The following is a 56,803-nucleotide window of genomic DNA, read 5'->3' on the forward strand; positions in this document are numbered from 1 at the left end:
CGCTTGCCGATCTTGGCGGTGAGTGCGGCCCAGCCTTCGAAATCGTCTTCGGCCATGCCGTCTTCGATCGACAGGATCGGATAGGCGTCGCACAGCGCGGCGAGGTAGTCGGCCATGGCTTCGGGGCTGAGCGAGAGGCCTTCGCCGCTGATTTCGTACTTGCCGTTGCGGAAGAATTCGGTGGAGGCGCAGTCCAGCGCCAGGACCATGTCCTCGCCCGGCTTGAACCCGGCCTTTTCGATCGAGGCCATCACGAAATCGAGCGCGTCGCGCGTGCTGGCAAGGTTGGGGGCAAAGCCGCCTTCATCGCCCACGGCCGTGGCCAGGCCCTTTTCATGCAGGCCCTTCTTGAGGGTGTGGAACACTTCCGCACCCCAGCGCACCGCTTCGGCCAGAGTGGGCGCGCCCACCGGCATGATCATGAATTCCTGGAAATCGATCGGGTTGTCGGCATGTTCGCCGCCGTTGATGATGTTCATCATCGGCACGGGCAGGACATGCGCCGACACGCCACCAACATAGGAATAGAGCGGCAGGCCGCGCGCATCGGCAGCGGCCTTGGCCACGGCCAGCGAGGTGCCGAGGATGGCGTTGGCGCCGATCCGGCCCTTGTTCTCGGTGCCATCCAGTTCGATCATCGCCAGGTCGATGTCGCGCTGGTCTTCGGCGTCGAGGCCGAGAAGCACTTCGCTGATTTCGTCGTTGACGGCATCGACCGCCTTGGTCACGCCCTTGCCCAGATAGCGGCTCTTGTCGCCATCGCGCAGTTCGACGGCTTCGTGCGCGCCGGTGGAGGCACCCGAAGGCACGGCCGCACGGCCGAACGAGCCATCGTCGAGAAGAACGTCGACTTCGACGGTGGGATTGCCCCGGCTGTCGAGAATTTCGCGGGCGTGAATATCGATGATCGCGGTCATGATCGGCTTCCTCTTGGCTTTCGGGTCACGGGCCAGGACAGCCCGCTTCCAGCAGCGAACGACGGTGCAGATTTCCAGGGCAAGTTTCTCTGGACTTCACCGGCCTGCCGGGCTCCTATCGGGTGGAACCTTGGCAAGCAAGCGGCGTTGGCTTGCAAGATGGCGTAGAGCGGCAAATAATGCCGCAGTGCAATAGCAGAGCGCCGCCCGACCGCCGCCAGGCATCGAGCATACGATTGTGGCATACGAATTTGTCGAAAGAGAAAGGGATTCTCATGGCCGACACCGCACCTGAAACCAAAGACACCGAAGCTGCCATCAAGGATGCCGGCGCCGATCTGGTCGATGCCGGCACCAAGGCGGCCGACGCCGTCGACGTGAAGGCGCACGACCTGGCCGCCACGGCGCGCGATCTGGCCGAAAAGGCCAAGACCCGCTTTGCCCAGGCCGTGGAAGAAGCCCGCTCCAGCGCCGAAACGCTCAAGAGCGAAGCGCTGGAAAAGAGCCAGGCCTACAAGGACAAGGCCACCGACACCGCCGCGCAGTGGTCCGACGAGGCCAAGGCCCTGGCGGCGCAGGCCAAGGACAAGGGTGCCGACCTGGCCCACGAAGGCAAGGCCAAGGCCAGCGAAGCGCTCGCCGTGGTGGGCAAGGCGATCGGCAGCTCTGCCGAGACGATCGATGAAAAGCTCGGCGTGAAGTATGGAGACTATGCCCGCACTGCCGCCAAGAGCGTGGAAGAGACCGCCGACAAGCTGGCGTCCAAGGACTTTGCCGAGCTGGGCGAAGACGTGAAGACGTTCGTGCGCAAGAGCCCGGCGACGGCACTGGGTATTGCCGCCGTGACCGGGTTTGTCCTGGCACGCCTGTTCCGCGGCGGCGACAGCACGGATGCCTGATGGCAGCGAGGCCACACCGCTGGCCGCGCGACTCGAAGCGCTGTTGCGCCAGGGTGAAGCCGTTCTCACCGCCGAGCTGGCCTATCAGAAGGCGCGGGTCGGCTTTGGCTGGAGCCGGGGCAAGCGCGTTGCCGTCTATCTGGCGCTCGCCGCTGCCTTTGGCGGCCTGACCCTGGTGGCCGTGGTCGTTGGCCTGCTGATCGCACTGGCGCCGCTGCTGACCCCGTGGGGTGCGCTGGCGGTGGTGGGGCTTGGCCTGTTGCTGCTGTCTGGCCTGTGCTTCCGGGCTGCGGTCCGCGCGTTTCGCGATGCGCGGGACACGGTGCTGGGCAAACCGACCAAGGCAGAACAAGCCGTGGTGGCGGCCGTGGAGCAGGAGAATCAGGCATGAGCGCCGAGGAAACCCTGCTCGCTTCTGCCCAGGCACGGGCCCAGGCCTGGACCGACCTGCGCGCCGAGCTGGTCGGGCTGAAGGACGATCTGGCAGCCCGCCCGCTCGGGCAGCGCCTGCGCGATCGTCTCGTCGATGAGATGGCCGACGCGATCGACGGCGCTGGTACAGTGGTGAAGGATACAGCGCCGGCGTTGATCGCGACGCTGGTGCTCTTGGCCGTGTGGACCCTGCGCGATCCGTTGCAGGAACTGGGTCAATGGCTGTGGCGCAAACGGCCGGCCGGCTGGTTTGGCCAACCTGAGAAACGCAAGTGGGGGCGCAAATCTGGAGGATTATGGTGAGCGACGACACGAAGCAAACTCCCGAACAGACCCCGGCCGCGCCGGTCTATGCTGACGAGCAGACGGAAACCGTGGACCGCGTGGCTCAGGCCCGTGCCAAGGCGACCGAAGTCCGCACGACCGTGCGCCAGGTGGTGGAACAGCACCCCATCGCCGCACTCGCTGGCGGCATCGCGCTGGGCCTGGTGGTCGGCAAGCTGGCCACGGGCAGGCGCAAGGCCACGCCGGTCTCCAACCTCGCCAAGCTGGCCGCGCCGGCCGAGCAGGCCGCTGCCGGGCTGAGCAAGAAAGCCACGGCCCTCGCCACGCTCGCCGCCGAAGTGGCCATGGCCTATGCCGCCAAGGCGGCCGAGGCGGGGCGCGAGAGCGTGCACAAGCTGGAAGACATCGGCAGCGACGCCGGTGGCAAGCTGGCCGATGGCGCCGGGGAAGCGCGCCGCAAGGCCGGTGACTTGGCCGACGTGGCCGCCCATGCCGCGCGCGAAGCGGCCGACGTAGCCATTGCCAAGGCTAGCGAACTGGCGGCGCGGTTCAAGCGCTGAACCACCGCCACGGCCCTATTCGCAACACCCGCACGGGCCGTCTGCGTCGTTTTGCGCAAACGCCCGTGCGCAGGTTGCAAGGTCTCTTCCCCGCGGAGGTCTTGCGCAAAGCCGCGCAGTTTGCCATCGGCATTGCGCATCCTCCCAGGGAAGGGCCACAATGCAGAAACTCCACCTCGTGATGGGCGGCCGGGTGAAAGACCCGCAGACGCTCGATTTTGTCGATCTCAAAGCCATCGATCTGGTCGGCGTCTATGCCGACTATGCGGCGGCCGAAGAAGCCTGGCGCTCGGCAGCGCAGCGCACGGTTGACGATGCCGAAATGCGCTATGTGGTGGTGCACCTCCACAAGCTGCTCGATCCGGCCCAGTCGGACGCCTGAGCCCGCCATTGACGGCATAGAAAAAGCCCCCGGAAACATCGGTTTCCGGGGGCTTTTTATGATCTTGCGAGAGGATCGGTTCAGATGAACTCGATCTTCTGCACCAGGTAGAACTTGTCCCCGGCCGGCACGGTGACTTCGATCTCGTCATCCACCTTGCGGCCGATCAGGGCGCGGCCCAGCGGGGAATTGTAGCTGATGCGGCCACGCTTGGCGTCCGCTTCGGCCTGGCCCACGATCTGGTATCGCACCGGCTTCTCGTCATCGTCGAGCAGCGTGACGGTGGCGCCGAACACGATGCGATCGCCCGACAGCGTGGTGGGATCGATGATGTGGGCGCGGCTGATCTTGTCTTCCAGATCGGCAATCGTCGCTTCCACCTGCCCCTGGCGTTCCTTGGCGGCATGGTATTCGGCATTTTCGGAAAGATCGCCGTGGGCGCGCGCTTCCTCGATGGCATCTACGATCCTGGGACGCTCTTCGCGCAGCAGCTTGAGCTCCGCAGTCAGCTTTTCATAGCCTTCCTGGAGCATCGGCAGCTTTTCGACACTGGCCATCCGTAATCCTTCTCTTTCAATTCCCTGGCCCAATCGGTTCAAGGGAAAACCGTTCCCCCGCCGGGTTGAAAACCAACCCAGCGCAAACAGTCGCTATCGGCGGGGGAACCCTTGGACGATCAACGATAATAGTCTTGCAGCGACTGCACTTCAAGTTCGGCACTGCGCAAGGCCTCGATCGCCTCTGCCGCCGCCACCGATGCCGTGGCGGTGGTGAAGTAGGGAATCTTGCCGTTGAGTGCCGATGCGCGGATCGACTGCGAGTCCTTGTGGCTTTGCCAGCCTTCGGTCGTGTTGAAAATAAGGGCGATCTCGCCATCGATGATGCGATCGACGATGTGCGGGCGGCCTTCGGCCACCTTGTTGACCTGCTCCACGGCCACGCCCTGCTCTTCGAGGTAGCGCGCGGTGCCGCCGGTCGCCACGATCCGGAAGCCCAGCGCGGCGAGCTTGCGCACGCCCGGCAGGACCACCGGCTTGTCGGTATCCTTGACCGAGACGAACAGCGTGCCGCCCAGCGGCAGGCGGGTGCCCGCGCCCAACTGCGCCTTGGCAAAGGCCACCGCGAAGTTGCCGTCGATGCCCATGACTTCACCGGTGGACTTCATTTCCGGCGAAAGCACCGGGTCCACGCCGGGGAAGCGCGCGAACGGGAACACCGCTTCCTTCACGGCCATGTAATCGATGTCGCGGCGGATTTCGGGCAGGTCGGCGAGGCGTTCTCCGGCCATGACGCGCGCGGCATACTTGGCCACCGGCTGGCCCACCGCCTTGGCCACGAACGGCACGGTACGGCTGGCGCGGGGGTTCACCTCGATCAGGTAGACATCGCCATCCTTGATCGCGAACTGGATGTTCATCAGCCCGCGCACCTTGAGCGCCTGGGCCAGCAGCACCGCCTGGCGCTCCATTTCCGCGACGATTTCGGCTGGGAGGTTGTAGGGCGGCAGGGTGCAGGCGCTGTCGCCCGAGTGAATGCCGGCTTCCTCGATGTGCTGGAGCACGCCGGCCACGCGCACGGTCTCGCCGTCGGCCAGGGCGTCCACGTCACACTCGATGGCGTCGCGCAGGTACTGGTCGATCAGCACCGGGCTGTCGCCGGAAACCTGCACCGCCGTGGCGATGTAGTCTTCGAGCTGGGCCTGGCTGTCGACGATTTCCATGGCGCGGCCACCCAGCACATAGCTCGGGCGGATCAGCACGGGATAGCCGATGCGGCTGGCCACCGCGATGGCTTCGTCGCGGCTGCGGGCAATGCCGTTGGCCGGCTGCTTGAGGCCAAGCTGCTCGACCAGCGCGGCAAAGCGCTCGCGGTCTTCGGCCAGGTCGATCGCGTCGGGCGAGGTGCCGAGGATCGGAATCCCGGCGTCTTCCAGCGCCTGCGCCAGCTTGAGCGGGGTCTGCCCGCCGAACTGCACGATCACGCCGACCAGTTCGCCGGTCGAACGCTCCAGGTCGAGGATTTCCAGCACGTCTTCGGCGGTCAGCGGCTCGAAATAGAGGCGGTCCGAGGTGTCATAGTCGGTCGAGACGGTTTCCGGGTTGCAGTTGACCATGATGGTCTCGAACCCGGCCTCTTCCAGCGCGAAGCAGGCGTGGCAGCAGCAATAGTCGAACTCGATGCCCTGGCCGATGCGGTTCGGCCCGCCACCCAGGATCACGATCTTGCGCCGCTCGCTGGGCGCGGCTTCGTTTTCCGGCTCGCCGAACAGGCCGCCTTCATAGGTGGAATACATATAGGGCGTGACCGCCTCGAATTCCGCGGCGCAGCTATCGATGCGCTTGAACACCGGGCGCACGCCCAGCTTGTGGCGCAGCTTGCGCACTTCGTCCTCGCTGGTGGCACCGGCCATGGCCGAGACGACATCGTGCACCAGGCCCGAACGCGCGTGGTTGGGGCTGCCGACCAGGCCCGCCGACCGCACCGCCAGCTTGGCCAGGCGCTTGTCGGAAAAGCCCATGGCCTTGAGGCGGCGCATGCCCTGCGCGGTCACCGGCAGGCCGTGCTGGATCACCGCGTCTTCCTCGGCGATGATTTCGGCGATGTGGCGCAGGAACCAGGGTTCGTACTTGGTCACGGCGTGGACGTCTTCCACGCTGAAGCCTTCGCGGAAGGCCTGGGCGATCACCAGCAGGCGCTCGGGCGTGGCACGGCTGAGCGCAGCGTTGATCTCGTCGCGCGTGGCGCCTTCCAGCGCATCATAGCGGTTGAAGCCGTCGAGCCCGGTTTCCAGGCCGCGCAGCGCCTTCTGCAGCGATTCCTTCATGTTGCGGCCGATCGCCATGACTTCGCCGACCGACTTCATCGCGGTGGAGAGCAGCGGCTCGGAGCCCTTGAACTTTTCAAAGGCGAAGCGCGGGATCTTGGTGACGACGTAATCGATCGTCGGCTCGAAGCTGGCCGGGGTGGCGCCGGTGATGTCGTTGGTGATCTCGTCCAGCGTGTAGCCCACGGCAAGCTTGGCCGCGACCTTGGCGATCGGGAAGCCCGTGGCCTTGGACGCCAGCGCCGAGGAGCGCGACACGCGCGGGTTCATCTCGATCACGATCAGGCGCCCGTCCTTGGGATTGACCGCGAACTGCACGTTGGACCCGCCGGTTTCCACGCCGATCTCGCGGAGCACCGCGATCGATGCATTGCGCATGATCTGGTATTCCTTGTCGGTCAGCGTCAGCGCGGGGGCCACGGTGATCGAGTCGCCGGTGTGCACGCCCATCGGATCGACGTTTTCGATCGAGCAGATGATGATGGCATTGTCGTTCCGGTCACGGACGACTTCCATCTCGTATTCCTTCCAGCCGAGGAGCGATTCCTCGATCAGGACTTCGGTGGTGGGCGAAGCTTCCAGGCCGCCACGGACGATCTTGATGAACTCGTCCTTGTTGTAGGCAATGCCGCCGCCGGTGCCGCCCAGGGTGAAGCTGGGGCGGATGATCGAGGGTAGGCCGGTGGTTTCCAGCACGGCCAGCGCTTCTTCCACGGTGTGGGCCACGCCGGAACGGGCCGATTCCAGCCCGATCTTGTCCATCGCGTCGCGGAACTTCTGGCGATCCTCGGCCTTGTCGATGGCTTCGGCATTGGCGCCGATCATCGTCACGCCATACTTTTCCAGCGTGCCGTCGTTGGCCAGCGCCAGCGCAGTGTTGAGCGCGGTCTGCCCGCCCATCGTCGGCAGCACCGCGTCGGGGCGCTCCTTGGCGATGATCTTGGCCACCACTTCCGGGGTGATCGGCTCCACATAGGTGGCGTCGGCCATTTCCGGGTCGGTCATGATCGTGGCCGGGTTGGAATTGACCAGGATGATGCGATAGCCCTCTTCCTTGAGCGCCTTGACCGCCTGCGTGCCCGAATAGTCGAACTCGCAGGCCTGGCCGATGACGATCGGCCCGGCGCCGATGATCAGGATCGAGGAGATGTCAGTGCGCTTGGGCATGGGAGGGCCTTTGTCTTTGTTCTGGCGTCGGCCGTGCCGGGCACGGCGAAGGGGGTTCGGAAAACGACTGCGGGCGATCAGCCCAGCATGCTCACGAACTTTTCAAACAGATAGAAGCTGTCCTGTGGGCCGGGCGAGGCTTCGGGGTGGTATTGCACGCCGAACGCCTTCTTGCCGACGATCGCGATCCCGCAGTTGGACCCGTCGAACAGCGAGACGTGGGTTTCGATCACGTTTTCCGGCAGCGAACCGGGCGTGTTGTCCACGGCGAAGCCATGGTTCATCGAGGTGATCTCGACCACGCCATCCGCGTTGCGCATGACCGGGTGGTTGGCGCCGCGATGGCCCTGGTTCATCTTGGTGGTCTTGGCCCCGGCGGCCAGGCCCAGCATCTGGTGGCCAAGGCAGATGCCGAAGATCGGCACGTCGGCGGCGAGCAGCTTCTGGATCACCGGCACGGCATAGGCGCCGGTGGCCGCGGGGTCGCCCGGGCCGTTGGACAGGAACACACCGGCAGGCTTGAGCGCCATGATATCATCGAAGCTGGTCTGCGCGGGCACCACGGTCACGTCCGCCCCGGCCTTGACCAGGTTGCGGAAGATATTGTCCTTGGCGCCGAAATCCATGGCGACCACATGCGGGCGGCCGGTGCCTTCGGGGCGGGTATAGCCCTGCCCCAGGTGCCAGACCGAACCCTGCCATTCCTCGCGAGCCTCGCGGCTGACCACGCGGGCGAGATCGAGGCCTTCGAGGCCCTGCCAGGCGCGCGCCTTTTCCAGCAGGGCTTCCAGGTCGAACTTGCCGTCCGGGTTGTGCGCGATCACCGCGTTGGGCGCGCCGGACAGGCGGATGCGGCGAGTCAGCGCGCGAGTATCGACCCCGGCGATGCCGATGCGGCCCTGGCGCTCCATCCATTCCTGGAACGTGCCCTGGGCGCGGAAGTTGGCCGGGGCGGTGACGTCTTCGCGCACCACGCAGCCCACGGCGCCGGGCACGCCATGGCTTTCCATATCTTCGGCATTGGTGCCGACATTGCCGATATGCGGGAACGTGAAGGTCACGATCTGGCTGGCGTAGCTCGGATCGGTCATCACTTCCTGATAGCCGGTCATCGCGGTGTTGAAGCAGACTTCACCCACCGCTTCACCCACGGCGCCGAAACCTCGGCCCCAGGCGACCGAACCGTCGGCAAGGACGAGCACAGCCGTCGATCCTTCTGGTTGGGACGCAAGCGAAAGGGCGGGGTCGGCCATTATGGGGGCGCTCCGTTGGCAGGGGTTCTGGCGATGTTGCTAAGGCCCGGCCGCTACGCCCCTATGACCGCAGCGTCAACCTAGCGGTTCAAGAAAGTTTGTCCTAGGAGGAATCCTTTGCCGCGCCGGACACCGCTCCGCACGCGGCCCAGACACCCACAGGAACACACGAACATGATCCGCGACACGATCAAGGCCGCGCAAGTGGCTGCCATGAAAGCCGGCGACAAGGGGCGCCTGGCTGCCGTCCGCCTGATCTTGGCCAAGCTCAAGGACAAGGACATCGAACTGCGCACCGCCGCGAGCGTGCCCGACGATGACACCGTGGTGATCGACGTGCTGCAAAAGATGGTCAAGCAGCGCCGCGAATCGATCACCCTGTTCGAGCAGGGCGGGCGCCAGGAACTGGCCGACGTGGAAAAGGCCGAACTGGCGGTGATCGAGGATTTCCTCCCCGCGCAGATGGGCGAGGACGAAGTCAATGCCGCGATCCTGGCGATCAAGGACGAACTGGGCGCCACCGGCATGAAGGACATGGGCCGCGTGGTGGCCGAACTGAAAGCCCGCCACGGCGCGCAGATCGACATGAGCAAGGCGAGCGGGCTGGTGAAGGCGGCGCTTTCGTAATTAACATGCCCTCCGCTATCTGGAACACGCCCTCCCCTAACCCCTCCCGCAGGCGGGAGGGGGATTTGCGGCGCTAAGAAGCCACTGCGGGAAAGGCTGCCTTTTTTAGCTCCCCTCCCGCTTGCGGGAGGGGCTGGGGGAGGGCATGTTGCCAGCCATGGACACAGCCTGGCAGCGCGCGAACGACAAGGGCGACCAGCGTCCCACCGCCCGCGCCCGCCAGTTGCGCAACAATGCCACCGAGCCGGAACGACGCTTGTGGCAGGCACTGCGCAACCGCCAGGTGCTGGGTGTGCGGTTCAACCGGCAGTTTCCGGTGGGGCCGTATATCTGCGATTTCGTTTCGCGCGAACTCCGGCTGGTGATCGAGATTGATGGCGCCACCCATGCGCAGTCAGAGGATCATGACCGGCGCCGTACCGCTTTTCTCGAAAGCCAGGGCTGGCGCGTGGTGCGGTTCTGGAATGGCGACGTAATGAGCAACCGCGACGGGGTTGTTCTGGAATTGGTGCGTGTTTTGAAGGAATTGGGTGTTGCTGGTGATGTGTGAGGGAACATGCCCTCCCCCAACCCCTCCCGCAAGCGGGAGGGGAGCGATTAATTCCTGGCCCGCAAGCGGGAGGGGAGTTTGAGCCTGACCCCGCAATGGCTGGATGAACTGCGCAACCGGATCTCGCTGTCGGGCGTGATCGGGCGGTCGATCCGCGTGCAGAAGGCCGGGCGTGAGTTCAAGGCGTGTTGTCCGTTTCACAACGAGAAGACGCCCAGCTTCACGATCAACGACGAGAAGGGTTTCTACCACTGCTTTGGCTGTGGCGCGCATGGCGATGTCATCCGCTGGATGACCGATCACCAGGGCCTACCGTTCATCGAGGCGGTCAAGGAACTGGCGGCGCAGGCGGGCATGGACATGCCCGAGATGGACCGCCAGGCGGCGCAGCGCGCGCAGGCGGCCAAATCGCTGCACGACGTGATGCAGGCGGCGCAGGAGTTCTTTGTCAGCAGCCTGAAAGGCCCGGGCGGCGAGCAGGCGCGCGCCTACCTCGCCTCGCGCGGGTTTCCCGAGCGCATCCAGCGCGAATTCGGCTTTGGCTATGCACCCGACAGCCGCACTGCCCTGAAGGAAGCGCTGGGGCAGTTTCCCGAAGGCATGCTGATCGAGGCCGGCTTGCAGATCGTGGTGGACGGCAAGGCGCCCTACGATCGCTTTCGCGGGCGGCTGATGCTGCCGATCGCCGACCAGCGCGGGCGGATCATCGCGTTCGGCGGCCGCATCCTGACGGCGGAAAAGACCGACGCGCCCAAGTATCTCAATTCGCCCGACACGCCGCTGTTCGACAAGGGGCGCACGCTCTACAACCTGCACCGCGCCGCGCCCGCCGCCCGCTCGGCCGCGCGCATCGTGGTGGTGGAAGGCTATATGGACGTGGTGGCCCTGGCCGCCGCCGGGATTGCCGAGGCGGTGGCTCCGCTCGGCACCGCGCTGACCGAGCACCAGATCGAGCGGCTGTGGCGCGTGACCGAATGCCCGACGCTGTGCTTTGATGGCGACGCCGCCGGGCAGCGCGCGGCGATGAAGGCGGTGACGCGCGCCCTGCCCCTGCTGCGCCCCGGCCACAGCTTGCGCATCGTGACTCTGCCCGATGGCATGGACCCGGACGACGTGGTCAAGAAGCGCGGGCGCGAGGCGATGCTCGACCTGCTGGGCACCGCGCGCAGCCTGGTCGACGTGCTGTGGGATGGCGAGCGCGAGGCCGCGCCGCTTACCACGCCCGAAGACAAGGCCGGGCTGAAAGCGCGGCTGCTGGCCCATTGCGAAACGATCCAGCATCCCGATATCAAGACGCTCTATCGCCGCGAACTGCTCGATCGCTTTGGCGAGCTGGCCTTTGCCCGGCGCGAGCGCCCTGCATTCACCCCGCGCCCGAGCGGCGGGAGTTTTCAGGGCGGACAGCGCGGGCGTGGTCCGTGGAAGCCGGCGCCGCCGCCCCTGCCCGCCGCCACGGCCACCCGGCTGCAACAGAAAGTCGGCTCGGGCGATGCGCTGCTCGCCGCCGTGCTCGCCGGGCTGGTGACCCACCCGGCTGCCCTGCCCCGCCATGGCGAGGCGCTGGCGCGCATTCACCCGGCCGATCCAGGCATGGCCGCACTGCTCGATGCGCTGCTGGCCTTTGCCGAATCGGGCGCGCCGCTTGAAAGCGCCGCCTTGCGCCCCATATTGGCGGAACGGCAGCTTCGGGTGCCGTCGGCAGACGATTACGACGGATTGCGATTCGGCTTCGTTTCGGAAGCGAGCGCCACCGCGCTCGACGAACTGGCCGAAGCTATCGAGCTTGTCGTCGATCTTCCGGCGGTGGAAACCGCGCTGGCGCAGGCGACAGAGCGGTTTGAAACGGAATTATCCGACGAAAGCTTTGCCGAACAGCAACGATTGCGCGAACGAAGGCTGGCATTGTTGACCCGGTTAGGGCAAATGGCACGCACTCGTGCATCGTTATAATAGAGGTATAGGGATCGCCCGAGACCGGATGCGATCCTGGCAAGTCCCAACGCGGCACGACGTCAAAGGGTGGTATCGGGGTTAATGGCTTCCAACGACAAGACCGATAGCGGCGATGCACCGCTGATCGACCTTAACGAGGCTTCGATCAAGAAGCTGATCGCGCGCGCCAAGCGTCGCGGCGTGATCACGTATGACGAGCTGAACGAGGCTTTGCCGCAAGACCAGATGTCGTCCGAGCAGATCGAGGACATCATGGCCGCGATCTCGGAAATGGGCGTCAACATCGTCGAGAGCGACGAGGACGCGGTCGATCCCGAAGAGCGCGAGGCCGAGGAAGCCGAAGACACCGACACCGGGATGGACGACCGCCCGGTGGTGGAAAAGCGCAAGGAAACCGTGGAACGCACCGATGACCCGGTGCGCATGTACCTGCGCGAAATGGGCGCGGTGGAACTGCTCAGCCGCGAGGGCGAAATCGCAATCGCCAAGCGCATCGAGGCCGGCCGCGACACCATGATCATGGGCCTGTGCGAAAGCCCGATCACCTTCCACGCCATCATCCAGTGGTCCGAAGCGCTCAACGCGGGCGAGATGCAGTTGCGCGAGATCCTCGATCTCGACGCCATGCTGTCCAAGGAGCCGCAACCGGAAAACCTGTCCGAAGACGGCGAGGAAGCCGACGGCGAAATCAGCGAAGCCACCGCCGGCCCCTCCTTCAAGGAAGAGGAAGACGTCGAGGAAGAGGAATCCGAGGACGAGGACGACGAGCTGCGCGAACGCCGCGCGCGTCCCGCCGAGGAAGAGGAAGAGGACAACACCCTTTCCCTCGCCCAGATGGAAGCCACGCTCAAGCCCGCGGCGCTGGAGCGTTTCGCCGAAATCACCAGCCTGTTCCGCGCCTTTGAAAAGCTTCAGGGCGAACGCCTGGACGCGCTTGGCCTGGGCCTGCCGTTCTCGGCGGCCAAGGAAGCCGAATACCACAAGCTGCGTGAGGAACTGACCGCGCAGGTGGAAAGCGTGCAGTTCCACGCCTCCAAGATCGAATACCTGGTCGACAACCTCTATGCGTTCAACCGCCGGCTGACCACGCTGGGCGGGCAGATGCTCCGCCTGGCCGAGCGCCACAAGGTAAGCCGCAAGGATTTCCTCGATCACTACGTCGGGCGCGAGCTGGACGAAGGCTGGTTGCAGTCGCTCGCCACGCGCGACAAGAAGTGGGCGGCCTTTGCCGCCAACGAAGCCTCGGCCGTGGAACGCATCCGCGCCGAAGTGTCGGACATTGCCTCGGCCACGGGCATGCAGCTCGCCGAATTCCGCCGCATCGTCAACATGGTCCAGAAGGGCGAGCGCGAGGCGCGCATCGCCAAGAAGGAAATGGTCGAGGCGAACCTGCGCCTGGTGATCTCGATCGCCAAGAAGTACACCAACCGTGGCCTGCAATTCCTGGACCTGATCCAGGAAGGGAACATCGGCCTGATGAAGGCGGTGGACAAGTTCGAGTATCGCCGCGGCTACAAGTTCAGCACTTATGCCACGTGGTGGATCCGCCAGGCGATCACCCGCTCGATCGCCGACCAGGCGCGCACCATCCGCATTCCGGTGCACATGATCGAGACGATCAACAAGCTGGTGCGCACCAGCCGCCAGTTCCTGCACGAGCAGGGCCGCGAGCCCACGCCCGAGGAAATGGCCGAGCGTCTGTCGATGCCGCTCGAAAAGGTGCGCAAGGTGATGAAGATCGCCAAGGAGCCGATCTCCCTCGAAACGCCGATCGGCGACGAGGAAGATTCGCACCTGGGCGATTTCATCGAGGACAAGAACGCGATCATCCCGGTGGATGCGGCCATCCAGGCCAATCTCAAGGAAACCGTGACCCGCGTTCTGGCCAGCCTGACCCCACGCGAAGAGCGCGTGCTGCGCATGCGCTTTGGCATCGGCATGAACACCGACCACACGCTGGAGGAAGTGGGCCAGCAGTTCTCGGTGACGCGCGAACGCATTCGCCAGATCGAGGCCAAGGCCCTGCGCAAGCTCAAGCATCCGAGCCGCAGCCGCAAGATGCGCTCGTTCCTGGATCAGTAACGAACGCATTGCTGCCGCAACACGAGAGAGGCGCCCGGCCCCGGCCTGGCGCCTCTTTGCGTTTGCGGGAACCACGATAGCCTGTGTTGCAATGCGGCATCAGTATCAGGTGAAACCGACACAGCGCTGCATTAGTCTGACACAGGTCTGACACAAAACGCTAATAGCCCCGGCAGGGACCACAACAGCGGCAAAGACCGCGTCCACCTCTCCAGGGGAATTTCCATGCGTACCATCACCCTTGCGTCCGCCATGCTGGCGGGCGTTGCCCTTGCGGCCGTTTCGCCGGCTGCCTTCGCCCAGGATGCCGCGCCAGCCGCTACTGATGCCGCTGCCGACACCGGCGACGCCATTGTCGTGACCGCCGAGCGCCGCCAGGAAAACATCATGTCCGTGCCGGTGTCGGTGGCGGTGATGAAGCCCGAACTGCTGCACAACCTCCAGGCCGCTGGCGCCGACACGCTGCTGTCGCTGGCCGGCCGCGTGCCCAGCCTGAACGTCGAATCGACCACGGGCCGCATCTTCCCGCGCTTCTACATCCGTGGCCTGGGCAACATCGACTTCTACCTCGGCGCCTCGCAGCCGGTCTCGGTGATCCAGGACGACGTGGTGATGGAGCACGTGGTGCTCAAGTCGAACCCGGCGTTCGACATTGCCCAGGTGGAAGTGCTGCGCGGCCCGCAGGGCTCGCTGTTCGGCCGCAACACCACGGCCGGCATCGTCAAGTTCGACACCGCCCAGCCCACGGCAACGTGGCAGGGCCAGGGCAGCGCGAGCTGGGGCAGCCGCAACGCGATCAACGTCGATGCCGGCGTTGGCGGCCCGCTGACTGCGGACGGCCGCATCAGCTTCCGCCTGTCGGGCCTGTACCAGCACCGCGACAACTGGATCAACAACACCTACACCGGCGTCAGCGATGACGGCACCAAGCCCGGCAACAACGTGATGGGCGGCTTCAACGAGCGCGACGTGCGCCTGCAACTGCTCGCCCAGCCGACCGAAACCCTGTCGCTGCGCCTGTCGGGCCACTACCGCGACTACGACGGCAGCGCCTCGATCTTCTATCGCGGTTCGATCCAGAAGGGCACGCACACCGTGCCGGAAAACCTGGACCTGACCAACGTGGCCTATGACGAAGGCGGCAACAACCCGCAGGCCTACAAGACCAAGGGCGTCTCGCTCAAGGCCGTGCAGGACCTGGGCAGCATGACGCTGACCTCGATCACTGCCTATGAAGCGTCGCACGGTTCGAGCCGTGGCGACACCGACGGCGGTGCGGCGGCAAACTTCGGCGGCGCCGGTTATGGCGAATCGCGTGGCGTGCTGCGCAGCCTGAACCAGTGGAGCCAGGAACTGCGCCTCGCCAGCCCGGATGCGGCGCGCTTCAAGTGGCAGCTTGGCGGCATCTACTTCGACTCGCGCGACTATACCGAGTTCGACCAGCGCGCCTACTTCCTGACCAGCAACGCGCTGGGCGGCACGCCCAACCCCAACAACTGGGTGCTGCTGCACAACGTCAACACGAGCTGGGCGGTGTTTGGCCAGGCCAGCTATGACCTGACCGAAAAGCTGCGCTTCACCGCCGGCGCGCGCCTGTCGAACGACACCAAGACCACCTCGCTGCTCAAGACCGCAAATACCGTGACCGGCCTTGAGACGTTCCCGGCCAACGCGCCCAAGACCGTGCGCCTGTCGGACACGCAGCCGAGCTTTGACGCCAGCCTGCTCTATCGCCCGACTTCGGACCTCTCGCTGTTTGCCCGCGTGGCGCGCGGCTTCCGTGGCCCGACGATCCAGGGCCGTTCGGCCGTGTTCAACTCGCCCTTCACCACGGCGAATTCGGAAAAGAACACTTCGTGGGAAGCCGGCCTGAAGAGCGCCTGGCTGGACAACGCGCTGACGTTCAACCTGACCGGGTTCTACTACACCGTCACCGACATCCAGTTGAACGGCAACGACAGCAACGGCAGCGGCGTGCTGTTCAACGCCAACAAGGCGGTGGGCTATGGCGCCGAAGCCGAACTGGGCCTGCGTCCGTCGAAGAACCTGCGCTTCGACATCGGCGTGAGCGTGCTGCACACCGAAGTGAAGGATCCGAACGTCTATGCCCAGGCCGGTTCGGCCGCTGGCGTGCTGTCGGAAACCGTGCTCAACCCGGTCAAGCAGGTCGGCGCGAACTACTTCGCGCAGATCAACGGCAACCCGCTGCCCAACGCGCCCAAGTTCAACCTGAACCTGTCGGGCCGCTATGACCTGCCGCTCAGCGACGAGCTGCGCGCGTTCGTGGGCGCGGACTTCAACCTCCAGGGCTATACCATGTATGTGCCCTACAAGACGGTGGAATACACCTCGAACGGCAACTACGAACTCGGCGCCAAGGCCGGCTTCGCCTGGGGCCGCTATGAACTGGCGGTGTTTGCCCGCAACCTGACGGACAAGCGCAACCTGATCGGCGTGATCGACACCTCCAACTATCGCGCCGGGATCTACAACGATCCGCGCACGATCGGTGTCTCGATCAGCGGTTCGTTCCGCTGAGCGCATCGCACGGCATGACAATCGGGACGGGGCGGCAGCGATGCCGCCCCGTTTTCGTTTCGGCCCAGAAACCGCTTTACCTTCAAGCAACAACACGCAACGAACGGCACACGGCGGGCTTGTTCCGCCAAGCCGCACATTGGGAGAGTTCGATGCTGCCTGCCCGCCACCTTGTTGCCGTCGCCGGTCTGGCCCTTGCCGGCACCGCAGCCCTGCCCTCCGCCGCGCAGGCGCAGACGCCGCCGCCAGCCGCCCGTCCGCTCGATCCGGCCGACATGCAAGTGGCCAGCCAGATCATCGCCGTGATCCTGCCGCCCGAGCAGCGGCTGGCCATCGTCGAGCGCGTGACCAGGACGATGATGAGCGCCATGCAGGGCAACATGGGCGGCATCATGGGCGTGGACGACCCTGGCCTGCAACAGATCGTCGCGCGCATGTTCGAGAAGATGCCCGCCGCGATGCGCCCGGCGATGGAGCGCCGCGTGCCCGAAATGGTCGATGCGATGACCCGCGCCTATGTCCGTCATTTCTCGCGCGAGGATCTCCATGCGATCCTGGCCTTCGCCCAGACTCCGGCCGGCAGCCGCTACCTCTCCCACGCGGCCGATCTGGTGCAGGACCCGGACGTCGTCACCGTGATGACCGCCATGAACCGGGATGGCATGGAAGTGGGCATGGGCGTGGCCAAGGAATTCAGGGCGGAACTCACCAGCTACCTGACGGCGCATCCCGACGTTGCCAAGAAGATCGCCGCCGCCCACGCCGGCCAGTGATGTTCGACGGGAGGCGCCTCGGCACAGGGCGCCCACCCATCGGGGCAAAGGGTGCAGCATAAGGCCAATTAATCTGGCGCAGCGCGCGCAATGGGTTTAGGGGGGCGCGACAAGCCCCATCATCAGCCCGTCACGGGCCGCTGGAACCGTTATAGCCCATGCGCATCGCCATTGCTTCCGATCACGCCGCCCTGGCGCTCAAGGCCGATCTCGTCCAATGGCTGGGCGAGCTGGGCCATGATGTGGCCGACCTGGGCCCCTACAACGCCGACAGCGTCGACTACCCCGACTATGGCTACAAGCTGGCCAGCGCCATGGCCGCCGGCGAAGCCGAGCGCGGCATTGCGCTGTGCGGTTCGGGCATCGGCATTTCCATCGCCGTCAACCGCAACCCGGCCGTGCGCTGCGCCCTGGTGGGTGAACCGCTTTCGGCCAAGCTCTCTCGCGAGCACAACGATGCCAACGTGCTGGCCATGGGCGCCCGCCTGACCGGGCTGGACATGGCCAAGGCCTGCGTCGAGGCGTTCCTCGCCACGCCCTTTGCCGGCGACCGCCACGTGCGCCGGGTTACCAAGCTTTCCAATCCCGCACTCTGAAAAGGAGCCCCACCGATGTCCACCGCTGCCACCGCATCGCCGGAAGTCCGCACGGCAGGCTTCTTCACCGAACACCTCGCTTCGGCCGATCCCGAGATCTTCGCCGCGATCCAGGGTGAACTCAAGCGCCAGCAGACCAAGATCGAGCTGATCGCCTCGGAAAACATCACCAGCCTGGCCGTGCTGGAAGCAACCGGTTCGGTGCTGACCAACAAGTATGCCGAAGGCTATCCGGGCAAGCGCTATTACGGCGGCTGCGAATATGCCGACGTGGTGGAAAACCTGGCGATCGAACGCGCCAAGAAGCTGTTCGGCTGCGAATTCGCCAACGTGCAGCCCAACTCGGGCAGCCAGATGAACCAGGCCGTGTTCCTGGCGCTGCTCCAACCCGGCGACAGCTTCATGGGCCTCGATCTCAATTCGGGGGGCCACCTCACCCACGGGTCGCCGGTCAACATGAGCGGCAAGTGGTTCCACCCGATCCCCTACGGTGTGCGCGCCGACGATCACCTGATCGACATGGACGAGGTCGCCCGCCTGGCCCGCGAGCACAAGCCCAAGCTGATCATCGCCGGTGGCACCGCCTATTCGCGCACCTGGGACTGGGCCGCTTTCCGCGCCATCGCCGATGAAGTGGGTGCCTGGCTGCTGGTCGACATGTCGCACATCTCCGGCCTGGTGGCAGGCGGTGCGCATCCCTCGCCGATCCCGCATGCCCATGTCGTGACGACCACCACGCACAAGAGCCTGCGCGGCCCCCGTTCCGGCGTGATCCTGACCAACGACGAGACGCTGGCCAAGAAGTTCAACACCGCAGTGTTCCCCGGTCTCCAGGGCGGCCCGCTGGTCCACGTGATCGCCGCCAAGGCCGTGGCCTTTGCCGACGCGCTGCGTCCGGAATTCAAGGCCTATGCCCACCAGGTCGTTGCCAATGCCAAGGCGCTGGCGGAAAGCCTCAAAGATGCCGGCCTCGGCATCGTTTCGGGCGGCACCGACAACCACCTGATGCTGGTGGACCTCTCGGCCAAGGACGTGACCGGCAAGGCGGCGGAAAAGGGCCTCGATCGCGCTTGGCTCACCTGCAACAAGAACGGCGTGCCTTTCGACAAGCGCTCGCCCTTCGTCACCTCGGGCATTCGCCTGGGCACCCCGGCCGGCACCACGCGCGGCTTCCGCGAGGATGAATTCCGCCAGGTCGGCCAGCTCATCGCCCAGGTGGTGGATGGCCTTGCCCGCAATGGCGAAGAAGGCGACGGCCAGGTGGAACAGCGCGTGCGCGATGCCGTGGCCGACCTGTGCGCCAAGTTCCCCATCTACCCGGAGCTCTGAGCGTTTGCGTTGCCCGTTCTGCGCCCATGACAACAGCCAGGTGAAGGACAGCCGGCCGACCGAGGACAACACCTCGATCCGCCGGCGGCGCCAATGCGAAAGCTGCGGCGCCCGCTTCACCACGTTCGAGCGCGTGCAACTGCGCGAAGTGCTGGTGGTGAAGAACAAGGGCGATGGCAGCGAGCCGCGTCGCGAGCCGTTCGATCGCACCAAGATCGAACAGTCCGTCGCGCTCGCCTGCCGCAAGCGCCCGGTGAGCCAGGAACGGCTGGACCAGCTCGTCACCGGCATCCAGCGCCAGATCGAGACCATGGGCGATGGCGAAGTGCCGTCCAAGGTGATCGGCGAGATGGTGATGGACGCGCTGCGCCAGCTCGACAGTGTCGCCTACATCCGCTTTGCCAGCGTCTACCGCGACTTTTCCGAAGCCCGCGATTTCGAGGAATTCGCCTCTTCCGTGCAGGAAGTGGCCCGCTGATCATGCCTGCCCAACCCGTTATCGTTCTCGTGCGCCCGCAACTGGGCGAAAACATCGGCAAGGCCGCGCGCGCCATGCTGAACTTCGGCCTTACCGACATGCGCCTGGTCGCCCCGCGCGATGGCTGGCCCAATCCTTCGGCCGGCCCCGCCGCCTCTGGCGCGGACCTGGTGCTGGAGCAGGCCCAGGTGTTTGACACCCTGGCCGAGGCAGTGGCCGATTGCGCCCATGTCTATGCCACCACCGTGCGCAAGCGCGGGGTGACCAAGCCGGTCGTCACGCCCGAGGAAGCGGCCCGCGCGATCGTGGTGGAAGACGGGCGCAGCGCGCTGGTGTTCGGGCCGGAGCGTTCGGGCCTGGAAACCGACGACGTGGCGCTGGCCCGCACGATCCTGACCGTGCCGATCAATCCCGAATTCGGCTCGCTCAATCTGGCCCAGGCGGTGATCCTGTGCGCCTATGAATGGTCCAAGCACCAGGCCGCCGCCGGCGCGCTGGTGCAGCCCACGGTGGAAGACCTCCTGCCCCCTGCCCCGCAGGAAGAGTTCGAGGGCATGTTCGCCCAGTTGTGCGCCTTGTTGGAGCCGCGCGGTTATTTCCTGCCGGAAAGCCGCGCCGCCGCCAGCCGCCGCACCTTGCGCACGATGCTGACCAAGCCGGCGTGGAATCACCTGGAAATCCGCACGCTGCGCGGCGTGCTGTCCACCTTGCGGCGCGAGCCGGGCGAGCGGCCCTGAATATTGACCTCGGTGGGCCGGTCCACCACCCCCAACCCCCTCCTCTGAAGAGGAGGGGGCTTTAGAGCGATACACCCCCGCCTCTCAAAGGGGGGCTCTACCTCTCACTCCCCCTCCTCTTCAGAGGAGGGGGTCGGGGGGTGGTGCGAAACCAGGCACCACCCCCCCAGAACACCCGGTTTTCGCCAAATCGCCTTTCCGCACTTGACTCTGAAGGCAATGCCTGTTCTAGGCGCGCCTTCGCAATTGGCCCCACACGTCCGGTGAAGTGGTGGCCGCATCGGGCAACAGGCCCGATGGTGCGGGTCCGGACAACAGCCGGGAAGGCCCTTGCGGCCCTCCCCCGATCAAACGCTAGTTGAAAGGAACGAACGCGTGTCGAAGCGCCATTCGTCCAAGTACAAGATTGACCGTCGTCTTGGTGAAAACCTGTGGGGCCGCCCCAAGAGCTCGGTGAACCGCCGCTCGTATGGCCCGGGCCAGCACGGCCAGCGCCGCAAGAGCAAGGTTTCCGACTTCGGCATCCAGCTCCGCGCCAAGCAGAAGCTCAAGGGCTACTACGGCGACGTGACCGAAAAGCAGTTCAAGCGCACCTACCAGGAAGCGTCGAACATGAAGGGCGATACCGGTCAGAACCTGATCGGCCTGCTCGAACAGCGCCTGGACATGGTCGTGTACCGCGCCAAGTTCGCGCCGACCATCTTTGCGGCTCGCCAGATCGTTTCGCACGGCCACATCCGCGTCAACGGTGTGAAGTGCAACATCGCCAGCCGCCGCGTGCGCCCCGGCGACGTGCTCACCCTCGGCCCCAAGGCCAAGGAAATGGCCCTGATCGCCGAAGCGCAGGCTCTGCCGGAACGCGAAGTGCCTGACTACGTCGCCCAGGAAGGCGCCGACAAGGTCACCTTCGTGCGCGTCCCGACGCTCGACGAAGTGCCCTATCCGGTGAAGATGGAACCGAACCTGGTCGTCGAATTCTATTCGCGCTGATCGGTCGGTCCATCCGGACAAGACAAACGGAAAAGGCGGGGTTTTCACCCCGCCTTTTTTGTTGCCCGGCCTATTTTGTTGCCGGGCTGGCGCGGAACAGGCCCGGTATGCGCCTTGCGCACCGGGCCCGTGATCCTCAGGCCTTCTTTTCGAACGCCACGGTGATCTTGAGGCGCACTTCGTCGCTGACGAAGGGCACATACTTGCTCACGCCGAAATCCGAGCGCTTGAGCGTACCGGTCGCGCCAAAGCCCACGGTGAAGGCCTTGCTCATCGGGTTGGCGCCCGCGCCGCCGAACGTGGCATCCAGGCTCACCGGCTTGGTCACGCCGTGCATGGTCAGATCCCCATCGATGCGCGCGCTGCGCTCACCGGTGGGCGTCACCTTGCGCGCGACGAAGCGGATGGTGGGAAACTTGGCCGCGTCGAACCAGTCCGCGCTCTTGAGCTCGCCATCGAGGGTCGCATTGGTGGTGGAGATCGCCGAGACGGGCAGCGACACGTCAAGCTGCGTGGCCGCCAGATCGGCGGGGTTGAGCGTCATCGTGCCGGTGGCGCCGGGGATCACCCCGAAGAAGTCGTTGAAGCCGAAGTGGCTGACGGTGAATTCCGCCAGGGTGTGATGGCTTTCCACCTGATAGGTGCCCGCCGGCACGGCCGAGGGTGCGGCCGTGGCTTGCGCGGCGACCAGCGCCGGCACGCCGAGTGCGGGAACCGCGAGAGCCAGGGCGAGAGCTGCGAACGTCTTGGTACGGGTCATGACAGGGATCGTCCTTGTTGAAATGATCCCGCCCTTGATGGCGTTTCGACCATCAGATGATAATACGCGAAACAGGAGATGGTCTTTCAACCCAGGGTAGGAAATTCATGGCAGATCGACTGACCGGCATCGAGGTGTTCGTGGAAGCCATGCGACTGGGCGGCCTGTCTTCCGCCGCCCGCGCGCTGCACATGTCACCCGCCATGGCCGCCAAGCACCTCACCGCGCTGGAAGCACGGCTGGGAACCACCCTGGTCCACCGTACCACGCGGCGCCTGTCGCTGACCGAAGCGGGCGCCGCCTATCTCGACAAGGCCGAGCGCGTGCTGGCCGACTTGCGCGAGGCCGACGCGGAAGCCGCCGCCCAGAGCGTTGCGATCGGAGGCCTGCTGCGGGTGAGCGCGCCGATGTCGTTCGGGGTGCTGCATCTCGCCCCGCTGGTCGCCGCGTTCAACGCCCGCCACCCCGGCATCGTGGTCGAGCTGGGCATGAGCGACCGCCAGGTGGACCTGGTGGAAGAACGCTGGGACATGGCCGTGCGCATCGGCCGCCTGGTCAACAGCAGCCTGGTGGCGCGCAAGCTGGCCGACATGCACTTGGTCGTCTGCGGATCTCCGGCCTACCTCGCCCGGCGCAGCACGCCACGGCAGGTGAGCGATCTGGCGCAGCATGACTGCCTGGGTTTCACCCTATCGGGCTTCAGCCAGCAGATCTGGCGCTTTGGCATGGACGGATCGATTCACCAGCCGGTGCGCGGCACGCTGCTGGCGGACAATGGGGACGTGCTGGTGGAAGCGGCTGCGGCAGGGCTCGGCCTGGTCTATGGCCCGCGCTTCATCGCCGCGCGCGCGCTGGCGGAAGGGCGCCTGGTGGAAGTGACGCTGGACCAGCCGATGGCGCCGATGGGCGCGATCTATGCGATTACCCATCCCGCACGCCGTCCGGCCGCAAAAACCCGTGCCTGGATCGAATTCCTGGCCGAAACCGTGCCCGCCATGGCTGCCGCTTGGTAGACACGATAAAGCAATATTTTCAGCATTTTCCCGCAACAAACGGATCGTCGCAAATCACACCGTCACGGCGCAAAAAGCGGGAACGGCCTGCGCCCAGCAGCATTGACGCAGCATGTTGATGTATCGCTTCGTCACCCCGCATCGCTGCGGCAAATGGTATCCCGATCTGGAAACGGCCAAGGCCCAGGCCAGCGCGATCGGCGCCGGCTTTCTCGACACCCGGACCGGCGAATTCGCACAATACCCCGGCACGCGCCTGGAAACGCAAGTGGTGATGACCGCGAACGATCCGATCGCGGCCTGACAAGATTTGGAGCGTCGCGCCCCTTCAGGGAGCGATGCTCAGCGCCTTGCGCAGAAAGGCATCGCTGTTGGCAAGCATCTGGCTGCGCGCATCGGCGCTGTCGAGCTGGTGATCAAGGCCCTTGAACTCGGCATAGTCCACCGCCTTGCCCGCATTGCGCAAGCGCTCGGCCATCAGGCGTGACTGATCGACCGGCACGTTGAGATCGACATCGCCGTGGAACAGCATGACCGGCACGGTGATGGCTGCTGCGTTCTGCGCGGGCGACCCTGCCTTGATATAATCGCCATGGCCGATCTGCTGATCGACGATGGCACCGTTGGTGTAGTTCTGGGCATTGTCGCGCAGGCGGGCCAGATCGGTGACCGGCGCGATTGCCACGATCGCCTTGAACAGGCCCGGATCGACCACGCCGGATTGCAACGCGGCATAGCCGCCATAGGACCAGCCGACGATGGCAATCTTGCCCGGTGCTGCAATGCCTTGGGACAAGAGCCAGCGGCCGGCATCGTCGATATCGCCGATCGCCTTGGGCCAGGACTGGAAACCGTTCTTGGACTGCCAGTCGGCCCCGAAGCCGGACGAACCGCGATAATTGGGCTGAAGCACGGCATAGCCGCGCGCGGCATAGAATTGCACCAGCCAGTCAAAGCCCCATTCGTCACGCGCGCTCGGGCCGCCATGGGGCATGACGATCGCCGGAAGCCCCTTGCCGGTGCTGCCAACCGGGAGCGTGAGATAGGCCGGGATCATGGTGCCATCCGCCGCCGGATAGGTGATCGGCTTCATCGGCGCGAGCGGCAAGCCATCGAGTTCGGGCCTGACCGACAGCACCTTTTCGAGATGGCGCGTGGCTTTGTCGAACACGTAGTAGGTGCCCGGATCGGTGTCCCCACCAGCCAGAAGCAGCAGCCGGCTTTCGTCGGCCGAAGCATCTTCGAAGCTGATCTGCGGCTGCCCCGGCAAGGCCTTGTGCAGCGCCGCCGCAAGCGCCTTGAGCGCTGGATCGAAGAATTCGACCACCCGCTTTTCGGTGGCATAGCTGACGCCCACCACGCGGTGATTGCGGCCGATCGTGAGCAGTTCGTCCACGTCCACGTCCGACCGCCCGAGCACCCGCTCGCGCGCCAGCGAACCGTCCAGCTTGATGCGATAGAGGGCGATGTGCCCGGCACCGCCATCGTCGAAGCCATAGACGGCATCGAGCGTGGGATCGACCGCCTCGGGCACGAAGCCGCGCAAGCCAATACCATCGCTGGCATCGTTGCGGGCCAGGGACTGCCAACCGGATGCCCCCACCTTTCGGTAGAGCCAAACCGAACGCCCGGTATCATAGCCGGTGGAATTGACGGCGAGCTGCTCCATCAGCCGGACATGGCCCAGACCGTCGGTGATATACCCACCAGCATCGGCGCGCCCGTGCTCCACCGTACGGCGTTGCAGGCTGACGACATCGACGCTTTCCACCCCCAGACCTTCGTCGGTTTGGGCCAGATGGGTTCCGGTGGTCATCTCGGGCACGAACGCACGGGTCATCAACACTTGCCCGGGCTTGGCCCCGTTCCAGTCGATCACCGCGCCGCCGTGGTAATCGAATCCCATGGCTCTGCTGCTCTGCCGTTCCGAGACGATGCCGACATGGCCCCCGTTTGCATCGAGGGCGACCATGCGCGCAAAGCGGACGGGCGTTCCGACATTGGCGGAATAGATGGAAAAGCGGCAGAACAGGCGCTCGTCGGTGGGCCAGGTGCACGCCATGATATGCTCGTCGGCCTTGTCGCTGGCAAGCACGGCACGCGGCGCACCACCCTCGACAAGATTGGCCACCATCACCTGCTGACCAACACCCCAAGGCACGAGAAAAGCCACCAGCCGGCCATTGGGCGACATGCTCATCGCGCTGATGCCCACCCGTGCTCCGAATGCCTTGGCCAGCGCCTGCGCGTCCTGCGGCGGGCCATCGGCCGCCCGCGCCGGGGTGGCGCCGAGCAAGAGCGGCACCGCCAGGCTGACTCCAGACAAAAGTCCGCGCAATCCCGAAAGCCGCCGCTGCATAACCACCCCTGCCCTGCCTGACCTGTTCCAGTCATAACAGAGCGGCGCCGGCTGGAAAGCCGGCGGGGTGGGAAAAATACAACCGTTTTGCGAAGGTTAGGCTTTGCTCAGATAGTCCCGGCGGAAATCGGCGGCGAAGCTGGCGAAACGGTCTTCGGCGATCGCCGCGCGCATGCCGGCCATCAGTTGCTGGTAGAACGAGAGGTTGTGCTCGGTCAGCAGCATGGCGCCGAGCATTTCGCCCGACTTGTGCAGGTGGTGGAGATAGGCGCGGCTGTACTTGGCGCAGACCGGGCAGGTGCAGCGTTCGTCCAGCGGGCCGGTGTCCTCGGCATGGCGGGCATTGCGCAAGTTGACCGGGCCGTTCCAGGTAAAGCCCTGGCCATTGCGGCCCGAGCGCGTGGGCAGCACGCAATCGAACATGTCCACGCCGCGCTCCACCGCGCCGACCAGATCGTCGGGCTTGCCTACGCCCATCAGGTAGCGCGGGCGATCTGCCGGCAACTGGCCGGGCGCGAAATCGAGCGTGGCAAACATCGCCTCCTGCCCCTCGCCCACTGCCAGGCCGCCGATGGCATAGCCGTCGAAGCCGATATCGCGCAGCGCGTCGGCACTGGCCTGACGCAGCCCTTCGTCGAGCGCGCCCTGCTGGATGCCGAACAGCGCGGAGCGCGCCGCGTGTTCCTCCCCGCTGTCGAAGCCGGCGCGGCTGCGCTTGGCCCAGCGCATCGACATTTCCATCGACCGGGCGATCACATCGCGCGGCTGGTCCGCACGCGGGCATTCGTCGAACGCCATGACGATGTCCGAGCCCAGCAGGCGCTGGATTTCCATCGAGCGCTCGGGCGAAATCATGTGGCGCGAGCCATCGAGATGGCTGGCAAAAGTCACGCCTTCCTCGGTGATCTTGCGCAGTTCCGACAGGCTCATCACCTGGTAGCCGCCGCTATCGGTCAGGATCGGGCGGTCCCAGCCCATGAACTGGTGCAACCCGCCCAGCCGCGCCATGCGCTCCGCGCCGGGGCGCAGCATCAGGTGATAGGTGTTGCCCAGGATGATGTCGGCCCCGGTGCGGCGCACGTCTTCCACTTTCATCGCCTTGACCGTGGCCGCCGTGCCCACCGGCATGAACGCCGGCGTGCGGATTTCGCCGCGCTTCATCTGGATGGTGCCGGTGCGGGCCTTGCCGCTGGTGGCGTGGATCTGGAACGCGAAACGGGTCATCGGGGGGCAGGCCATCATCTGGGACGAAAGAAGAGTTGCGGCCCTTAGGCGCAAACGCCAAGGCGTGCAAATGTCGCTGATCCATCTTGCCCAGGCTGCGGTCGATGCCACCGCCTTCACACCCGAACCATGGCTGTTCGCCGTGCTCACCGCCGTTGCCGTCGTCACCGGCCTGGTGGACGCGATTGCCGGGGGTGGCGGGCTGATCATGATGCCCGCGCTGATCACGCTGGGCCTGCCGCCGCACCTGACGCTGGGCACCAACAAGATCCAGTCGATGTGCGGCACGACCATGGCCACCTGGCGCTATCACCGCGCCGGGCTGTTCACGCTGCGCGGCAATGGCCTGATCGTGGCGGTGACCTTTGCCGGGGCGCTGGCGGGCGCGCTGGTGATCCAGCATTTCGATGCGCGCGCGCTGTCGCTGATCGTGCCGGTGCTGCTGATCGGCGTGGCGCTCTATACCGTGCTCTCGCCGCGCATGGACGATGGCGATCGCCACGATCGGGTGGGGCCGCGCGGGTTCCTGCCCGTGGCCGGCGGCGTGGGATTCTATGACGGGTTCTTCGGCCCCGGCGCCGGGCAGTTCTACACCACCACCCTGGTCGCCCTGCGCGGCATGGGCCTGACCCGCGCCACCGGGTTGACCAAGCTGCTCAACGTGACGAGCAACCTGGCCAGCGTGATCGTGTTCGCGCTGGGCGGCCACGTGCTGTGGCTGCTCGGCCTGTGCATGGGCGCCGGGGCCATGACTGGCGCGGTGATCGGCAGCCATTTCGCCACACGCTTCGGCGCGCGGCTGATCCGGCCGCTACTGATCGTGGTGAGCCTCGCCCTGACCGGGCGGCTGGTGTGGCAGTGGTTTGCGGGGTGATCCCTGCGCCTATGCCGCCCAGACCAGCGGCAATTCGGTGCAGGCGCCGACGTTGCCCCCTTTCATGGTGACCGGCCGATCCGGTGCGAGTGCAAAGCGCGGCATTGCCGCCAGCCATTCGCGCAGGAACACGATTATTTCCATCCGCGCGAGCCCAGCCCCGACGCAGCGATGCGCGCCCGCCCCCAGCGTGCTGTGACGCATCGGTGAAAGCCCGCGCGAAAAGTCCACCCGCTCGGGCTGGCCGAAACTGGCCGGGTCGAGATTGTGCAGCACGCTGGGCAGGTAGACCAGGTCTCCGGCGCGGATCACCACACCATCGATCGCCACGTCAGCCACCGCATTGCGGCTGACGCCAACAGTGGGATAGCGGCGCATCAGTTCGTCGGCGGCGGCCGGTATCAGCTCCGGCTCGGCCCGCAGCCGTTCCTGGTCCTCCGGGTGCCGCGCCAGGTGCAGCGCGACCATGCCGATCATCGCCGCGACGGTGTCCAGCCCGCCGAACAGCAGGTTGCGGCACATCCGCCGGGCTTCGTCCACGGTCCAGGCCCGCCCGTCGATCGGCTCGGCCAGGATGCGGCTGAACAGGTCGTCCCCTGGCTGCTCCAGCCGCTGCGCGATGAACGGCCAGAGGTAATCGTCGGCCGCCTGCTTGAGCTGCTCGACCGTCATGGTGCCATCCGGCCGCGTCAGTTGCGCGCCCAGCCGGCGCAGGCGCGGGCGATCTTCCAGTGGCACCGCGATCATCGTCAGGAACACGTTGAGCGGCAGGATCTCGGCAAAGTCCGCCACGAACTCGCAGGCGCCGCGCGGGCGCAGGGTGGCGGTCAGTTCGCGTGCGGCCGCAGTCACCTGCGGCTCCATCGCCATCACGTGGCGCGAGGCCAGGCCTTTCATCACCGCACCGCGACAAGCCTTGTGCTCGGCGCCATCCTGCTGGAGCGGGATGAACTGCATGACCTCGCCCAGCCCAGGCGTCACCGCCAGGCAGGCGTTCGACAGCCGCTCTGCATCGGTCCACAGCGCGCGCACGACCGCGCCCCGCGTGGCGATCCAGTGGCCGCCGTTTGCCGTGGTCCAGACAAGGCCGTGGTTCGGCCCCGTTTCGCTTTCAGCCAGGCGCTGCCACGCGGCGAAATAGTCGCGCTCCACCCCGGGTGGGCTGAAAATGTCGAAATCGACCACCCGCCCTGCCGGCACATGCGCTGGGACCATCGCTCGCTCTCCCTGGCTATCTATGGGAAAGGTTAGCGCAGGCCTGGCGCGCAAAAACTGTGCTTTATGGCAGGAGAAGGCTGGAATCGCCGTAGCTGTAGAAGCGATAGCCGCCGGCAATGGCATGGGCGTAGGCCGCCTGCATCGTGTCCAGCCCCATCAGCGCCGAAACCAGCATGAACAGGGTCGACTTGGGCAGGTGGAAATTGGTCATCAGCCCGTCGATCGCCTTGAAGGTGTAGCCGGGCGTGATGAAGATCGCCGTATCGCCCTCGAACGGGTGGATCACGCGGGCCTCGTCCGCCGCGCTTTCCAGCAGGCGCAGCGAGGTGGTGCCGACAGCGATGATCCGGCCGCCGGCGGCGCGGACGGCGTTGAGGCGGGCGGCGGTTTCGGGCTCGATCCGCCCCCATTCGGCATGCATCTGGTGGTCGGCCGTGTCATCCGCCTTGACCGGCAGGAACGTGCCCGCGCCCACGTGCAGGGTGAGCGTTTCATGCGCGATGCCCGCCTGCGCCAGCGCGGCCATCAGTTCCGGCGTGAAGTGCAGCGCCGCTGTCGGCGCGGCGACGGCGCCGTCCTTTTGCGCGAACATGGTCTGGTAATCGCTGCGGTCCTGCGCGTCGGTCTCGCGCTTGCCGGCGATGTAGGGCGGCAGCGGCATGCGGCCGGCACGTTCGAGCAGGACTTCCACCGGTTCCTCGCCGGGGAAGAACAGCGTCCAACTACCATCCTCGTGGCGCGCTTCGGCCGTGGCGGAGACCTCCGCGCCGAAATCGATCGTGTCGCCATCCTTCAGGCGCTTGCCGTTGCGGATGAAGGCCTGCCAGCGGCGCAAGTCCAGCCGCTTGTGCAGGGTGGCGCCGATCCGTGCTTCGCCCCGGCGGCCTTCCAGTTGCGCCGGGATCACGCGGGTGTCGTTGAACACCAGCACGTCCCCTGCCCGCAGCAGCGTGGGCAGATCACGCACGATGTGGTCGGTCAGCGGCGCGCCACCGGCCACGTGGAGCAGCTTGGCCGCATCGCGCGGGCGCGCCGGGCGCAGGGCGATGTTTTCGGGCGGCAGGTCGAAATCGAAAAGGTCAACACGCATGGGGCTGCGCGCTAGCGGCCGCAAGGGCGCAGGGCAAGCGTTTGGCGCCTGTCCTTTGGGCGGCTGGGTTGGCGCGGCGGAGGGGCTTCGACAAGCTCAGCCCGAACGGAATTGGGAATGGATATCCCGCATCCGTTCGGCACGAGCCTGTCGAAGGCCGCCTCTACCAAGCTCAGTTGGAGCGCGACTTGCTCAGCATGTCGGCGGTGATCGGGCCGGCCGGCGCTGCGGCCGGCGGGGCCGGGCGCGGCTTGTTGTCGGCCAGGATCGAGGCCTGGACAATCTTGGTCGGGTTGCTGGGCGGTTCGCCGCGCACGATCGTGTCCACCGCGTCCATCCCGCTGATCACGCGGCCGAAGTTGGTATACTTGTGGTCCAGCGCAAAGCGCGGGTAGAACACGATGAAGAACTGGCTGTTGGCCGAGTTCGGATCGTTGGTGCGGGCCATCGACACGGTGCCGCGCATGTGCGGGGCATCGTTGAATTCGGACTTGAGATCGGGCAGCTTCGATCCGCCCTGCCCCGTGCCGGTCGGGTCACCGGTCTGGGCCATGAACCCGTCGATCACGCGGTGAAAGATGATCCCGTCGTAAAAGCCCTGGCGCGTCAGCGTCTTGATGCGCTCGACATGATGCGGCGCCCATTGCGGCATAAGGCGGATCAGGACGCGGCCACCGTTCGACAGATCGAGTACCAGCACGTTTTCCGGATCATGGGCCGGATCGGTATCGACGGCATAGGGAATCTCGTGCTCGGGCACCACCTTGTCCAGCTTGAACGGCTGGGCGGGCGCCTTTTCCTGCTGGCTTTGCGCCATGGCCGGGCCGGAGGCTGCCACGCAGACGACCGCCGTGGCCGCCAGCGCAGCGCTCATCAGGGCCTTGGAAAACGAACGGGCGATCATCAAGCCTGCGATCCTTGTTGGAATAAGTAAGACGCCGATTAGGCCCGGCGCGCTGACACTGCAATGAACGATTCGGCAATAAATGCCGCAACCGCCTTGGCATGAGGCAATCAGTAGTCCCCCAGGCGGCCGACCTGCTCCACCCGGGCCACGACCTCGTCGCGGACGGTGGGGGTGACGAAGCCGGAAATGTCACCCCCGAACAGGGCGATTTCCTTGACCAGCTTCGACGCGATCGGCTGAAGACTGACATCGGCCATCAGGAACACCGTCTCGATGCGGTCGTTCAACTGCTGGTTCATGCCTGCCATCTGGTATTCATACTCGAAATCGGCGACGGCGCGCAGGCCGCGAATGATCACGCTGGCCCCCTGCGCCTCGGCAAACTTCATCAGCAGGGCATTGAACCCCACCACCGTGACGTTCTCGATGCCCTGCTCGTCCATCTCGCGGCGGACCATGGCCATCCGCTCGTCAGGCGTGAACATCGGGTTCTTGGAAGGATTGGTGGTCACGCCGACGATCAACTGGTCGACCAGCTTGGCCCCGCGCCGGATGATGTCGAGATGCCCCAGCGTGATCGGATCGAACGTGCCGGGATAGATGCCCACGCGCACGGTCATCAGTGGTTCCTTTCGACGATGAAGCGCGCCAGCTCGCGCAGCAGGTCGGCCTCGCTGCCATGGCTGGCGAGATGGGCCACCGCCTGTTCCACCAGGATGCGCGCCTGTTCGCGCGCCCGCTCCACGCCAAGCAGAGACACGAAGGTCTCCTTGCCGGCCACGGCATCCTTGCGCAGCGCCTTACCGGCCGCTGCCTCGTCCCCTTCGGCATCGAGCAGATCGTCGGCGATCTGGAAGGCCAGGCCGATATCGCGGGCATAACCGCGCAAGTGCGTGCGGCCTTCGGGCGGCAGGCGCCCCAGGATCGCGCCCATTTCCACCGCCGTGGCGAGCAGCGCCCCGGTCTTGAGCTGTTGCAAGCGGGTGACCGTGGGCAGGTCGAACGTGGCGGTTTCGGCCACGATATCCATCATCTGGCCGCCGGCCATGCCATGGATGCCGCTGTTGACCGCGAGCGTGCGGATCAGTTCGACCCGCACGAACGGATCGCCGCTCATCGCCGGATCCGACAGGATCTCGAACGCGAAATCGTGCAGGGCATCGCCCGCCAGCACCGCCGTGGCATCGTCGAACGCCTTGTGCACCGTGGCCTTGCCATGGCGCAGGTCATCGTTGTCCATGCAGGGCAGATCGTCGTGGATCAGCGAATAGACGTGGATCGCCTCCAGCGCGGTGCCGGCGCGCACGGCAGCCTGGCGATCGACGCCATACATCGCCGCCGTCGCTGTCACCAGCAGCGGCCGCAGCCGCTTGCCGCCGCCGATGGTGGCATAGCGCATGGCCTCCACCAGCCGGTCGCGCGGATCGCCGGGAACCGGCAACAGCGCATCGAAGCTGGCGTCGATTTCCGCCTGGATCGCGGCGAGCGCGGGCTTGAGCAGGCCGGACGGCCCCTCGGGCGCGGACTCTTGCGCAGACATGGCGCTCAGGCCCCGTCGAACGGCCGCGTTGCCGCTGGCCGCCCTTCGCGATCGGCCACGACAGCCTCGATTCGCGCTTGGGCGGCGTCTAGCCGGGCCTGGCAATGCGTGCGCAAGGCCTCTCCCCGGGCATAGAGGTCGATCGATTCGTCGAGCGGAGCCTCGCCGCTTTCCAGGCGGCGGACCACGACTTCCAGTTCTTTCAGCGCATCCTCGAAGCTGAGCGCGGCGATATCGGGTGTGCTTGCCATCGGCGCCAGCAATGGCCGGGCGCGGCATGCCGGTCAAGCCCGCTCACATGATGAACACGGGTTCTGTGCACCGGCCTTTTGGGCGTTCTTCCTCTGGCAATAACGCGCGCACGCGGCTAAGGGCGCTGCCATGTCCCAGATCACCGCTGAAATCGTCGCCGCTCACGGCCTGTCGGAAGAAGAATATGCCCGCGTGCTCGGCGCGCTGGGGCGCGAGCCCAACCTGGTGGAACTGGGCATCTTCTCGGTCATGTGGTCAGAGCACTGCTCCTACAAGTCGAGCCGCATCCACCTCAAGAAGCTGCCGACCACGGCCCCCTGGGTGATCTGTGGCCCGGGCGAAAATGCCGGCGTGATCGACATCGGCGACGGCCAGGCCGCCATCTTCAAGATGGAAAGCCACAACCACCCGAGCTACATCGAACCCTACCAGGGCGCGGCGACCGGCGTGGGCGGCATCCTGCGCGACGTGTTCACCATGGGCGCGCGCCCGGTGGCCAACATGAACGCGCTGCGTTTCGGCCGTCCCGACCACCCCAAGATGAAGCACCTGGTGCAGGGCGTGGTCGCGGGCATCGGCGGCTATGGCAACTGCGTGGGCGTGCCCACGGTTGGCGGCGAAACCAATTTCCACAAGGCCTATGACGGCAACATCCTGGTCAATGCGATGACCGTGGGCGTGGCCGATACCGACAAGATCTTCTATTCGGCGGCCACGGGCCTGGGCAATCCGATCGTCTATGTCGGCTCCAAGACCGGGCGCGACGGCATCCACGGCGCGACCATGGCCAGCGCCGATTTCGACGAGAAGAGCGAGGAAAAGCGCCCCACCGTGCAGGTGGGCGATCCCTTCACCGAAAAGCTGCTGATCGAGGCCTGCCTCGAACTCATGGCCACCGACGCGATCGTCGCGATCCAGGACATGGGCGCGGCCGGCCTCACGTCCTCGTCGGTCGAAATGGCCAGCAAGGGCGGCGCGGGCATCCGCCTCAACATGAACATGGTGCCCTGCCGCGAAGAAGGCATGACGCCCTATGAAATGATGCTCTCGGAAAGCCAGGAGCGCATGCTCATGGTGCTGAAGCCCGGCAAGGAGCCGATGGCCGAGGCGATCTTCCGCAAGTGGGAACTGGACTTTGCCGTGATCGGCGAAGTGACCGACACCGGCCACATGGTGCTGGAATGGAACGGCGAAGTGGTCTGCGACATTCCGCTCGACCCGCTCGCCGACGACGCGCCGCTCTATGATCGCCCGCATGTGCCCACGCCCAAGCCGGCGCCGCTGGGCGCGCTGCCAGAAAGCGCGGACATCGGCGCGGACCTGGTCAAGCTGATCGGCAGCCCGGACCTGGCCAACCGTCGCTGGATCTTCGAGCAGTATGACAGCCAGGTCGGCGCCGACACGCTGCAAAAGAGCGGTGGCGACGCGGCCGTGGTGCGGGTGCACGGCACCGACAAGGCGCTGGCAATCAGCACCGACTGCACCCCGCGCTATTGCTTTGCCGATCCCTATGAAGGCGGCAAGCAGGCCGTGGCCGAGACGTTCCGCAATATCTGCGCGGTCGGCGCCACGCCGCTTGCCATCACCAACTGCCTCAACTTCGCCAACCCGCAGCGCCCGGAAATCATGGGCCAGATCGTGGGCTGCCTGGAAGGCATGGGCGATGCCTGCCGCGCGCTCGATTACCCGATCGTTTCGGGCAACGTCTCGCTCTACAACGAATCCAAGGCGACCGGCGGCGGCTCGGCGATCCTGCCGACCCCGGCAATCGGTGGCGTCGGCCTGATGCTCGACCACGAAAAGATGGCCACCATCGCCTACAAGGCCGAGGGCGAAACCGTGTGGCTGCTGGGGCCGCAGGGCACGCACCTGGGCCAGTCGCTCTACTTGCGCGAAGTACTCGGCCGCGAGGAAGGCGAAGCCCCCGCTGTCGACCTGGCGCTGGAGCGCCGCAATGGCGAGCAGGTGCGCGAATGGATCGCGGACGGCAAGGTGACCGCCGTGCACGACATTTCCGACGGCGGCCTGCTCGTGGCGCTGACCGAAATGGCGCTGGCCGGCAAGATCGGCGTCACGCTCGATGCCCCGCTGACCACCGCCCAGGCCTTTGGCGAGGACCAGTCGCGCTATGTCGTGACCACGCCCGCCGGGGTGGAACTGGAGGGCGCGGTGAAGCTGGGCACGACCGGTGGCCAAGCCGTGGCCGGCGTTTCGCTGGCCGTTCTGCGGGAAGCCAACGAAGCGTTCTTCCGGGACTGGATGGAAGGCTGATTGTGCGCAGGTTGCGCTAGGCCTCGCACCACCCCCAAAACCCCCTCCTCTGAAGAGGAGGGGGCTTTTTTGTATCCACTCCCCATCCTCTTTAGAGGAGGGGGTCGGGGGGTGGTGGAAGTCTGGAACGGCACCTCCCCCAACCCCTCCCGCAAGCAGGAGGGGGTTTTAGCGCGCGTGCTTGAGCAGATCGCGCGGATCGATGCCTTCGGCGCGCCACACCGCGTGGGCGCGGGTGTAGACCATCCCCGGCACGATCCCCAGTCGCTGCCGCGCTTCGTCCAGCGGGAGTGGCAGCAGCGCGGTGATCGATTGCTCCATCAAGCGTGGACAGGCCTTGCCGCGCCGCCAGGCCTCGCGCACCGCCGCCAGCACCGGGGCGCGACTCTTGAGGCGCAGTTTCATCTGCAAGGCCGCCATCCAGGCGATGAACAGGTGGCCCGGCGCGGGCTGCTGCGGATAAGTGAACGCCAGCACGCAGGCCTCGCCCAGCGCGTCGCGGCCATAGCCTGTCAGCACGTGTAGCAAGTCGTGCACGTCACGCAGGCGGTTCATGTACCACTGGAAGCGGTCGTTGTAGCGCGGCCGATCGGCCAGGAAGCGTTCGGCTTCATCGACCAGGCCCTGCGCAGTCAACCCTTCGGCCTGCATGAAATCGCAATAGGCCTGCCCCAGCGAGCCTATCGGCATGGCCCGCAGCGCGGCGTGATCGTCGAGCACGGCAGGCAGCCAGGGTTCGGCCAGCGCCAGGGCGTGGCCCTGTGGGGTGGACAGGAACGCCGCACCGGCCTTGCCCCCACCGCGCCAGGGCAGCGCGGCGAAGATGCCGAAGACTTCCGCCGTGTTCTCGGTGTTGTCCATCAGGCGGCGAAAGTGGCCGAACGCGGCCAGCGGGCGCAGGCGCGGCTTTTCCCGGGCGGGATCGAACAGCGGCAAGGCCGCGAAATCGCCCCCCTCGCCCGCCATCAGTCGATGACCCAATCCTCACGCGCGATGCCGAAGAGGTGGAGAATCGAGGTCAGGTCACCCCGATCGATCCAGCCATCCGCCGCCTGCCGCGCCTTGGGCTTGGCATAATAGGCAATGCCGTGGGTGGCCGCGGCGATCATCGGGATGTCGTTGGCGCCATCGCCGGTGGCCAGGCTGACTGTCGCCGGGCCGAGGCGGCCCATTTCTTCCTCCAGCACGGTCTTCTTCACGCTGCTGTCGACAATGCCGCCGACCAGCGCGCCGGTCAGCTTGCCATCGGCGATTTCCAGGCGGTTGCCGACCACCCGGTCAAACCCGAGCTGTGCGGCGACCGGATCGGCAAAGGAATGGAAGCCCCCGGTGACCAGCACGGTGTGGCAGCCGCGCGACTTGAGCGTGGAGACCAGCGTGCGCGCACCCGGCATCGGGCGGATGCGCTCGTCCAGGCACTGGGTGATCGCGGCTTCCGGCAAGTCCTTGAGCAAGCCAACTCGCTCGCGCAGGGCGGATTCGAAATCGAGTTCGCCCTGCATGGCGCGCTCGGTGATCGCCGCGATACGATCCTTGAGGCCGGCGAAATCGGCCAGCTCGTCGATGCATTCGGCACTGATCATGGTCGAATCCATGTCGGACACGAACAGGCGGGGGGTTTCGATCACGCGGTCCGACAGCAGGAAATCGCAGGCCGGGAAGCAGGCATCGAGAATGCCACGCACCATGGCCGCATCGCCGCCGACCACTTCGATTTCCAGCACCGATTCGCAGAAATCGAGCATGCCGGCGCCGGCCACTTCCGCCCCGGCTTCCTCGATCTGTGCCGTGGCCCGTGCAAGATTGTCACCAAGCGTCTCCGGGTCTGCTATCAGACGGGCAATGAGCACTGAAACGTCCCTTTCCTGTTCCGACCAGACCTCCCACGCCATGGGTAGCCGGCCTCGGCTCGCGCTCATTGCAGGGCCGACCGCCAGCGGCAAGAGCGATCTTGCCGTGCGGCTGGCCCTGACCGAGCAAGCCGCCGGCCGCGCCGCCGTGGTGATCAATGCCGACAGCGCGCAAGTCTATGCCGATCTCGCCGTGCTGAGCGCACGCCCTTCCGCAGAGGACATGCAGGGCGTGCCGCATCGCCTGTTCGGCGCCTGGGACGGGGCGCAGGCCTGTTCCGCCGCCGACTGGGCGCAGGCCGCGCGCGCCGAAATCGACGCTGCCCATGCGGCCGGCGCTCTGCCGATCCTGGTCGGCGGCACCGGGCTCTATATCCGCACGCTGCTCGATGGGATTGCCCCAATCCCGGCGATCGATCCCGCCGTGCGCACAGCCGTGCGCGCCCTGCCCGTGGAGCAGGCCCACGCCGCCCTCGCCCGCGAAGACCCGGATCGCGCCGCCGCGCTCCATCCTGCCGATACCACGCGGGTGGCGCGGGCGCTGGAAGTGGTGCGCTCCACCGGCCACCCGCTGGCCCATTGGCAGGCCCGGCGCGAAGGCGGCATCGGCCATGCCGTGACGCTGCGCCCGCTGGTGCTGCTGCCCGATCGCGCCTGGCTCTACGCCCGTTGCGACTTGCGCTTTGCCCGCATGTGGGAAGGCGGTGCCGTGGCGGAAGTGGCAGCACTGCTGGCCCGCCGGCTCGATCCCGATCTGCCGGTGATGCGGGCGATCGGCGTGCCCGAAACCGCCGCCTTCCTGCGCGGCGAGAGCGACGCCGAATCCGCCATTCTCGCCGGCCAGCAAGCCACGCGGCGCTATGCCAAGCGGCAGTTCACCTGGGCCAGGCACCAGTTTCCGGGCGAATGGCCGTGCGGCGCGCACGAAAATTACCTTGACAGAGATCGCTTAGCATCTTTATTTCAAATCTAGCGGGTTGACACGAATGTTTGTGTCAATTACCAAGCCGTCAATTGCCTGGCACTTGCCAGGTGCCCGAGTAGGGAGAGACGGCCCGGCGCAGGCAACTGCAGCCGGGCCGCAGTTTTTAAGGGTCTGGCCGGCGCAGGCAACTGCATTCCCGGCCGCAGTTTTGAAAGAACGGGACGTTCGCGCGGCCCGGCAAGCAAGGGAACAAGGTCGTGAAAAGCGAGCGCAGCGGCGCTGAAATCCTGGTCGAAAGCCTGGTCGCCAAGGGCGTCGAATTCGTGTTCGGCTATCCCGGCGGCGCGGTACTTCCGATCTATGATGCGCTGTTCGGCGATGAACGCATCCGCCACATCCTCGTCCGCCACGAAGCCGGCGCGGCCCATGCCGCCGAAGGCTATGCCCGTGCCACAGGCAAGCCCGGCGTCGTGCTGGTCACTTCCGGCCCCGGCGCGACCAATGCCGTCACCGGCATTGCCGATGCGTTCCTCGATTCGATTCCGATGGTCGTCATCACCGGCCAGGTGCCCACGGCGCTGATCGGTTCAGACGCCTTCCAGGAAGCCGACACGGTTGGCATCACCCGCCATTGCACCAAGCACAATTACCTGGTGAAGGACCCGTCGCAGCTCGCCGCGATCATCGACGAGGCGTTCCGCATCGCCACCGAGGGTCGCCCTGGCCCGGTCGTGATCGACATTCCCAAGGACGTGCAGATCGCCTCCACCCGCTGGACCGGCCAGCCCGAGCAGACGCGCAACCGCTATGCCCCGCAAGTGGAAGCCCCTGCCGACGCGATTGCCGAGGCCGTGGCCATGCTGGCGGCGGCCAGGGCACCGGTGCTCTACACCGGCGGTGGCGTGATCAATTCCGGCCCGGAAGCAGCCCGCCTGCTCCAGGAACTCCAGGCGCTGACCGGCGCCCCGGTCACCTCCACGCTGATGGGCCTGGGTGCGTTCCCCGCCGCGCACAAGGACTGGCTGGGCATGCTGGGCATGCACGGCACCTATGAAGCCAACATGGCGATGAACCGCGCCGACCTGGTGGTCTGCGTCGGCGCCCGCTTCGACGACCGCGTGACCGGGCGCCTTGATGCCTTCTCGCCCGACAGCCGCAAGATCCACATCGACATCGATCGCGCCTCGATCAACAAGACCGTGCGCGTCGACCTGCCGCTGGTGGGCGATTGCGGCAAGGTGCTGCGCCAGTTGATCAATGGCTGGCTCGATGCCGGGCACACCGCGCAGGACCTGACCGAATGGCACGCCCGGATCGATGGCTGGCGCGCGCGCAACAGCCTGGCCTACCCCAAGCGCACCAATGGCGAGATCATGCCGCAACTGGCGATCGAGCGGCTCTATGAACTGACCAGGGACCGCGAACCGATCATCAGCACGGAAGTGGGCCAGCACCAGATGTGGGCGGCGCAGCACTTCCACTTCGACCGGCCCAACAAGTGGCTGACCTCGGGTGGTCTGGGCACGATGGGCTATGGCCTGCCGGCCGCGATCGGCGCGCAGGTCGGCTGCCCCGATGCCTTGGTGATCGATATCGCGGGCGATGCCTCTATCCAGATGAACATCCAGGAACTGGGCACGGCCACGCAGTTCCGCCTGCCGGTCAAGATCTTCATCCTCAACAACGAATGGATGGGGATGGTGCGCCAGTGGCAGGAACTGACCTATGAAAGCCGTTATTCCAGCTCCTATTCCGACGCCCTTCCCGATTTCGTGAAGCTGGCGGAAGCCTATGGCTGGAAAGGCATCCAGATCGACACGCTCGACCAGCTCGACGACGGCATCCGCGCGATGATCGATCATCCCGGCCCGGTGATCGTCGATTGCCGCGTGACCAAGGAAGCCAACTGCTTCCCCATGATCCCCTCGGGCGCGGCGCACACCGACATGATCCTCTACGGCGACGAAGTGGCCGGCACGATGGATGATGAAGCCAAGGCCCTGGTTTGAAGCCCGGTATAAAGACTGATCCGATGATGAAAATCAAAGCAGAGGCGCAAGAGCGCCACGTCCTGACCATCACGGTCGACAACGAGGCGGGCATCCTGGCCAAGATCGCCGGGCTGTTCACCGCGCGCGGCTACAACATCGACAGCCTGACGGTGGCCGACATCACCGACGAGCACGATGTCAGCCGCATCACCATCGTCACCCATGGCCCGCCGGCGGTGATCGACCAGATTCACGCCCAGCTCGAACGCCTGGTGCCGGTGCACAAGGTGACCGACCTCACCGAAGTCGGTCCCTACGTGGCGCGCGAACTGGCCCTGATCAAGGTGGCCGGCAAGGGCGAGAACCGCGTCGAGGCGCTACGCCTGGCCGAAGTGTTCCGCGCCAACGTGGTCGATACCACCACCTCCAGCTTCATTTTCGAGCTGACCGGAGCGCCCGACAAGATCGACACCTTCGTCGCCCTGATGAAGGAGCTCGGCCTTGTCGAAGTGGGCCGCACCGGCATCGTCGGCATGATCCGGGGCGCCCAGGCCGCCTGATTTTTCGATTACCCGCTTGCCCAAACCACGCTTGCGCCGATCCGGCACCCGCCACCGCGCCATTCCGGCCTGATGGATGCCATTGCCGCAGGACGATCAACCAAGGACGAATACCATGAAGGTCTATTACGACGCCGATTGCGATCTGAACCTGATCGCCGACAAGAAGATCGCCATCCTCGGCTATGGCAGCCAGGGCCACGCCCACGCCCAGAACCTGCGCGATTCGGGCGTCAAGAACGTGGCGATCGCGCTGCGTCCCGGTTCGGCCAGCGCCGCCAAGGCCGAAGCCGCCGGCTTCAAGGTTCTGCCCAACGCCGAAGCCGCCGCCTGGGCCGACCTGCTGATGATCCTGGCGCCCGACGAGCACCAGGCCGCGATCTATGCCGACGACATCCATGCCAACCTGCGCCCCGGCGCCGCGCTGGCCTTTGCCCACGGCCTCAACGTGCACTTCGGCCTGATCGAACCGCGCGCCGACGTGGACGTGATCATGGTTGCCCCCAAGGGTCCGGGCCACACCGTGCGCGGTGAATACGTCAAGGGCGGCGGCGTGCCGTGCCTCGTTGCCATCCACCAGAACGCCACGGGCAACGCCCATGACATCGCGCTGGCCTATGCCTCGGGCGTGGGTGGTGGCCGTTCGGGCATCATCGAAACCAACTTCAAGGAAGAGTGCGAAACCGACCTCTTCGGCGAGCAGGCCGTGCTCTGCGGCGGCGTGACCCACCTGATCCAGGCCGGTTTCGAAACCCTGGTCGAAGCCGGCTACGCTCCGGAAATGGCCTATTTCGAATGCCTCCACGAAACCAAGCTGATCGTCGACCTGCTCTATGAAGGCGGCATCGCCAACATGCGCTACTCGATCTCGAACACGGCCGAATATGGTGACATCACCACCGGCCCGCGCATCATCACCGCCGAAACCAAGGCCGAAATGAAGCGCGTTCTGGCCGACATTCAGTCGGGCCGCTTCGTGAAGAACTTCGTGCTCGACAACCGCGCCGGCCAGCCCGAGCTGAAGGCCGCCCGCAAGGCTGCGGCCGCGCATCCGATCGAAAAGACCGGTGCCCAGTTGCGCGCGATGATGCCCTGGATCGGCGCCAACAAGCTGGTCGACCAGACCAAGAACTGATCCCGCTGGCGCATGGCGGCTGCGTCTCGCACGCGGCCGTCATGCCCGGATCACACGGCAAGGGGCCGGCCTGCATCCGCAGGTCGGCCTCTTGCCGTTTGTTGCACCACTCTACCGACCGGGCCGTCCGCTCGACAAACGGCATGGCCAAACGCCGCCCATCGATTAATAGCCATTTTGGATCTATCGGTTCGGAAATCGTTCCCCGGCCCATGGCCACCGTTGTTGCCCCAGGCCCATGGCCGCTAATGTTGATCGAGTTGCCCATGTCTGTTTCGCCTCGTCTTGCCGCAGCCTGCGCCGCCTTCGCCCTGCTGGCCGCCTGTCAGCCGGATGCGCCAAAGCCTGCCGCCACGCCTGATCCCGTCGAAACAGCCGGCGCCCTTGCCGCCGCCACCGACGAGACCGGCGATGCGGCCGTCGATGCCGAGGCCCTGCCGGCGATCAACTGCGGCGAAGGCCGCCTGGCCAAGCTGATGAACCAGCCCGAAAATGACGAGACCCACGCGGCGGTGATTGCTGCCGTGGGCCATCGCCACGTGCGCTGGGTGCACCCCGGCGACGCAGTGACGATGGATTACCAGCCCGGCCGCCTGAATGTGATCGTCGACGAGCGCGGCAAGATCGCGGCCACCCGCTGCGGCTGAGCGAGGGCGACTGCCCCTCCGGGCGATGCGTTCTGCTCGCTTGCCACCCGCCTGCGGGTTTGGCATCCCTTGGCGCGGGCGCCGTGCCTTGCTGCGAGACGACAGCGCCCAAGGGAGACTTCACATGATCACCGTTCGTACCGCGTTCACGCTGGCCGCGCCGCTGGCCCTGGCCCTGGCGGCCACGCCGATGATTGCCCAGGCCCCTGCCCTGCCCGGCCAGCCCGACAAGGCCCGCGTCACCGCCGGCAGCTATGCCGCCGATCCCAACCACTCGCTGGTGGCGTGGAGTGTCAACCACCTTGGCTTCAACGATTACTATGGCCTGTTCGGCAGCGTTTCGGGCACGCTGACGCTCGATCCGGCCAACCCTGCGGCGGCCAAGGTTACCGCCACCATCCCGGTCAGCAAGGTCCTGACCGCCAGCGCCGGCCTCACCGCCCATCTGCTGCGCCCCGGTGCCGATGGCAAGAAGCCCGATTTCTTTGGCCCCACCCCGGCCGATGCCACGTTTGCCTCCACCAGCGTGACGCCGGGCGCCGACGGCACCAGCGCCACCGTGGCCGGCAATCTCACGCTCAATGGCGTGACCAAGCCGGTTTCGATCGCGGCGCATTTCGTGGGCGCGGGCAAGAACATCATGTCGGGCAAGGAAACCGTCGGGTTCGAAGGCACCACCACGATCAAGCGTTCGGACTTCGGCGTGAACGGCGTGCTGCCCTTCGTGTCTGACGAGGTGAAGCTGAACATCACCATCGCGTTCGAAAAGACCGCCTGATCTATTGCTGACATGCGCGAACCCTGCACCGGCCGCCGGTGCGGGGTTTGCTTTGCCTGGCCATTTGAACTGGACAAAGCGGCCACAACCCACCATAGGCTTCCCCCATGATCGCCGCGCTGAACCTTACCCTGCGACTTACACGCCCTTGGGCGTGAGCTGACGCGTCGGTTTCGCGGCGCGCACGGCGCCCAAGGGTCATCCCTTCACCATACAGACGCATCATCCCAATCCAAGGTTCAGCCATCATGGCCATGCTGAAGAATCCCGGCATCAAGTATCGTCCCTTTCCGCAGGTGGATCTGCCCGATCGCCAGTGGCCTTCGCGCACCATCACCAAGGCGCCGCGCTGGCTTTCCACCGACATGCGCGACGGCAACCAGTCGCTGATCGATCCGATGGATGCCGACAAGAAGGCCCGCTTCTTCGACCTGCTGGTCAAGGTCGGCCTCAAGGAAATCGAAGTCGGCTTCCCCAGCGCAGGCGCGACCGAATATGATTTCATCCGGGGCCTGGTCGATGACGGCCGCATTCCCGACGACGTGATCGTCCAGGTGCTGACGCAGTCGCGCGAAGACCTGATCAAGACCTCGTTCGAAAGCCTGGCGGGCGCCAAGCAGGCGATCGTCCACGTCTACAACGCCGTCTCGCCGCTGTGGCGCACGGTGGTGTTCGGCATGGAAAAGAGCGAGATCAAGGAAATCGCCCGTCGCGGCGCCACGTTCCTGCGCGACCAGGCTGCCCGCTTCCCGCAGACCGACTGGCGTTTCGAATATAGCCCGGAAACCTTCTCCACCGCCGAACTCGATTTCAGCATCGAATGCTGCGAAGCGGTGATGGAGGTGCTCCAGCCCACGGTGGAAAAGCCGATCATCCTCAACCTGCCGGCCACGGTGGAAGCCTCGACGGCCAACATCTATGCCGACCAGATCGAGTATTTCTGCCGCAACCTGCCCGGCCGAGATCGCGCGGTGATCAGCCTGCACACCCACAACGACCGGGGCACCGGCGTGGCTGCGGCTGAACTGGGCCTGATGGCCGGGGCCGACCGCGTCGAGGGCTGCCTGTTCGGCAATGGCGAGCGTACCGGCAACTGCTGCCTGGTGACCGTGGGCCTCAACCTCTACACCCAGGGCGTGGACCCCGAGCTGGACTTCTCGGACATCGATGAAGTGATCCAGACCGTGGAATACTGCAACCAGCTTCCGGTCCACCCGCGCCACCCCTATGGCGGCGAACTGGTCTTCACCGCGTTTTCGGGCAGCCACCAGGACGCGATCAAGAAGGGCTTCGCCGCGCAGGAAAAGCGCAACGACGAACTCTGGGCCGTGCCCTACCTGCCGATCGACCCGGCGGACCTGGGCCGCAGCTATGAAGCGGTGATCCGCGTCAACTCGCAGAGCGGCAAGGGCGGCTTTGCCTGGGTGCTGGAACAGGACCAGGGCCTCAAGCTGCCCAAGAAGATGCAGGCCCACTTCTCGCGCCATGTGCAGGAACTGGCCGACGAACTGGGGCGCGAGCTTCAGGCCGGCGATATCTGGGGCGTATTCCGCAAGGCCTATCGCCTGGATGCGCCGCAGCATTTCCAGCTCGTGGACTATGACGAGCAGCGCGGGCCGGATGGCACCCGCGTGTTTGCCGGCAAGATCGAGGTCGATGGCCAGGTGCGCACGGTCAGCGGCCGGGGCAATGGCCTGATCTCGTCGGTGGTGGCGACCCTCGCCGAAGGGTTCGGCGTAAACCTGGAAGTGCGCGACTATTCCGAGCATGCCATGGGCAGCGGCACCAATGCGCGCGCGGCCGCCTATGTCGAATGCGTGCTGGGCGATGGCCGCGTGGTGTGGGGCGTGGGGATCGACGAAGATGTCGCCACGGCCAGCGTGCGCGCCATCCTTTCGGCGGCCAACGCCAGCCGCTGATCCGGGCGCGACATCGCGAACAAGGCTCCGACGCTTGCTGCGTCGGGGCCTTTTTTGTGTCAGCCTTCGGTATCGGCCCAGAGCATTTCGGCCATGGCATCGAGATGGCTGAAATCCAGCGCGGGATCGCGTTGGTTGAGCGGCACCCCACCCCAGCGACGCGGATCGAGCAGGCGGCGGCGCAGCGCCCGTTGCAGCAGATCGAGCCGCATCAGCGCCTCGTGGTCGGCCGCGCCATCGTTGCTGGTTCGACGGCTTTGCCACCCGGCCTCGATCTGCCCGATGCGTTCCAGCACCAGTTGGTTATACTGCCGGTGTGGCCCGCGGTGCAGCGGCATCAGCACCCGCCGCGCGGCCGCTTCCGTGGCCGGCAGCAGCAAGCCGTTGCGGCGAAAGTCGTGAAAGCCGACTTGCGCCTCGCCCAGCCGCCCCAGCATCCGTTGCAACCCGTATAAGGTCAGTGCCTGGCGGGGCAGGATGTGGTGGCGCTGCATCTGCGGCTGGTAGCCCGGCGCGCCGGCTGCATTAACGGAATGGAAAGGAATCGTCCGGCGGGCGGCAAACCGCGCTTTTGGAGACGAATCAGGAACACATTTCGTCAGGCCCATCGTATCGCAATGATACCGTTTTCCCCCGGTTCGAGCCAGAGCGGGGCGGTATCGGGCAGAGACACGGCCTGGGCCGTAGCCAAACGGCCATGGGCAACCAGCCAATCGACCAGGCGCACGGCCGCGCGGGCATGCACTTCGCCAGGACGCTCGCCACCGGTATGAAACTCGAACTCCTGGCCGACGAAGAAAGCCAGGCCGTGGCTGACCACGCGATCGGTGCCGCGCTTGAGGCCAGCAAGAGCCAGCGCCGGAAACGGCCCACCCTCCAGCCAGGGGCGCACGGCATCAACGAACCAGCGTGGCGAAACCAGGTTGCCCGCCGGCAGCCAGCCGATCGCCGCAAGGCCGGGCAAGGCCGCCAGCGCCAGGATCAGGCTGACCGCCACCTGCACCACTGGCAGCAGATTTTCCGCCCCGGCAAGATGCGGCCCCGGTGCCAGCAGCACCGCTTCGTGCGCGGCGCAATCAAAGCCCGCCGGCAAGCCCACACGCAGCGGCGCGGGCGCCCCCGGCACTATCAATCCGGGTGACAAACCACTGATATCGAATGTCAATCCATCGCGCAGCAGTTCAACCCAGTCCGCCGGTGGAACCGGGCGATGGCTGACGGCAAAGGCCTGCCCGGCTTGTGCCAGTGCCGCAAGAGCATCGGCATCGGGACGCGCACCCGGAGCGAACAACAGCGTCGCCACTGCACGCCCCCCCGCACTGTCCTTGCCATTGCTCACCGCACGCGCTCCTGTTGTTGGGCGAACCGACGCTCCGCAATCCATTGTGGCTACCTAGAGTGCCTGCGCCCAAGAAGGTCGAAATTTCGTCAACATCGACGGGCGCTGCTGCTAAAAGGCGCCCATTTCCATGCCAGTTGATAGCAACTGTCCCAAATCGCGACATTTTTGCAAAGCAGTATGCGGCAGAGACTTGGTCGCCAAGATCGAATCGGGCCGATCCGCACCGGTAAGGACGATGCATGGCGGCGCGACGCGCCTGAGACGCCAACCGGTGACGATCCTGTCGATCTGGCCCTGCGTGCCCTGCCCCGCCGTACCGGCCGCGATCGCCGTGGCATAAGGGCGCCCCTCGATCCGGCCGAGCAGCGGGTAATAGCACCGGTCGAAGAAGGCTTTCATTTCGCCGCTCATGCTGCCCAGGTTTTCCGGGCAGACAAAGAGAAATCCTTGCGCTGCCACACAATCGTCGGGCGTCGCCACGTCAGCCGACAGCAGCGCGAATGCCGCGCCGCCCTGTGCCGCGCCCTCTGCCGCCGCAGCGGCCATCGCGCGCGCCGCGCCGGTGCGGCTGTGCCAGATGATAGCCAACATAGGCCCGATCCCTTCCTGCCTGGCACGGCCCAACGCCGCCCGGTGATCGCACCAGAAGCCCCTGACAGATTCGTGTCAAACCGGACCTAAACTCCACTGCCCGCTTTCAGTTTCCCAAGCGGCAATTTGCCCCAGCGCGGGCAATCGGCTACCGCGCTGGAATGATCCCGGTTACTGCGATTACCCAATCCCTCTCCGGCCTCGCCTGGCGCTGGCGCGGCGGCAACATGGACCTGTCCGGTCGCTTTGGCCGCCTGGGCGGCGGCGATGATGGCCTGAGCAACGACCTGGTAGACCAGTTGCTGCTTTCGCGCGGCGTGCCGCACGACGATCTCGAACGCCATCGCCGGCCCACTCTGCGCGATTTCCTGCCTGATCCTTCGGTGTTTCGCGACATGGACGTAGCCGCCCGCCGCCTGGCCGAAGCGGTGGTGCGGGGCGAACGCATCACCGTCTATGGCGACTATGACGTGGACGGCGCCACCAGCGCAGCCCTGCTGCTGCGCCTGCTGCGTGCGCTGGGCGTTGAAGGGCAGGCCTATATACCGGATCGCCTGCTCGAAGGCTATGGCCCCTCGGGCGAAGCGCTGGTGCGGCTGGGGCGCGAAGGCAGCCAGTTGATCGTGACCGTCGATTGCGGCGCCATGGCGCACGAAGCGCTGGGGCAGGCGCAGGACGCCGGGATCGACGTGATCGTAGTGGATCACCACAAGTGCGCGCCAGAGCTGCCGCCGGCCGTCGCGCTGGTCAATCCCAACCGGCTTGATGAAGACGATACCGCCGCCGCGCATGGCCACCTCGCCGCCGTGGGCGTGGCGTTCCTGCTCGCCGTGGCAACCGTGCGCGTGCTGCGGGCGCGGGGCTGGTTCGAGCAAAGGCCGGTCCCCGATCTGATGGCCCTGCTCGATCTGGTCGCGCTGGGCACCGTGGCGGACGTGGCGCAGCTCAAGGGCCTCAACCGCGCGCTGGTGGCGCAGGGCCTGAAAGTCATGGCCAAACGCGCCAATATCGGCCTGTCAGCGCTGATCGATGCCAGCCGCATCAATCGTGCCCCCACCGCCAGCGATCTGGGCTTTGCTCTTGGCCCGCGTATCAACGCGGCCGGACGCATCGGCGATTCCTCGCTGGGCGTGCGCCTGCTCACTACGCAGGACCCTGACGAGGCCAAGGACATCGCCACGCGCCTTTCCGCGCTCAACGACGAGCGCCGCGCGATCGAGCAGGCCGTGCAGGAAGCGGCCGAAGCGCAAGTGGAAGCGCAGCACAACCGCGCTGTCGTGGTCGTCGCCGGGCTCGGCTGGCATCCCGGCGTGATCGGCATCGTCGCGGGACGGATCAAGGAAAAGACCGGCAAGCCGACGCTGGTCATCGCGCTGGACGATGGCGAGCAGGCCGATGTGGACGGCGCCGGCATGGGCAAGGGCTCGGGCCGCTCCATCCCCGGCGTTGACCTGGGCGCCGCGATCATTGCCGCGCGCGAAGCGGGGCTGCTGGTCAAGGGCGGCGGCCATGCCATGGCCTGTGGCCTGACCATCGCGCCAGACCGGGTCGAGCCGCTGGCGCAATGGCTGGACGAACGCCTCGGCCGCGACGTGGCCAATGCGCGCGCCGCGCAGAGCCTGGCCCTCGATCTTTCGCTCAGCCCCGGCGGCCTTACCCCGAGCCTGGTCGAGACGCTGGAAGGCGCCGGGCCCTATGGCGTGGGCTGGCCCGGCCCGCGTGTCGCGGTGGGGCCCGTGCGGCTGATCAAGTGCGACTTGGTGGGCAACGACCATGTGCGCGCGATCGTGGCCGGCGCCGATGGCCGCTCGTTCAAGGCCATGGCTTTCCGCGCCGCGCAGACCGATCTGGGCCAGGCCCTGCTGCATGGCTGCAAGGGCCGCCAGCTCTGGCTTGCCGGGCGCGCCAGGCTCGACGATTGGGGCAGCCGCCCGGCCGCCGAACTGCACATCGAAGACGCCGCTTTTGCCGATTGAAACTTTGCGCCTGATTTTTTTGGACCAGCGGGTTGACGCACCGCGCCCAGCCTAATAGAGGCGCGGACCTGCCCAGCGGCGCAAGCCCGGCGGCCCCTTCGTCTAGCGGTCAGGACGCGGCCCTTTCACGGCTGAAACACGGGTTCGATTCCCGTAGGGGTCACCATCATTGCTCGCTGCCGGACGGCCCCTTCGTCTAGCGGTCAGGACGCGGCCCTTTCACGGCTGAAACACGGGTTCGATTCCCGTAGGGGTCACCATCGGCACCTTTCACCAAGGTGCGGATTGCCGGCATGCACATGATGCGCAATGGCTGGCACAACATCATGCCTTCGCATGCAAGGCCCCTTCGTCTAGCGGTCAGGACGCGGCCCTTTCACGGCTGAAACACGGGTTCGATTCCCGTAGGGGTCACCATCTTTCGCCCAGCGCCAGGCGCGGCTGAGGTCATCTTCTACCAGCACAGCGAAGCAACAACGATCCAGATTGGCTCGTTGTCCGACAGACGCATCGCGCCTGGCTGCGGGTCAGTGCACTTGCGAGGATTGCACCGTTGCCGGAATCCCGGCGATGCCTTCGATCGCGCGCGGGCCGGCCAGTTCCTTGCGCATCAGGTCCAGCACCATCGAAAGGTGCGCGGCGGCGAGCGAAGCGCCCTGGCGATCCAGCACCGCGAGCGAGCCTTCCAGCATGCCGATGAGATCAGCCAGAACGGCCTTGTCGGTGCCCGTGCGATCCGAGGGTTTCACGCAAACATCTCCCACTTCGTGGCATCGGTCAAAGTGCGCCGCACGTGGCAGCGCTTTTCGGCAGCGCTTTTCGACAGCCCTTCGCGTCGGCCTCCCAGCCCATCAGGGCAGCCCGCCACCGCTTGCCCGGCATGCAGCACGAGACGTTGAAGGGGATTGTTCGACCTTGGTTCCGTGTACGCCGCGGCTCGTTTTTGAACCACGCCTTTCCCCGCAGCTTTGGCGGTATTGGCTTCCGGCAGCGAAGGATCGGCAAGGTCCGCACGCGCGCCGATCTGTGTAGCAATACAAGGGCTTGTTCGCTGCAATCGATGATCAGGCGCAAAACCTGCGGCTGCGGTTCCGCCGAAACGGAAGCAAAACCGCACGGGCGTTGCACCGCTGTGGACAGCGTTGCGTCAAAGTATGACGGCGCGGCGGTGGGCTTGCCGCCACCCCCTGCCCTCGCCTAACAGAGGCCGCATCTGCGTTTCCTGGCGAAAGTGACATCCCCGATGAAAGGTCTTGCCCTGCCGTGGACAAGCGTGGGCATTGCCCTGGCCGCGGGCCTGGCCATGCCCTTTGCCGGCGCCAGCCTGTGGCTGGCCTTTGCCGTGGTGGTGGTCTGGCTCGCGTCGCTGTGGCTGGCCAGCCCCGAGCCGGAGATCGTCCAGGTACGCCCGGAGGAAGGCAGCGTCTCGCGCCAGGCGATGGTTGCGCTGGTCGAGCCGTTCAGCGTGCCGGTGCTGATGCTCGATCGCCAGCGCATCGCCTCGGCCAATGCCGCCGCGCGTGAAGCACTTGGCCCGCACATCGTCGGCCAGGATGCCCGCGTGGCCTTGCGCCACCCGGAGGCGATCACGCTGCTCGACAAGCCGGAAGGAACCGCGCTGGTACGCGGGCTGACCGGCGCACGCAGCATCTGGCAGGTCAGCCGCGTCGCCATCGATGAGCGCTTTTCGCTGATCGAGCTGGTCAACCGCACGGCCGAGGCGGACATCAGCCGCGCCCACACCGATTTCGTCGCCAACGCCAGCCACGAACTGCGCACCCCGCTCGCCTCGATCATCGGCTATGTCGAAACCCTGGCCGATCCCGACGCGCGGATCGATCCGGCCACCACCGCCAAGTTCCACGCCACCGTGCTGCGCGAGGCCAAGCGCCTCCAGACACTGGTGGAAGACCTCATGTCGCTTTCGCGCATCGAGGCGGAAAAGCACGAATTCCCGCGCGAGCGCATCGACCTGGGCCAGATGGCCCAGACGATTGCCAGCGAAGTGGGCTTTACCGTGGGCGACGAGCGCATCGTGCCGGAAACCGAGCCTGGCGTGGTCTGCGGCGATCGCCAGCAACTCGACCAGTTGATTCGCAACCTGATCGACAACGCGCTCAAGTATGGCGATGCCGATGCGCCGGTGACCGTGCGCGTGCGCCGCGAGCGCGGGGATGTCGTGCTGGAAGTGGCCGATCGGGGCGAAGGCATCCACCCCGATCACCTGCCCTATCTCACCCGCCGGTTCTATCGCTCCGATCCTGGCCGCAGCCGTGCGGCGGGGGGCACCGGGCTTGGCTTGGCGATCGTCAAGCACATCGTCGAGCGCCATCGCGGCAAGCTGGATATCGCCAGCACGCTGGGCCAAGGCAGTACCGTGACCGTCCACCTGCCGCTGGTGGAGCCGGAGATCACAAAGCAGGACTGAAAACGCACGTTTTCCGTGGCTTGCGCAGTTTTGTCACAATTGACCGCGATTTTGTCATAAACCTGTCACACGCTGGTCGCATTGGCGCAGCATCCACCGGGACACATCCTGGCCACGGGGAACAGAAGGTATTGCCATGGTCATGCTTCGCACGCTTGCTCTTTCCACCGCTGCACTGGGTTCGCTGGCCCTGGCCGGGTGCGGTGGCGCCGACTCCGGCAGCCGCGACCAGGTCCGCGCCGTCGGCTCTTCCACCGTCTATCCCTTTGCCAAGGCGGTGGCCGAACAGCTTGCCAAGAGCGACCCCTCGATCAAGTCGCCGATCATCGAATCGACCGGCACGGGCGCGGGGATGAAGCTGTTCTGCGCCGGCGTCGGCCCGCAGCACCCCGATATCGAAGACGCCTCGCGCCGCATGAAGAAGTCGGAATTCGACGAATGCGTGGCCAATGGGGTGAAGGACATCGCCGAAATCCAGGTCGGCCTGGATGGCGTGGCCTTTGCCGAATCCAAGAACGGCGCCAGCCTCGCCCTCACCCCCGAGGACGTCTACAAGGCCCTGGCCAAGAACCCCTATGGCAAGCCCAACACCGCCAAGACCTGGCACGACGTGAACCCGGCGCTGCCCGCCGATCCGATCCTGGTCTATGGCCCGCCCTCCACTTCGGGCACGCGCGACGCGCTCAAGGAGCTGATCCTGGCCAAGGGCTGCGACGCCAACCCGGAAATGAAGGCGCTCAAGGACAGCGACAAGAAGAAGCATGACGATGTCTGCACCCAGGTGCGCGAGGACGGCGTCTATGTCGATGCCGGCGAGAACGACAATCTGATCGTGCAGAAGATCGAGGCCAATCCCAAGGCCATCGGCATCTTCGGCTTCTCGTACGTCGAGGAAAATGCCGACCGCATCCGCGGCCTGACGATGAGCGGCGTGACGCCGACCTACCAGACCATTTCCGATTTCAGCTATCCCGGCGCCCGCCCGCTCTACATCTATGTGAAGAAGGCGCACCTCAAGGCCATTCCGGGCCTGCAAGCCTATGTCACGCAATGGTCAAAGCTGTGGGGCAAGGATGGCACCCTCGCCAAGCTCGGCATGGTGGTAGCGCCCGACGCCGTGCTGGAACAAAGCGCCAAGGCCGTGACCACGATGCCGTCGCTCGACGGTTCGCAGCTCAAGTAACCAAGGACGGAAAGCCCAGTCATGTCGCCAGCCATTCTTCTCCTGCTCGCCTTCGGGCTGGGCCTTGTCGGCTGGCTGGCGGCCCGCTCGCGCGCCTGGGCTTTCCGCCGCCAGGCCCCGCAATCGCGCCTGCACTCGCTGCCCAGCTTCCACGCCTGGTACGTGGCGCTCTGGATCGCGGTGCCGGCGCTGGTTTTTGCGCTGATCTGGAACGCAGTCAGCCCGGCGCTGATCACCGCCCATGTCCTGGCCGATCCGGCCGCCGCGGCCCTGCCCGGCTTCGGGTTCGAGCGCGAGGCGATGCTGGCGCAGGCCCGCGCCGTGGCCGAAGGCAAGGCCTATGGCGTGTTCATGCCCGAGGCGGAGGGCCTGATCGCCCCCTATCGCGTGGCGCTCACCCGCTATGAGTCGATCGGCCTGGTCGTCACCATCCTGGTCGCGCTGGCTGGCGGCGCCTTTGCGTTCCTGCGCCTCAAGCCCGATTTCACCGCGCGGACCCGCGTGGAGCGCGCGGTGATGGGCCTGCTGCTGATCGCCTCGCTGGTTGCCATTCTCACCACGGCCGGCATCATCGTCAGCCTGGTGTTTGAAACCGTGCGCTTCTTCGGCATGGTTTCGCCCATCGATTTCCTGTTCGGCACCCACTGGGCGCCCGATCCGATGAGCACCGGAACGCCAGACGGTAGCCAGTTCGGCGCGATTCCGCTGTTCTGGGGCACGATCTACATCGGCGCGATCATTGCCATGATCGTGGCCATTCCGCTTGGTCTGATGAGCGCGATCTTCCTCACGCAATATGCCTCGTCCACCGTGCGCAAGGTGATCAAGCCGCTGCTCGAAATCCTCGCGGGCGTGCCCACCGTGGTCTATGGCTATTTCGCCGCGCTGACCGTGGCCCCGGCGGTGCGCGATTTCGCGCAAGGCATCGGCATTTCCAGCGCCTCCACCGAAAGCGCGGTGGCGGCTGGCCTGGTCATGGGCGTGATGATCATTCCCTTCGTCTCCTCGATGGCCGACGACTCCATCGCCGCCGTGCCCGATGCGCTGCGCGACGGCAGCCTGGCGATGGGCGCCACCCGCGCCGAAACCATCCGCAAGGTGCTGGTTCCCGCCGCCCTGCCCGGCATTGTCGCCGGGATCATGCTCGCCGTCAGCCGCGCGATCGGGGAGACCATGATCGTGGTCATGGCGGCGGGCGCCTCGGCCAATCTCACCGCCAACCCGTTCCAGTCGATGACCACGGTCACGTTCCAGATCGTGGCCATGCTGACCGGCGAAGGCAGCTTCGATCATCCCGCCACGCTTTCGGCCTTTGCCCTGGGCATGGTGCTGTTCCTCGTCACCCTGGCGCTCAACTTCATCGCCCTGCGCGTGGTGAAGCGCTACCGCGAAGCCTATGAGTGAGCCGACCATGGACAAGCTGACTTCCTCTGCCGCCGCCGAAACGCTGGCCGCGCAGCGCCGGGCGCGCATGGCCGCCCGGCTCACCCGCCGCCACGCCGGCGACCGGCTGTTCAAGCTGGCGGGCCTGGCCGCCGTGGCCTTTTCCGCGCTGGTTCTGGTGTTCCTGCTGGTGTCGATGGCATCGAGCGGGCTTGCCGGCTTCCAGCGCAGCGAACTGCGTTTCGACCTGCCCCTGCGCGGTCAGCTTTCGATCGACCGCGACCGCCTGGCCCAGCCCGACCCGGCCAGCGCGCTCGAACTCGCCGGCCTGCCCGCGATGGTCGATGCCGCTGCCGAGAAGAGCCTGGGCCAGGGCGGCGCCGCGCTGCTGGCCGATGGCGCCTGGCGCGACGTGGCCGCGCGCATCGCGGAAAAGCCTGCCTTGCTCGATGAAGCCAGTATCGCGGTTTCACTGCCCGCGACCGACGAACTGGCTGCCGCGCAACGCGGCGATGGGCCCGAAGGTCTGCGCCCGGTGGCGCAGCGGCTGGTGGCGCAAGGCAAACTGGTGCGCGCGTTCGACTGGGGCTTCCTGGCCCGCTCCGACGCCACCAGCCCGCAGGCGGTGGGCATCTGGGGCGCGCTCAAGGGCTCGATCATGACCATGCTGGTCACGCTGGTGCTGGCCTTCCCGGTGGGCGTGCTCGCCGCGCTCTATCTGGAGGAATATGCCCCGCGCAACCGCTGGACCGACCTGATCGAAATCTCGATCAACAACCTGGCGGCGGTGCCCTCGATCATTTTCGGCCTGCTTGGCCTTGCCGTATTCCTGGCGATCTTTCCGCACTATCGCTCGGCCCCGCTGATCGGCGGCATGACGCTGGCGTTGATGACCATGCCGGTCATCGTCATTTCCGGGCGCAACGCGATCAAGGCAGTGCCGCCCTCGATCCGCGATGCCGCGCTGGCCATGGGTGCCAGCCCGGTGCAGGTGGTGTTCCACCATGTGCTGCCGCTGGCCCTGCCCGGCATCCTCACCGGAACGATCATCGGCATGGCCCGCGCCCTGGGCGAAACCGCGCCGCTGCTGATGATCGGCATGCGCGCGTTCGTCGCCTCCCCGCCGGGAGACCTGACCTCGCCCTCCACGGTCCTGCCGGTCCAGATCTTCCTGTGGTCCGACGAAATCGATCGCGGCTTCATCGAGCGCACCAGCGCAGCGATCGTGGTGCTGCTGATCTTCCTCCTGCTGATGAACGGCCTTGCGATCTATCTGCGCAACCGCTTCGAGAAACGGTGGTAACATGAACGCCCCCCTTCCCCTCCACGATGCTCCTGCGCAAACCGCGCCGTCGGTCAATGCCCTGCCCGACGATGGCCCGGCCAAGATCAGCGCCCGCAACGTCAGCGTCTTCTATGGCGCCAAGCGCGCGATCGATGACGTTTCGATCGACGTGCCGAATGACTATGTCACCGCGTTCATCGGCCCTTCGGGCTGCGGCAAGTCCACCTTCCTGCGCTCCTTGAACCGCATGAACGACACAATTGCCGGTGCCCACGTCGAAGGCGAGATCCTGCTCGACGGGCAGGACATCTACCGCTCCGGCATGGACGTGGTGCAGTTGCGCGCGCGGGTGGGCATGGTGTTCCAAAAGCCCAACCCGTTTCCCAAGTCGATCTATGAAAACATCGCCTATGGCCCGCGCATCCACGGCCTGACCACCAGCAAGAGCGAACTCGACGGCATCGTCGAAAGCTCGCTCCAGCGCGCCGGCCTGTGGGACGAAGTCAAGGATCGCCTGGCCGACAGCGGCACCGCGCTTTCGGGCGGGCAGCAGCAGCGGCTGTGCATCGCCCGCGCCATCGCGGTCGATCCCGAAGTGATCCTGATGGACGAGCCGTGCTCCGCGCTCGATCCCATTGCCACCGCACGCATCGAGGAACTGATCGACGAACTGCGCGGCCGCTATGCCATTGTCATCGTTACCCACTCGATGCAGCAGGCCGCCCGCGTCTCGCAGCGCACCGCGTTCTTCCATATGGGCAAGATCGTGGAATATGGCACGACCTCGGATATCTTCACCAATCCGCGGGAAGAGCGCACCAAGGACTATATCACCGGCCGTTACGGGTAAGGGAATCAGACGTGGCTGAACATACCGTCAAGGCTTTCGACGAAGATATCACCCGCCTGCGCGGCCTGGTGGCGGAAATGGGCGGCCTGGCCGAACTTTCCATCACCGAAGCGATGGACGCGCTGGTCGGCGGCAACGAGGATCTCGCGGCCAGCGTGATCGCGCGCGACAAGCGCATCGACCAGTTGGAAGGCGAAGTCGATCGCCTGGCGATCCGCGTGCTCGCCCTGCGCGCGCCGATGGCCGACGACCTGCGCGAGGTGATCGCCGCGCTCAAAATCGCCGGCGTGATCGAACGCATCGGCGACTATGCCAAGAACATCGCCAAGCGCGTGGGCCACATCGAAGGGCGCAAGCGTTTCGAGCCGCTGACCCTGCTGCCGATCATGAATGAGTTGGCCAGCGACATGGTGCACGACGTGCTCACCGCCTATGCCGCGCGCGATGCCGTGGCCGCGGCCGAGATCGTGCGCCGCGATGCCAAGGTCGACGCGATCTACGACAGCGTGTTCCGCAACTTCGTGTCCTACATGGTGGAAAACCCCGCCACGATCAGCAGCGTCGCGCAGCTCATGTTCGTGGCCCGCAATATCGAGCGGATCGGCGACCAGGCCACCAACATCGCCGAAATCGTCCATTATGCCGCCACCGGCACTTATCTACCCGAACGGGAAGATGTGATTCCGCCGGCCTGAACGCCGAGGCGCGTTATTCCCGTGTATTTCGTCACGGCCACGTAACAATTGTCGTGCTTTCGCAAGGTTACGGTCAAGGTAGATCCCCGGAGGTAATGCGTGTCTGCTCCCAAGCTGCTTCTCGTCGAAGACGACACCGCGCTGGCCGAACTCGTGGAATACCGCTTCCGCGGCGAAGGCTATGATGTGCGCAGCACCGACGATGGCGACGAGGCCCTGCTGCTCGCCGCCGAGGACACGCCGGACCTGGTGCTGCTCGACTGGATGATCGGCGGCACCAGCGGCATCGAAGTATGCCGCCGCCTGCGCCGCAACAAGGCGACCGCGCACGTGCCGATCATCATGCTCACGGCGCGCAGCGACGAGGACGATCGGGTGCGCGGGT

54 protein-coding genes and 3 tRNA genes (2 of these 57 running past the window's edge) are annotated in these 56,803 nt (G+C 66.0%); 38 read left to right on the plus strand and 19 right to left on the minus strand.

The genetic code is table 11. From position 1 onward, the window contains the following. A protein-coding gene (gene eno, locus IE191_RS04645; RefSeq protein WP_191323193.1) for a phosphopyruvate hydratase crosses the window boundary here: on the minus strand, positions 1–917 show its 5' portion. Its footprint begins 367 nt before the window's first position; only the first 917 of its 1,284 coding nucleotides appear in the window; the start codon lies at positions 915–917; the stop codon falls past the left edge of the window. 275 nt (positions 918–1,192) lie between these two features. Between eno and IE191_RS04650 the strand changes: the two genes are divergently transcribed. The 5 genes from IE191_RS04650 (at position 1,193) to IE191_RS04670 (ending at position 3,475) form a co-directional block, all read left to right on the plus strand. Then, the gene (locus IE191_RS04650; protein ID WP_229815104.1) at positions 1,193–1,816 is read left to right on the plus strand and encodes a hypothetical protein; all 624 of its coding nucleotides are present in this window, start codon (positions 1,193–1,195) and stop codon (positions 1,814–1,816) included. Then, on the plus strand, positions 1,809–2,207 hold the full coding sequence (locus tag IE191_RS04655; protein ID WP_191323194.1) for a phage holin family protein: 399 nt from the start codon (positions 1,809–1,811) through the stop codon (positions 2,205–2,207). The genes IE191_RS04650 and IE191_RS04655 overlap by 8 nt, the downstream gene beginning before the upstream one ends. Then, the gene (locus tag IE191_RS04660) at positions 2,204–2,551 is read left to right on the plus strand and encodes a hypothetical protein (protein WP_191323195.1); all 348 of its coding nucleotides are present in this window, start codon (positions 2,204–2,206) and stop codon (positions 2,549–2,551) included. Before IE191_RS04655 ends, IE191_RS04660 begins: the two co-directional genes overlap by 4 nt. Next, the gene (locus IE191_RS04665) at positions 2,548–3,093 is read left to right on the plus strand and encodes a hypothetical protein (RefSeq protein ID WP_191323196.1); all 546 of its coding nucleotides are present in this window, start codon (positions 2,548–2,550) and stop codon (positions 3,091–3,093) included. The genes IE191_RS04660 and IE191_RS04665 overlap by 4 nt, the downstream gene beginning before the upstream one ends. Before the next feature lie 160 nt (positions 3,094–3,253). Next, positions 3,254–3,475: a DUF4170 domain-containing protein gene (locus IE191_RS04670; RefSeq protein ID WP_022677775.1), complete on the plus strand. Its 222-nt coding sequence runs from the start codon at positions 3,254–3,256 to the stop codon at positions 3,473–3,475. A gap of 80 nt (positions 3,476–3,555) precedes the next feature. On the opposite strand, the gene greA is transcribed toward IE191_RS04670, so the two are convergent. From greA to carA, 3 genes are all read right to left on the minus strand, one after another. Further along, entirely contained in the window at positions 3,556–4,032 is a 477-nt protein-coding gene (greA, locus tag IE191_RS04675) for a transcription elongation factor GreA (RefSeq protein WP_191323197.1), read from the minus strand. Positions 4,033–4,151: 119 nt separating this feature from the next. Beyond that, positions 4,152–7,466 (minus strand): carbamoyl-phosphate synthase large subunit, encoded by a 3,315-nt coding sequence (gene carB / locus IE191_RS04680; RefSeq protein ID WP_191323198.1) that lies wholly within the window; start codon positions 7,464–7,466, stop codon positions 4,152–4,154. A gap of 77 nt (positions 7,467–7,543) precedes the next feature. Further along, positions 7,544–8,719, minus strand: a complete 1,176-nt coding sequence (carA, locus tag IE191_RS04685) for a glutamine-hydrolyzing carbamoyl-phosphate synthase small subunit (RefSeq protein ID WP_191323199.1) — start codon at positions 8,717–8,719, stop codon at positions 7,544–7,546. A gap of 174 nt (positions 8,720–8,893) precedes the next feature. On the opposite strand from carA, the gene IE191_RS04690 reads away from it, so the two are divergent. From IE191_RS04690 to rpsD, 11 genes are all read left to right on the plus strand, one after another. Beyond that, a complete protein-coding gene (locus tag IE191_RS04690) occupies positions 8,894–9,346 on the plus strand; it encodes a GatB/YqeY domain-containing protein (protein ID WP_191323200.1) in 453 nt (150 codons plus the stop codon). 157 nt (positions 9,347–9,503) lie between these two features. Further along, positions 9,504–9,896, plus strand: coding sequence for an endonuclease domain-containing protein (locus IE191_RS04695; RefSeq protein ID WP_191323201.1), 393 nt, complete (start codon positions 9,504–9,506; stop codon positions 9,894–9,896). A 78-nt stretch (positions 9,897–9,974) separates the two neighbouring features. Next, on the plus strand, positions 9,975–11,846 hold the full coding sequence (gene dnaG / locus IE191_RS04700; protein WP_191323202.1) for a DNA primase: 1,872 nt from the start codon (positions 9,975–9,977) through the stop codon (positions 11,844–11,846). Between the two features lie 84 nt (positions 11,847–11,930). Then, on the plus strand, positions 11,931–13,931 hold the full coding sequence (gene rpoD, locus IE191_RS04705; RefSeq protein WP_191323203.1) for an RNA polymerase sigma factor RpoD: 2,001 nt from the start codon (positions 11,931–11,933) through the stop codon (positions 13,929–13,931). A 225-nt stretch (positions 13,932–14,156) separates the two neighbouring features. Further along, positions 14,157–16,469 (plus strand): TonB-dependent receptor, encoded by a 2,313-nt coding sequence (locus tag IE191_RS04710; RefSeq protein ID WP_191323204.1) that lies wholly within the window; start codon positions 14,157–14,159, stop codon positions 16,467–16,469. A gap of 152 nt (positions 16,470–16,621) precedes the next feature. Continuing rightward, positions 16,622–17,242 (plus strand): DUF2059 domain-containing protein, encoded by a 621-nt coding sequence (locus IE191_RS04715; protein WP_191323205.1) that lies wholly within the window; start codon positions 16,622–16,624, stop codon positions 17,240–17,242. Between the two features lie 158 nt (positions 17,243–17,400). After that, positions 17,401–17,838 carry a ribose 5-phosphate isomerase B gene (gene rpiB, locus IE191_RS04720; RefSeq protein WP_191323206.1) on the plus strand — a complete coding sequence of 146 codons (438 nt, stop codon included), beginning with the start codon at positions 17,401–17,403 and terminating at the stop codon, positions 17,836–17,838. Positions 17,839–17,853: 15 nt separating this feature from the next. After that, the gene (gene glyA, locus IE191_RS04725) at positions 17,854–19,167 is read left to right on the plus strand and encodes a serine hydroxymethyltransferase (protein WP_191323207.1); all 1,314 of its coding nucleotides are present in this window, start codon (positions 17,854–17,856) and stop codon (positions 19,165–19,167) included. Between the two features lie 40 nt (positions 19,168–19,207). After that, positions 19,208–19,645: a transcriptional regulator NrdR gene (gene nrdR, locus IE191_RS04730; protein WP_373299239.1), complete on the plus strand. Its 438-nt coding sequence runs from the start codon at positions 19,208–19,210 to the stop codon at positions 19,643–19,645. A 2-nt stretch (positions 19,646–19,647) separates the two neighbouring features. Further along, complete coding sequence (locus tag IE191_RS04735) at positions 19,648–20,382, plus strand: RNA methyltransferase (RefSeq protein ID WP_191323209.1); 735 nt, start codon at positions 19,648–19,650, stop codon at positions 20,380–20,382. A 375-nt stretch (positions 20,383–20,757) separates the two neighbouring features. Continuing rightward, positions 20,758–21,372, plus strand: a complete 615-nt coding sequence (rpsD, locus tag IE191_RS04740) for a 30S ribosomal protein S4 (RefSeq protein WP_191323210.1) — start codon at positions 20,758–20,760, stop codon at positions 21,370–21,372. Between the two features lie 136 nt (positions 21,373–21,508). Here rpsD and IE191_RS04745 read toward each other — a convergent pair whose 3' ends face one another. After that, positions 21,509–22,132, minus strand: a complete 624-nt coding sequence (locus tag IE191_RS04745) for a YceI family protein (protein WP_191323211.1) — start codon at positions 22,130–22,132, stop codon at positions 21,509–21,511. A 107-nt stretch (positions 22,133–22,239) separates the two neighbouring features. On the opposite strand from IE191_RS04745, the gene IE191_RS04750 reads away from it, so the two are divergent. Both IE191_RS04750 and IE191_RS04755 read left to right on the plus strand, forming a co-directional pair. Next, positions 22,240–23,145, plus strand: coding sequence for a LysR family transcriptional regulator (locus IE191_RS04750; RefSeq protein WP_191323212.1), 906 nt, complete (start codon positions 22,240–22,242; stop codon positions 23,143–23,145). Between the two features lie 112 nt (positions 23,146–23,257). Further along, entirely contained in the window at positions 23,258–23,449 is a 192-nt protein-coding gene (locus tag IE191_RS04755; protein ID WP_191323213.1) for a hypothetical protein, read from the plus strand. A gap of 24 nt (positions 23,450–23,473) precedes the next feature. On the opposite strand, the gene IE191_RS04760 is transcribed toward IE191_RS04755, so the two are convergent. Together IE191_RS04760 and tgt are read right to left on the minus strand one after the other, a co-directional pair. Beyond that, positions 23,474–25,471, minus strand: a complete 1,998-nt coding sequence (locus tag IE191_RS04760; RefSeq protein WP_229815105.1) for an alpha/beta hydrolase family protein — start codon at positions 25,469–25,471, stop codon at positions 23,474–23,476. Between the two features lie 129 nt (positions 25,472–25,600). Further along, complete coding sequence (tgt, locus tag IE191_RS04765; RefSeq protein WP_191323214.1) at positions 25,601–26,728, minus strand: tRNA guanosine(34) transglycosylase Tgt; 1,128 nt, start codon at positions 26,726–26,728, stop codon at positions 25,601–25,603. A 70-nt stretch (positions 26,729–26,798) separates the two neighbouring features. Here tgt and IE191_RS04770 point away from each other — a divergent pair, with 70 nt between their 5' ends. Further along, positions 26,799–27,602 carry a TSUP family transporter gene (locus IE191_RS04770; protein WP_191323215.1) on the plus strand — a complete coding sequence of 268 codons (804 nt, stop codon included), beginning with the start codon at positions 26,799–26,801 and terminating at the stop codon, positions 27,600–27,602. Between the two features lie 9 nt (positions 27,603–27,611). On the opposite strand, the gene IE191_RS04775 is transcribed toward IE191_RS04770, so the two are convergent. The 6 genes from IE191_RS04775 to IE191_RS04800 all read right to left on the minus strand — a co-directional run bounded on the left by IE191_RS04775 (position 27,612) and on the right by IE191_RS04800 (position 32,608). Continuing rightward, positions 27,612–28,817, minus strand: coding sequence for a cytochrome P450 (locus IE191_RS04775; protein WP_191323216.1), 1,206 nt, complete (start codon positions 28,815–28,817; stop codon positions 27,612–27,614). A 64-nt stretch (positions 28,818–28,881) separates the two neighbouring features. Then, complete coding sequence (gene queA / locus IE191_RS04780; protein WP_191323217.1) at positions 28,882–29,910, minus strand: tRNA preQ1(34) S-adenosylmethionine ribosyltransferase-isomerase QueA; 1,029 nt, start codon at positions 29,908–29,910, stop codon at positions 28,882–28,884. Positions 29,911–30,082: 172 nt separating this feature from the next. Further along, positions 30,083–30,814 carry a peptidylprolyl isomerase gene (locus IE191_RS04785; protein WP_229815106.1) on the minus strand — a complete coding sequence of 244 codons (732 nt, stop codon included), beginning with the start codon at positions 30,812–30,814 and terminating at the stop codon, positions 30,083–30,085. A gap of 110 nt (positions 30,815–30,924) precedes the next feature. Continuing rightward, the gene (gene coaD / locus IE191_RS04790; RefSeq protein ID WP_191323218.1) at positions 30,925–31,437 is read right to left on the minus strand and encodes a pantetheine-phosphate adenylyltransferase; all 513 of its coding nucleotides are present in this window, start codon (positions 31,435–31,437) and stop codon (positions 30,925–30,927) included. Continuing rightward, positions 31,437–32,357, minus strand: coding sequence for a polyprenyl synthetase family protein (locus IE191_RS04795; RefSeq protein ID WP_191323219.1), 921 nt, complete (start codon positions 32,355–32,357; stop codon positions 31,437–31,439). Before IE191_RS04795 ends, coaD begins: the two co-directional genes overlap by 1 nt. 5 nt (positions 32,358–32,362) lie before the next feature. Next, entirely contained in the window at positions 32,363–32,608 is a 246-nt protein-coding gene (locus IE191_RS04800; protein ID WP_028657669.1) for an exodeoxyribonuclease VII small subunit, read from the minus strand. A gap of 130 nt (positions 32,609–32,738) precedes the next feature. Here IE191_RS04800 and purL point away from each other — a divergent pair, with 130 nt between their 5' ends. Continuing rightward, a complete protein-coding gene (gene purL / locus IE191_RS04805) occupies positions 32,739–34,880 on the plus strand; it encodes a phosphoribosylformylglycinamidine synthase subunit PurL (RefSeq protein ID WP_191323220.1) in 2,142 nt (713 codons plus the stop codon). A 168-nt stretch (positions 34,881–35,048) separates the two neighbouring features. On the opposite strand, the gene IE191_RS04810 is transcribed toward purL, so the two are convergent. Further along, entirely contained in the window at positions 35,049–35,846 is a 798-nt protein-coding gene (locus IE191_RS04810; protein WP_191323221.1) for a Coq4 family protein, read from the minus strand. Then, positions 35,846–36,730, minus strand: a complete 885-nt coding sequence (serB, locus tag IE191_RS04815; protein WP_229815107.1) for a phosphoserine phosphatase SerB — start codon at positions 36,728–36,730, stop codon at positions 35,846–35,848. Before serB ends, IE191_RS04810 begins: the two co-directional genes overlap by 1 nt. Here serB and miaA point away from each other — a divergent pair. From miaA to leuA, 7 genes are all read left to right on the plus strand, one after another. After that, positions 36,723–37,703, plus strand: coding sequence for a tRNA (adenosine(37)-N6)-dimethylallyltransferase MiaA (gene miaA / locus IE191_RS04820; RefSeq protein WP_191323223.1), 981 nt, complete (start codon positions 36,723–36,725; stop codon positions 37,701–37,703). The genes serB and miaA overlap by 8 nt on opposite strands. Before the next feature lie 209 nt (positions 37,704–37,912). Beyond that, positions 37,913–39,664, plus strand: a complete 1,752-nt coding sequence (gene ilvB / locus IE191_RS04825) for a biosynthetic-type acetolactate synthase large subunit (protein ID WP_191323224.1) — start codon at positions 37,913–37,915, stop codon at positions 39,662–39,664. Positions 39,665–39,690: 26 nt separating this feature from the next. Continuing rightward, the gene (gene ilvN / locus IE191_RS04830; RefSeq protein WP_191323310.1) at positions 39,691–40,206 is read left to right on the plus strand and encodes an acetolactate synthase small subunit; all 516 of its coding nucleotides are present in this window, start codon (positions 39,691–39,693) and stop codon (positions 40,204–40,206) included. Positions 40,207–40,321: 115 nt separating this feature from the next. Then, complete coding sequence (gene ilvC, locus IE191_RS04835) at positions 40,322–41,341, plus strand: ketol-acid reductoisomerase (protein WP_191323225.1); 1,020 nt, start codon at positions 40,322–40,324, stop codon at positions 41,339–41,341. A gap of 266 nt (positions 41,342–41,607) precedes the next feature. Continuing rightward, entirely contained in the window at positions 41,608–41,988 is a 381-nt protein-coding gene (locus IE191_RS04840; RefSeq protein ID WP_191323226.1) for an I78 family peptidase inhibitor, read from the plus strand. A gap of 124 nt (positions 41,989–42,112) precedes the next feature. After that, complete coding sequence (locus IE191_RS04845) at positions 42,113–42,766, plus strand: YceI family protein (RefSeq protein ID WP_191323227.1); 654 nt, start codon at positions 42,113–42,115, stop codon at positions 42,764–42,766. Positions 42,767–43,014: 248 nt separating this feature from the next. Beyond that, positions 43,015–44,685 carry a 2-isopropylmalate synthase gene (leuA, locus tag IE191_RS04850; protein ID WP_191323228.1) on the plus strand — a complete coding sequence of 557 codons (1,671 nt, stop codon included), beginning with the start codon at positions 43,015–43,017 and terminating at the stop codon, positions 44,683–44,685. Between the two features lie 59 nt (positions 44,686–44,744). Here the strand turns inward: leuA and IE191_RS04855 are convergent, their stop codons facing one another. From IE191_RS04855 to IE191_RS04865, 3 genes are all read right to left on the minus strand, one after another. Further along, the gene (locus IE191_RS04855; RefSeq protein ID WP_308432876.1) at positions 44,745–45,287 is read right to left on the minus strand and encodes an AHH domain-containing protein; all 543 of its coding nucleotides are present in this window, start codon (positions 45,285–45,287) and stop codon (positions 44,745–44,747) included. Continuing rightward, entirely contained in the window at positions 45,284–46,024 is a 741-nt protein-coding gene (locus IE191_RS04860; protein WP_191323230.1) for a hypothetical protein, read from the minus strand. The genes IE191_RS04855 and IE191_RS04860 overlap by 4 nt, the downstream gene beginning before the upstream one ends. A gap of 111 nt (positions 46,025–46,135) precedes the next feature. Further along, positions 46,136–46,618 carry an NAD(P)H-dependent oxidoreductase gene (locus tag IE191_RS04865; RefSeq protein WP_191323231.1) on the minus strand — a complete coding sequence of 161 codons (483 nt, stop codon included), beginning with the start codon at positions 46,616–46,618 and terminating at the stop codon, positions 46,136–46,138. 161 nt (positions 46,619–46,779) lie between these two features. On the opposite strand from IE191_RS04865, the gene recJ reads away from it, so the two are divergent. From recJ to IE191_RS04885, 4 genes are all read left to right on the plus strand, one after another. Next, positions 46,780–48,594, plus strand: coding sequence for a single-stranded-DNA-specific exonuclease RecJ (gene recJ / locus IE191_RS04870; RefSeq protein ID WP_191323232.1), 1,815 nt, complete (start codon positions 46,780–46,782; stop codon positions 48,592–48,594). A 91-nt stretch (positions 48,595–48,685) separates the two neighbouring features. Further along, a tRNA-Glu gene (locus tag IE191_RS04875) sits at positions 48,686–48,760 on the plus strand. A gap of 19 nt (positions 48,761–48,779) precedes the next feature. Further along, a tRNA-Glu gene (locus IE191_RS04880) sits at positions 48,780–48,854 on the plus strand. Positions 48,855–48,936: 82 nt separating this feature from the next. Further along, positions 48,937–49,011, plus strand: a tRNA-Glu gene (locus tag IE191_RS04885). Positions 49,012–49,121: 110 nt separating this feature from the next. On the opposite strand, the gene IE191_RS04890 is transcribed toward IE191_RS04885, so the two are convergent. Then, entirely contained in the window at positions 49,122–49,343 is a 222-nt protein-coding gene (locus IE191_RS04890; protein WP_191323233.1) for a hypothetical protein, read from the minus strand. Positions 49,344–49,837: 494 nt separating this feature from the next. Here IE191_RS04890 and IE191_RS04895 point away from each other — a divergent pair, with 494 nt between their 5' ends. The 7 genes from IE191_RS04895 to phoB all read left to right on the plus strand — a co-directional run. After that, positions 49,838–51,022, plus strand: coding sequence for a sensor histidine kinase (locus tag IE191_RS04895; RefSeq protein WP_191323234.1), 1,185 nt, complete (start codon positions 49,838–49,840; stop codon positions 51,020–51,022). 142 nt (positions 51,023–51,164) lie between these two features. Continuing rightward, a complete protein-coding gene (locus IE191_RS04900) occupies positions 51,165–52,205 on the plus strand; it encodes a substrate-binding domain-containing protein (RefSeq protein WP_191323235.1) in 1,041 nt (346 codons plus the stop codon). Between the two features lie 21 nt (positions 52,206–52,226). Then, positions 52,227–53,609: a phosphate ABC transporter permease subunit PstC gene (gene pstC, locus IE191_RS04905; protein WP_191323236.1), complete on the plus strand. Its 1,383-nt coding sequence runs from the start codon at positions 52,227–52,229 to the stop codon at positions 53,607–53,609. After that, positions 53,602–54,891 carry a phosphate ABC transporter permease PstA gene (gene pstA, locus IE191_RS04910; RefSeq protein ID WP_191323237.1) on the plus strand — a complete coding sequence of 430 codons (1,290 nt, stop codon included), beginning with the start codon at positions 53,602–53,604 and terminating at the stop codon, positions 54,889–54,891. The genes pstC and pstA overlap by 8 nt, the downstream gene beginning before the upstream one ends. 1 nt (position 54,892) lies before the next feature. Beyond that, the gene (pstB, locus tag IE191_RS04915; RefSeq protein ID WP_191323238.1) at positions 54,893–55,723 is read left to right on the plus strand and encodes a phosphate ABC transporter ATP-binding protein PstB; all 831 of its coding nucleotides are present in this window, start codon (positions 54,893–54,895) and stop codon (positions 55,721–55,723) included. 11 nt (positions 55,724–55,734) lie between these two features. Next, entirely contained in the window at positions 55,735–56,418 is a 684-nt protein-coding gene (gene phoU / locus IE191_RS04920) for a phosphate signaling complex protein PhoU (protein WP_168554541.1), read from the plus strand. A gap of 99 nt (positions 56,419–56,517) precedes the next feature. Continuing rightward, positions 56,518–56,803: the start of a phosphate regulon transcriptional regulator PhoB gene (gene phoB, locus IE191_RS04925; protein WP_022676280.1), read on the plus strand. It continues 404 nt past the right edge of the window; only the first 286 of its 690 coding nucleotides appear in the window; it begins with the start codon at positions 56,518–56,520; its stop codon lies beyond the right edge, outside the window.

Origin of the sequence: Novosphingobium pokkalii (assembly GCF_014652855.1) — a bacterium.
Classification (GTDB): domain Bacteria; phylum Pseudomonadota; class Alphaproteobacteria; order Sphingomonadales; family Sphingomonadaceae; genus Novosphingobium; species Novosphingobium pokkalii.

Excerpts from the sequence above, each read along its gene's own strand:
- IE191_RS04755 (WP_191323213.1), top strand. The coding sequence starts at position 23,258 with ATGTTGATGTATCGCTTCGTCACCCCGCATCGCTGCGGCAAATGGTAT.
- IE191_RS04865 (WP_191323231.1), bottom strand. The coding sequence starts at position 46,618 with ATGTTGGCTATCATCTGGCACAGCCGCACCGGCGCGGCGCGCGCGATG.
- carA (WP_191323199.1), bottom strand. The coding sequence starts at position 8,719 with ATGGCCGACCCCGCCCTTTCGCTTGCGTCCCAACCAGAAGGATCGACG.
- ilvC (WP_191323225.1), top strand. The coding sequence starts at position 40,322 with ATGAAGGTCTATTACGACGCCGATTGCGATCTGAACCTGATCGCCGAC.
- leuA (WP_191323228.1), top strand. The coding sequence starts at position 43,015 with ATGGCCATGCTGAAGAATCCCGGCATCAAGTATCGTCCCTTTCCGCAG.
- greA (WP_191323197.1), bottom strand. The coding sequence starts at position 4,032 with ATGGCCAGTGTCGAAAAGCTGCCGATGCTCCAGGAAGGCTATGAAAAG.
- IE191_RS04735 (WP_191323209.1), top strand. The coding sequence starts at position 19,648 with ATGCCTGCCCAACCCGTTATCGTTCTCGTGCGCCCGCAACTGGGCGAA.
- IE191_RS04710 (WP_191323204.1), top strand. The coding sequence starts at position 14,157 with ATGCGTACCATCACCCTTGCGTCCGCCATGCTGGCGGGCGTTGCCCTT.
- glyA (WP_191323207.1), top strand. The coding sequence starts at position 17,854 with ATGTCCACCGCTGCCACCGCATCGCCGGAAGTCCGCACGGCAGGCTTC.
- IE191_RS04670 (WP_022677775.1), top strand. The coding sequence starts at position 3,254 with ATGCAGAAACTCCACCTCGTGATGGGCGGCCGGGTGAAAGACCCGCAG.
- IE191_RS04785 (WP_229815106.1), bottom strand. The coding sequence starts at position 30,814 with ATGATCGCCCGTTCGTTTTCCAAGGCCCTGATGAGCGCTGCGCTGGCG.
- IE191_RS04775 (WP_191323216.1), bottom strand. The coding sequence starts at position 28,817 with ATGGTCCCAGCGCATGTGCCGGCAGGGCGGGTGGTCGATTTCGACATT.
- purL (WP_191323220.1), top strand. The coding sequence starts at position 32,739 with ATGTCCCAGATCACCGCTGAAATCGTCGCCGCTCACGGCCTGTCGGAA.
- rpoD (WP_191323203.1), top strand. The coding sequence starts at position 11,931 with ATGGCTTCCAACGACAAGACCGATAGCGGCGATGCACCGCTGATCGAC.
- pstC (WP_191323236.1), top strand. The coding sequence starts at position 52,227 with ATGTCGCCAGCCATTCTTCTCCTGCTCGCCTTCGGGCTGGGCCTTGTC.
- carB (WP_191323198.1), bottom strand. The coding sequence starts at position 7,466 with ATGCCCAAGCGCACTGACATCTCCTCGATCCTGATCATCGGCGCCGGG.
- queA (WP_191323217.1), bottom strand. The coding sequence starts at position 29,910 with ATGCGTGTTGACCTTTTCGATTTCGACCTGCCGCCCGAAAACATCGCC.
- rpiB (WP_191323206.1), top strand. The coding sequence starts at position 17,401 with ATGCGCATCGCCATTGCTTCCGATCACGCCGCCCTGGCGCTCAAGGCC.
- coaD (WP_191323218.1), bottom strand. The coding sequence starts at position 31,437 with ATGACCGTGCGCGTGGGCATCTATCCCGGCACGTTCGATCCGATCACG.
- pstA (WP_191323237.1), top strand. The coding sequence starts at position 53,602 with ATGAGTGAGCCGACCATGGACAAGCTGACTTCCTCTGCCGCCGCCGAA.
- IE191_RS04660 (WP_191323195.1), top strand. The coding sequence starts at position 2,204 with ATGAGCGCCGAGGAAACCCTGCTCGCTTCTGCCCAGGCACGGGCCCAG.
- IE191_RS04715 (WP_191323205.1), top strand. The coding sequence starts at position 16,622 with ATGCTGCCTGCCCGCCACCTTGTTGCCGTCGCCGGTCTGGCCCTTGCC.
- IE191_RS04800 (WP_028657669.1), bottom strand. The coding sequence starts at position 32,608 with ATGGCAAGCACACCCGATATCGCCGCGCTCAGCTTCGAGGATGCGCTG.
- ilvN (WP_191323310.1), top strand. The coding sequence starts at position 39,691 with ATGAAAATCAAAGCAGAGGCGCAAGAGCGCCACGTCCTGACCATCACG.
- miaA (WP_191323223.1), top strand. The coding sequence starts at position 36,723 with ATGAGCACTGAAACGTCCCTTTCCTGTTCCGACCAGACCTCCCACGCC.
- tgt (WP_191323214.1), bottom strand. The coding sequence starts at position 26,728 with ATGACCCGTTTCGCGTTCCAGATCCACGCCACCAGCGGCAAGGCCCGC.
- IE191_RS04690 (WP_191323200.1), top strand. The coding sequence starts at position 8,894 with ATGATCCGCGACACGATCAAGGCCGCGCAAGTGGCTGCCATGAAAGCC.
- IE191_RS04745 (WP_191323211.1), bottom strand. The coding sequence starts at position 22,132 with ATGACCCGTACCAAGACGTTCGCAGCTCTCGCCCTGGCTCTCGCGGTT.
- IE191_RS04895 (WP_191323234.1), top strand. The coding sequence starts at position 49,838 with ATGAAAGGTCTTGCCCTGCCGTGGACAAGCGTGGGCATTGCCCTGGCC.
- IE191_RS04770 (WP_191323215.1), top strand. The coding sequence starts at position 26,799 with ATGTCGCTGATCCATCTTGCCCAGGCTGCGGTCGATGCCACCGCCTTC.
- IE191_RS04655 (WP_191323194.1), top strand. The coding sequence starts at position 1,809 with ATGCCTGATGGCAGCGAGGCCACACCGCTGGCCGCGCGACTCGAAGCG.
- IE191_RS04900 (WP_191323235.1), top strand. The coding sequence starts at position 51,165 with ATGCTTCGCACGCTTGCTCTTTCCACCGCTGCACTGGGTTCGCTGGCC.
- pstB (WP_191323238.1), top strand. The coding sequence starts at position 54,893 with ATGAACGCCCCCCTTCCCCTCCACGATGCTCCTGCGCAAACCGCGCCG.
- IE191_RS04840 (WP_191323226.1), top strand. The coding sequence starts at position 41,608 with ATGTCTGTTTCGCCTCGTCTTGCCGCAGCCTGCGCCGCCTTCGCCCTG.
- recJ (WP_191323232.1), top strand. The coding sequence starts at position 46,780 with ATGATCCCGGTTACTGCGATTACCCAATCCCTCTCCGGCCTCGCCTGG.
- IE191_RS04845 (WP_191323227.1), top strand. The coding sequence starts at position 42,113 with ATGATCACCGTTCGTACCGCGTTCACGCTGGCCGCGCCGCTGGCCCTG.
- IE191_RS04795 (WP_191323219.1), bottom strand. The coding sequence starts at position 32,357 with ATGTCTGCGCAAGAGTCCGCGCCCGAGGGGCCGTCCGGCCTGCTCAAG.
- IE191_RS04650 (WP_229815104.1), top strand. The coding sequence starts at position 1,193 with ATGGCCGACACCGCACCTGAAACCAAAGACACCGAAGCTGCCATCAAG.
- IE191_RS04695 (WP_191323201.1), top strand. The coding sequence starts at position 9,504 with ATGGACACAGCCTGGCAGCGCGCGAACGACAAGGGCGACCAGCGTCCC.
- IE191_RS04750 (WP_191323212.1), top strand. The coding sequence starts at position 22,240 with ATGGCAGATCGACTGACCGGCATCGAGGTGTTCGTGGAAGCCATGCGA.
- IE191_RS04810 (WP_191323221.1), bottom strand. The coding sequence starts at position 35,846 with ATGGCGGGCGAGGGGGGCGATTTCGCGGCCTTGCCGCTGTTCGATCCC.